The sequence below is a fragment of the Streptomyces sp. NPDC030809 genome, assembly GCF_055572195.1.
Genome location: NZ_JBVIDV010000005.1, coordinates 1 through 57,671, shown reverse-complemented (window position 1 = coordinate 57,671; position 57,671 = coordinate 1). Strand labels below are relative to the sequence as shown.

Here is a 57,671-nt window from a genome sequence, read left to right as displayed (position 1 = left end):
TGACGGCCGTTCGGGGTGCTCATGCCGGTCAGGGGCGGCAGTCCGTGCAGTAGACCATCCGTCGCCCCGCACCCCGGCGCGACCGATGCACGGGGGCTGCAGAGCGGGTGCTGCCCAGGGCCGGAGGTCCTGGTACTTCAGCCGCGCCGGTATCTGGCTGCCATCGTGTGGAATACCCTTTTCGGTTCCCAGCGCCTCTCGTCGAGCATCCTGACGACGCCGTAGGAGCCGAGGTCCTGCTCCCCGGGCCTGCTGTAACCGGCGAAGGTGAACCAGAGCGCGGTGTCCACGCCTTCGTCCTCGAAGATGTCCAGCAATTCGGTGAGGTAGCGCACCTGCTCGTCCTCGTCCGGGACCGCGCCGTGCGGCACCTGCCAGGCCATGCCACCGCGTTCTCCCGCGCCCTGGTACGCACAGGTGCCGTACTCGGTCACCGCGACGGGCTTGCCGTGGGCGAGGTGCCTGCGCAGCTCGTCACGGAAGCCGTCGGCGTTGTAGGCGGCCCGGTAGGCATCGATGCCGACGAGGTCGAACGCACCCCAGTCGACGAACTCCCAGGGAGCCGAGGCGTAGGTGACCCGCCCGCGGAAGCGCGTACGGACGGTTGCGGCGATCTGGGAGAGGAAGTCGTTGAGGCGTTCTTGCACCGGTCCGAGGGAGGACCACCACTCCATGTCGGCGGCAGCCATGGCCCGCATACGGTCGCCGTAGGTGTCGCCCGGGAGGAAACCGCCGCAGAACGCACTGATCTCGCAGCCGGCGACGAACACCACATCGGCGCCGGCCTCCCGTACGGTTTCGGCCCGAGCGGCGCAGTCGGCGAAGAACGGGAGCAACTGGTCGCGGGGAAGGTCCACGGGAAAGGGGGCGAACCAGACCTCGAGGCCGGCGTCTGCAGCATGCCTTGCAGCGATGCTCAACCGTTCAGGCTCTCGTCCCGAGATGCGAACGGCGTCGCAGTGGAGATCTCCGGCGATCACCGCCATGTCGTGCCGGACCGTCTCAGGGGTGAAGTTCTTGCGGGAGAGTTCTTCCCCCGGGAGGAATCCCGTGTCGTAGTTGATGCCCCGTGCGCGCATGCCCGTGTCCCTCCACTGCCGTTGCCGTGTACGAGCAAGTCAAAGCCGCGCTCGGGGTTCTTGGCCAGAGGGGCTCGACCGGTGCACGCCCGACGGCGAGGACGCGGTCGGCTTCCTTCTGGCCCGGGGTGAGCTTGTGCGTGCGGCTGGCGCCGGAGCCGGAGACGATCACGGCGTCGCGAATGCCGTCGTCCAGGCCGCGGAAGCCGAGGTCGGCCAACGCGCCCCGAGCCCGGCGGCGCGCAGGTGGGCCGGGATGTGGTCGTGGCGGGCGGCTGCGTGCCCGTGGGTGGGGCCGGGGCCGGGCGGCGGATGTCCGACCAGCGCCGTCACCAGGCCCGCCCCGAGCAGCACGAGCGGCCAGGCCGTCCACGGCGTCCCGTCCGCCCGGTTCCGCAACAGCACGCCCGCGCACTCAAGGACCGGTGCAACGGCGATCGGCAGGTGCCGTGCAGGGCATACGAGATCATGGGCGCGGACCGATCGGGGAGGACAGAGGGGGGAGAGGAATCATGGTGGCGTTCCACGCATCCGCGCTGGACGGAGTGGCCCGAAATCCGGCGCTGCCCACGCCGCTGCTGCTGCGCCTGCTCGCCTTCGGGGCGGACGGTGACCGTCCGCCGCGTGACGTTCTTCACCGGGCCGGACTCCCCGAGCCGGCCGTCGCGCTGATCCTGGCCCACCCCAACCCGGGGGCCCGGATCGATTTCGCCATGAGTGCCAGGGCGGAGCCTGCACAGCGGGCTCGGCTCGCGGACGATCCTTCTCCCAAGGTGCGGGCAGCTCTCGCATATGGACCCGAGGTGCACGATCCGCGCGCAGAGGTCGCGCCGCTCCCGGATGCCGTGTGCGCCCGCCTGCTCGACGACCCCGATCATTCCGTACGCGCGGCCCTGCTGGAGTCGCCCCGTCTGGCGCCATCGTTCGTGGCATCGATGGCCACCCACCACCGTGCGGCAGCGCGCCGGGAAGCGGTGCGTGCATGGGAGGCCCTGTCGGCGGGCGAGCGGTCGGCCCTGCTGGCCGACCCCGACCCCGAGGTGCGGCGGGCCGCCCAGCTCCAGGAGTGCCGGCGGGACGCCCGCGTGACCGCCGAACTCCTCCGCGACCCGAAGTCCGCCGCCGAGGCGCTGCGCCGCGGACTCCTTGACCGTGCCGACGCCGAGCGGTGCGTCGCCGAGCGGACGCACCTGACCTGCCTCGCCGAGAACCCGTCGCTGCCCGCCGACCTCGTAGAGCGGCTCGCCGTGGACCCCGACGAGGCCGTACGGCTCGCTGTCTCCCTTCGGCCCGAGCTGGACGAGGCGCGGCGCATGGCCATCGACTTCACGGCCGGGGACCTCGACAGGGGCGACGGCGTGCGGTGGGTACGGGACGGGCTCGCCGACCCCGAGGTCATGCGCCGGGCCGCGGCCTCGGCTCACCCGCTGCTCCAGCGCGCCGCCGCCCGAAGCCCCCACCTGCCGCCTGACCTGCTGCGCCTGCTCGCACGCGTCGAGGACCCGGTGGTGGAGAACCTCCTGGGCATGCACCACCCCGACACTCCGGAGGAGGTCCTGATGCGGGTGTTTGCGCGGCTGGGTGGGACGTTCTCCGCCTGGATGGCGGAGACGCACCCTCGGTTCCCCCGCGAGGGCCTGGCCACCCGCTACGCGAACCACCCCGACGGGAACCACCGCCGGCTGGCCGTACGGGATCCGGCCGCCACGCCGGAGCTGATCGAACGGCTCAGCCACGACCCCGTCGTCTGGACCCGTCAGGCGGCGGTCCGCGACCCGCGCCTCCCGTTCCACCGGCTCCGCGAGGCCCTGCTCGTCCCCGAACTGGCATCCAGCGCAGGCGCCAACCCGGCGCTTCCCGAGGAGGAGATGGCCGCCGTCCTGGACCGGGCCGGCGTTCCCGCCTGACCGCCGGACGGAACCGACTTGCTCGCACCCCAGGGTAAAGGCTGCGCTCCCTCGACCAGCGGTGGGTATCCGGGTCCGCAGGTGTCGGGTGGCACGGCGCGGGACCGGCGCAGGGCCGGGGTGCCCTGACGGATCTCCTCCCGTTCTTCGTCGGTGAGGGCGTCGAGGTTGCTCTCGACCCTGCGGATCGAGCTCGGTGACCGCGGCCGGCCGTTCCCGGTCTCGAAGCAGGGTGTCCAGGTAGGCCCGCAGGTCCGGAAGGTGGCAGGGGTCGCTGCGGAAGTGATCACAGCCCAGGCATCGGAACCGGAACGGGCAGGCGTGTCCGCCGGCTTCGACGTTGTGCTGGGCTCGGCGCAGATCCCGAACGGTACGGCGACCTGCCCGATCCGCATCGGGTTGTGCTCGTTGGCCCACCCGGAACGCCGGTGGAAGCCCGAGGTCTGCAACTGACCCAGACCGCGCTGTCCGGCGTGCAGACCACACCGCGATGGGCACGACGGTATGAGTGGCCGCGTCACGGGGTACCCGTGGGAGGTGGGACGGGAACGGCTGACGTTCGACGGCTGGATCGCGGCCGTCGGGACGGGCTCGGGCACGCGCGTGGTCGTGGGCCACTGGCCCCGCTCGCCCTTCGGGCCGTTCAGCGACGTGATGCTGGAAGGCGCCGACGGCCGGCGTCTGCTGCTGGCGCCCACCGCCCGCACCACGCAGTACATCGCCGGCGTCTACCACTTCGACGAGGTCCGGACGACTCCCGTGCAGGTGCAGCACCGACGCGACAGCGTGTGGGACATCGCGGCAGGACCCCTGGAGCTCCGCTTTCGCCTCGGCCGCCCGGGCCCCCTCGGCCTGCTGCTGAGCGCCGTGCCCCGCCCCCTCGCCCGGCGACCGCTGTGGGCGGCCCTGACCGACGTGCCCGCGCGCGTGATGACCGGTGCACGGACCCGGGGCAGCTCGCGCCCTGGATACCGTCAGTGGTACGCGGCTGGCGGCCTGTGCCCGATCATCGCCGCCGACGCGTCCTTCGACGGCGCCGACCTCGGTCCCCTCGCACCCGTTTCTCCACCCGTCTGTTTCGGCTTCGGATCGGCCCCCAGGACGCCTGCACTGGTGCGGGTGGTCTCCACGGTCGAACACGCTGGTCCTGATGCGGACTGACCCAGAGCACGCCACGCTCGCCCACTGAGCGCGTGTACCTTCCAGACACCTCGGCGAGAACCAGCCACCAGCCTCCCGACACGGCACCCGGCCGCCACCATGAGCCCCCCACCGGACCGACCACTTGCCGCACGGCACACCGAAAGGAGCCGTGCACCGGATGAGCGACCCGTACGAGAGCCACAGCCGCAGCCTTCAAGGACGCGGAGGCGGCGGAGTGCGCGGAGGCGGAGGCGGAGCGGGCCGAGCCCGCGGCCCGGTACAAGGCCTCGATGATCGAGGCCCGGCCCCAGCAGGCCGAGGCACCGGCTACCGGCCGACGAGCTGGAGACTGCGCTCGACGTGGCGTGGGACGCCCAGTCCTGACCCCCCCGTATGACAGTGCGCGCCACCCCTACCTGACGGTGCGCCCACTGTCATATTGGGGTGGCTTGCCGGTTGGCGTCCTGCCTGAACTCGCTCAGTACGAGTTGTCGAGTTGGTCTACGAGGAATCGAAGCTCGCGAGCTCTGCGCCGGGACATGCTGTGTATCACGGCCTCCAGGAACTCCCGTGCTTCGAAGGGGCTGCCGCAGCATTCCCACACGCCGCAGCCGCCGTTCTCGTACTCACAACAGAGGTTGCGGTACGGGTCCCGTACGAACGCTCGCCACATCCCCACGGACTCAGCCGTGACGCCAGGCCACAGGTAGTTCCGGCTCCTCTCGACCCTGGCAACTTCGGCAAGAGCGGGCGGGGACAGCCCAGCGATAGGGGGTTGATGGGCAAGCCGGTGCTGCGGCCACTGCTCGGCGCGGACACGCCCGGGCCGTCTACGCGGCATGGGCCTTTCTGTAGGACGTCATGGGGTGATCCTGCCAGAGACGGTTGCGCCGTGGCACCTGACTTGCAGCTCAGTCCGTCCGTCGTGGCGGTTGACGGTCCGCCGGTGCTTCGATCCGCGTGGCCTGCCGGGGCATGGCCGCCTTGTTTCGGTGCACGGGCTGGCGCGCCTGTCTTCGCCCGCAGGTTCCTGAACCCGCGACGGACTCGGGCAGGGTGAGCCTGCTCGGTTCAGCCGGCCGCTCCCAGGGCCGGAGGAGATTGCGCGAGAGCGGGCGGCCCAGGCGGAGCTGAGCGCGTGCGGCAAGGACGAGCCATGTCCAGCGGTCGGCGGCCTGCGAGTCCCGCAGATGAGGCCGGGTCCAGCCGAGCGTCTGCTTGAGGGGTACCGCACCGGCTCGCTCCGGTCGGGTGGGGAGCAGTGCGCGGCGGCTCGCCTGCCGGCGCCGCCTACGGCCGCAGCTGGGCCGCGAGTGCCTCGGCGACCTTCCTGAGCGACTCACCGGCCAGGGCCGGGTCCGCCTTGGTGACGGTCGAGCCCTGGGAGACCACGAGCGCCAAGTCGCCCTTGCCCGCCACCGCCACCCGTGCGACGGCGGCCGTGCCCCGGCCCGGGGTGACCCTGGTCTGGCCGATCGCGGGCTCGTCCTTGGAGAACGCCATGACCTCGTCAGCGCTGAGGTTGCCGAGGGCGGCGATCTGCGGCAGCGCCAGGTTCACCGCCACCTCGCCCTCGGACACGGCCACGAGGTCGATCTCCATCGGGGCTTGCGAGGCCGTGAAGTTGCAGACGACGGACGCGTTCGGCGGGACGGCGGGGATGGAGGGGAGCCCGGACGGCGTGGGCTGCCCGCTGGGCCAGGCCTGGGCCGGGCGGCCCGGGTCGACGGTCCCCTCAACCGCGGGGTCGCCACCGGACGCCGCCGGGGTGACGGTCCGTTCGGCACCGGCCGCCTTCAGCGCCGCCGCCGGGTCGAGGCCGAACGGGCAGGCCGACGTACTCGTCAGCTGCTTCGCCGTCGAGGCGACCCGGTCGTAGGACAGCTTCCCACCGCCCGACGCAGCCCCGCCGGAACTCCCGGACGAGGAACAGGCACTCCCGGCAAGGGCGATCCCGACCGCACCGGCCAAGGCGAGGATGCGGCGGAACGTGGCTGCTGTGCGCTCAGCTGTCATCCGGTCAGCCTAGTCCGGCAACCGCGTCCGCGTGATGGATGTGGTGTGGGGGCTCGTTGGTGCGTCCGTGTGCCGATGAGCTGACGGTTGAGCAGGTCGAGTCGAGGTCCGAGGGGATAGCCGGGTTCCATGCCCGCATCCGTACCCTATTGGCAGGTAAGCTGCCGATCATCCGTGAAGACGTGCTCGACATCCACATCGATGTACACCACCACGACTTCGGCCTGACCGGCGACTTCTCCTCGCGCGAGCGATTCAACGACCGCCTGACCGCGTACTCCTTTCGCCCGGGATGGTCCGCCGTGATCGGGTACGACGAGGACCATCAGCCCGTAGGATTCTGCTCCGGCGTTGCACTCGCCGCAGACACCGGCTGGTGGTCATCGATGAAGAACCCCCTGCCCCATGCGTCCACCGCTGAGGACGGCCGACGGACGGTAGCGCTGAGCGAGATCGTGATGCGCAAGCCTGGCGCGGCACCAGCGTCGCCTGGCAACTCCACGAAGCATGGCTGCCGCAGCACCAGGAGGAGCGAGCAACCCGCCTGGTCAGCCCAGCGGTTGGCGACGGCTCTGTTCGGGCCGTCTACGAACCATGGGGCTACACGAAAGCCGGCGACCAACAGCCGTTCCCGGACTCCCCGGTCTACGCCACCATGCTGCGGGCCGTTCACCAGTAGAGTCGATCGGGGGGCACACGGACGTGGCCCGCCAACTGAGACGGAACACCCGCGCGTAGGCGTGGAGAACCGCACGCGTACCGGACGTTGACATCGTCGCGGATTTTGGACGAGCCGGAGATGGACCTCGATGAGGTCGGCGACATCGTCCCCAGGTTGGCCTCCCTGATCTCGGCGGGAGTGGGCACCGTGCCGCCCGGCCATGTCGTTGCACACGGCAGGTAGCCGAAGAACCACGTCCACCCGGTAGGCCGTGCATGTGAGCCCTCCAGCGCCCCTGTGGCTTTGAGTCGCTCGCTCTGCACCAGTTCCTCGTGCTCTTTGCCTCGCCTGCCGGCCGGGCCCTCGCCGCCCGTGGAACGCGGGCGCGACTGGGCTGTACCGTGTTGAGGAAGCGGCTCCTGCCGGCTCGCCGAAACGCGATTCTGCAAGTGAACTCAAATCAACTGAACGAAACCGGCCACGTCCGCTGACATACCACCAGCTCAGCAAGCGTCGACCCCGCGCCCGCGGGGATGCTCCGAGGAGTGGGACGCGGCCCAACGGTTCGCGGACGTCGACCCCGCGCCCGCGGGGATGCTCCTGCTGCGGGCATTCCGCCACAGCGCCCCGCCGCGTCGACCCCGCGCCCGCGGGGATGCTCCTTCCTACCCGCCGCCAGGTGTCCGGCATGAACTGTCGCCCCCGCGCCCGCGGGGATGCTCCGGGCGGCGCGAGCCTGATTGGCCCTCAGAGAGGGTCGCCCCCGCGCCCGCGGGGATGCTCCGGACGGGTGGATCTGGAGGCCCTGCGGGCGGAGGTCGCCCCCGCGCCCGCGGGGATGCTCCCCCGGGGGCTTGGGCCGACGGGCCCGGTAGGCCGTCGCCCCCGCGCCCGCGGGGATGCTCCCGGTCCTAAAGACGTACAACCCCCTGTCGCTCCGTCGCCCCGCGCCCGCGGGGATGCTCCGGACGAGGCCGAGACCGCGATCGTCGGTCTCGGGTCGCCCCCGCGCCCGCGGGGATGCTCCGCCGGATCCGGACATCTCCATGGCCGACTTCCGGTCGCCCCCGCGCCCGCGGGGATGCTCCGCCGGATCCGGACATCTCCATGGCCGACTTCCGGTCGCCCCCGCGCCCGCGGGGATGCTCCGAGGTGCTCGGGCTCGCGCGCGGTGTCGCGCATGTCGCCCCCGCGCCCGCGGGGATGCTCCGCGGACATCACCGCGATCCACGAGAACTTCTGCGTCGACCCCGCGCCCGCGGGGATGCTCCGGCCATCAGGGCCGCCGTCGCGGATGCTGAACGGTCGACCCCGCGCCCGCGGGGATGCTCCGATCGAGATGCGGGACGCCGGGGACAACATCCTGTCGACCCCGCGCCCGCGGGGATGCTCCCCGAGGCGATGCGGTCACGACCAGGGTCACGATGTCGACCCCGCGCCCGCGGGGATGCTCCGGTCAGTACGTGGCGACGATCGCGGAGTTCACGGTCGACCCCGCGCCCGCGGGGATGCTCCGGCCACGTTGTTGTCGGTGTTGGGCGTGGCGTTGTCGACCCCGCGCCCGCGGGATGCTCCCGCGTCGTAGACGATGCGGCGGGCCTGGTCCTCGTCGACCCCGCGCCCGCGGGGATGCTCCCTTCAGCAGACCCTTGCGCACGGTGAAGTCACCGTCGACCCCGCGCCCGCGGGGATGCTCCGCCCAAATCAGAGGACGACACCTCTAATTCGTTAGTAATTAGAGGTCCTGGATCTCTGATGGGCCCGGGGCGGCGTTGTCCAGCCCGGGGCAGGACGTGTGTGGTCCGGTCGGTGCCGTGGTGACCCCTACGACACCTCCGACCGTCGAGGTCTGTTGAAAGACTGGTGGCGCTGGGCGCCGGCCGGTCCTCGCACGTTCTGCCCCCACGGGCCCGTCGGGTTCGGGATCCTCGATGGATGAGCTGCCGCACGGTGACGCGTTTCTCCTCACGAGCTTCGAGCTCTGGACACGGCGTGCGCCCGTGCGGTCTGGCGGTGCCGCGCACGGCTGATGAGGTGGCGGACCTTGGAGCCCTGGAATTAGTGCGCCGTGCGGCCCCGCGTGTTCGCCTTCGAGAACGGCACCGGAGAAGGGGCGGGATCCATGGACGTGTTCTGCGGGATCGACTGGGCGGAGGGACACCACGACGTCGCGCTCGTCGACGGCACCGGCAAGCTGCTGGCCAAGTGCCGCATCGGCGATGACCTGGACGGCTACCGTCTGCTGCTGGACCTCCTGGCCGAGCACGGCGACACCGCCGAGGCGCCGATCCCGGTGGCGATCGAGACCAGCCGCGGCTTGCTGGTCGCCACGCTGAGGCAGGGTCCCCGGAAGATCTACGCGGTCAACCCGATGGCGGCCTCCCGCTACCGCGACCGGCACGGAGTCAGCCGCAAGAAATCCGATCCCGGCGACGCGCTCGTGCTCGCCAACATCATCCGCACCGACGCGCCGGTGCACCGCCCACTGCCCGCCGACACCGACCTGGCCCAGGCCGTCGCAGTCCTGGCCCGAGCCCAGCAGGACGCGGTCTGGAACCGGCAGCAGGTCGCCAACCAGCTGCGGTCCCTGCTCAGGGAGTACTTCCCGGCGATGATCGAGGCGTTCAGGGACAAGCCAGGAACCCTGACCCGCCCCGATGCCCGCCGCATCCTGGCCGTCGCACCCACACCTGCTCTGGCCGCCAAGCTGCAGATGTGGAAGCTGACCGCCATGCTCCGGCGAGCCGGCCGTCGCCGGGGCATTGAGGCGGACGCCGAGCGGATCCAGCAGCTCTTCCGTGAGGAAGCCCCTCGGCAGCTGCCTCTCGTCGAGGACGCCATGGGCAGGCAGGCACGGGCCCTGCTGCTGCAGCTGGACGCGGCCTGCGAGGCGGTCGATGACCTGGCGCGGGCCACCGAGGAGGCCTTTCGCGCGCATCCGGACGCGGCGATCATGCTGAGCTTTCCCGGGGTTGGCCCCCAAGTTGGTGCCCGCATCTTGGGTGAGATCGGTGACGACCGGACCCGGTTCGCCACGGCTGGAGGGCTGAAGGCGTACGCCGGCTCAGCTCCGATCACGCGAGGCTTCCGGCAAGCGCCGCTATGTCGGCCGCCGGTTCGTGAAGAACAACCGGCTCAACCATGTCAGTCACCTGTGGGCCTTCGCCTCCCTGAGTGGTTCAACCGGCGCGGACGCCCAGTACCGGCGTCGCCGGGCAGGAGGGGACTGACATATGCAGGCGCTGCGGCACCTGTTCAACCGGATGCTCGGCCAGCTCCACCACTGCCTTCTGACACGGACCCCGTTCGATGAAGCGATCGCGTTCCCCTCAGAGCCCCAGGCAGCGGCGACGGCTACGGCGTGAACCTGACGGCCCTGTCTCTCCACTGCCGCCCGGCGGGCGGCAGGATGTGCGAATGGCGAAGAGCGAGATAGAACTGCTGACCCTCCTGCGCGAGCTTGACGACCCGGAGCGGCTGGAACAGCCGCTGCACTATGACCGCACGGCCACCGGCCTCAAGTTCGGCGGGCTGGTGCGCCGGCTCGAAGCAGACTTTGGGGTCCTGTGCGAGTCGGAGCGGGACACCCAGGACTCAAGTGAGTACGGGCGGGTCCGCGTGCCCGCGGATGCGACGGTCTGCGGGACGCGGATCGTGGTCTGCGTGAGTAAGTTCGGATCTCTTGCCGAGGTCTGCGCGGACAATCCGGGGGCTTTCCTCAGCACGGACGAAGCCCACGAGGAGGGGGCGCTGGACCTCGCCGACCTCGCCACCGTGGAGCGGGCGCTGGCTGATCTCGGCTACGTGAGCATCCCCGAAGAACTGCTGGAGAGCGACTACGACGGCCCGAGCGCGCTGGAGCACTTCGCAGCACGACCCACCTGGTGGACACGGTTCTTCGGCCTCTGGTGATCCACCTGCCCGGCGGCCACCGTCAGCCGCCTCCCGCGTGCTGGCGGGGCCCAGGGACGGACCCTCGGAGAGATCCGAAGTGGGGCCCAACACCCCACGGCTTGACGGTTTAGCTGCATGAGGTGTCTTTCTGCGGGTCGACCCCGCGCCCGCGGGGATGCTCCCCTCTACGACTCCCGGCCGGACGCGGTCCGGCAGTCGACCCCGCGCCCGCGGGGATGCTCCTCGGGTTGTCCCCGGGCAACGTCTGAGCCTGGCGTCGACCCCGCGCCCGCGGGGATGCTCCGTCCAGCGGCCCGTACTGGCCGGGGTAGGCGTGTCGACCCCGCGCCTGCGGGGATGCTGCGGTGCGGGCCAGCAGGCGAAGGTCGGCCGGCTGGTCGACCCCGCGCCCGCGGGGATGCTCCGCGGGGTGCGGCCACCTCGCCGGCCGAGGACGCGTCGTCCCCGCGCCCGCGGGGATGCTCCGGACATCGCGCGCGGCGCCAACGTCGTGCTCGGGTCGACCTGGCGCCCGCGGGGATGCTCCGCCGCCGGCGGACTCGGTGGCGGCCGACCTGGAGTCGACCCCGCGCCCGCGGGGATGCTCGGCACGGTCGGGCCTACTCCGCCGTGGCTGTGTTGGTGAGTTACGGGTTCTGGCACAAGATCTTGGGGTGCCGGCGCGGAGAGTCATCGTGGTGTTCGAGGACGCGGGAGGGGTCTGAGCCTCGGATCCGTACCTGCTGATCTGCCTCACGAACTCTGGCAGTGATCAGGTGATGGCGATGTCTCGGGCATGGACCCGTGCTGGGTCAAGGTGGAGTTCGTACGCGGTGTAGCACTCGCTGGTCTCTGTCCCCACCGCAGCGCCGCAAGGGCACAGTCGATTCAGCCCACCCTGGCCATGCAGCCCGCAGCAGCCTCCGTGGTCCCCTTCGAGGTCGGGCAGCAGGTCCGGCGCGTCGTTGGGGTGGAGAACGATCGTGTTTCGGGGGCCTGCGGACGTGAGAAACCCGTCTCCGTCGGGATCCGCAACAGCCGGACCTCCGGGAAATACTGCGACGCATTCGTCCGTGCGAAGAAACGGGGCGCCCCATGGCTCGGGCTCCACAGCATAGAACCCCTGGTCCATGGTGGCCGGGGTCCGGTGATACCCGTCGGGTCCCGTCCGTCCGTCGAACTCGGGCCTGACCAGCGTCCCGGAGATCTGCACGCCCCTGGTCAGAGGCTGGGCGCAGGCGGCACACACGAAAATGATCACAGCACGTTCTAGCCCGCCGAACCTGCATCAGCAAGAGTACTGCGGGGCTGCTGGAGTAGGATCATCGTCCGGAGCAGGTGGCATCCAGCGCGACCGTGGAGCTGCCTCTTGATCTTCTTGATGTGGTTCAAGGCGTCTTCGATGCTGCCGGAGCTCCAGTCAGGGTGAGTCCGGCTGTCGCGGCGTCGCGGTCCCGGAGCCGGTGAAGTGCAAAGCCGGTGAGCCCGGGCAGCTGGCTGGTATCTACCGCGTCAATCCAGGCAGGGAGCCCCGGCCCCGAGCGGCCCGTGAGTATCTCCCCCGAAGGTGCGGACATGCCCGGCCGCCGTGTCCAGTTCAGGCCAGCGGGTCAGGACGTCTTTGAAAGACGGCATGCTTCTCTTCTGTGAGGGCCGTGGGGGTGCCGGGTGACCCAGCCGGTCGCCTGCCGCACCGACGGCGGCCGGGGGGGGCGTGCTGGCCGGAGCCCGGCGCAGGGTAGCGATGTGGGCGCGAACCATCTGGTAGGTGTCGGGCCGCGTTGGCCGGCAATCAGTTCGCCGTGGAGTCGGGTGGCGCTGGTGCATCCCTTGGTGAATCGGCGTTCGAGGTAGGGCTTGTAGGGGTCCGGTCTGGTGGGCCGGGGGCGGTTCTCGCCGAAGGTGTTCTGCCAGCGGGCGGCGTTCGCGCATCAGAGGACGGTGTTGAGGCTCCAGCCCAGGTGCCGTGCGATCGCCCAGCGCGAATGGCCTTGGGCGAGCAGCTCGTGGTCCAAGGCATGTGCTGCCTTCTTCCGTTGGGCCCGTCGGCCGCGGGGTGTCGAGTCGGTCTGCGTCCGACCAGGGTTGGGATGGCTCGCGCCTGGCAGCGTGCCGGTGGGCGACGGGTTGCGTTCGCAGGCACTCGCGGTGGGCGGCCACACAGGTCACCATCTGGGCCCGCCGCCAGGCCAGAACCGAGCCGGCGCCTCTGCGGATGACCTGCAGCAGCCGTCTGCCCTCGTCGTCGATCTGGCGGGCCGGCACGCGTTCAGCCCCGCGGTCATTCTGACCACCCGGTGCTGCCCAGCGCAGCAACCGGGGGACACCTCAAGACGGGGCAAACGTTGCCTGATGCGGCACTGGGATCCTGGGCACGATCTCATCGAAGCCGGACGGGTGGAGGTTGCTGAAGGCTCCCGGCATTGAGCCGGATGGCGGGGCTTCGTCGTTCCCCGGATCAGCCGAGGTGTTCCGCCACTCCAGCGGCGACATGGTCAGCGCGGCCTCGGCCAGTTCCCGGGCGGACGCTGTCTTGAGGCTGTTCAAGGAAGTGTCGATCCAGTCCTGCACCAGCGTGTTGCCCTGTGCCCGGTACTCCACCGCCTGTACCAGGCACTCCAGCTTGTCCGCGTCCTTGGCCACGATCGCTTCGGGGCTGTCGCCCGCTTCGTAGGCCTCGACCACCCGCTGTACGCCGGCCTTCACTGCCGGGTGCGCACGCGTCACCTGATCCGCCGTGACGGTCTCGTTCGCCGCGGCTTGGATGTAGCCCGGCGGCCGATGTGCGGGATGCCTCCGATCCGCGTCTCTTGCGTGTCGTGGAAGAGGCACATCAAGGCGACCTTGGCGGGATCCACGCCCTCCATCAGGGCCAGCACGGCGCCGATGATGCCGACGCGGAAGCTGTGATCAGCGATCGACTCGGGGTTGGTGTTCCCGGTGAACCACCAGCCCGTCCGCTTCGCCTGCTTCATCACGCCCATCTCGAAGAGGAACGCAGCCGTGCCCTTCGCCGTGTCGTCCGCCATGGGATGCTTTTCCGGTTTTAGGTCTGATCACGAAGAACGTAATGCACGCTGGTGAGTTCTCGCCAGGATCTTTCGGAGATACCGCCCCCGTCCAGCAGCCGCTCGGTACGCTCGCCCAGGTCCCGCACCAGCGGGCCGGACACCTGGGGCAGCGACAGATGAGCGGCCAGCAGGGCCCACAACGTGTGGGCGTACAGGTGGACGTACCCGGGGGCGTGATGCAGGCAGTACGTCAGCCCCCGCAGCAGGGTGACGGGATCCCAGCCGTGAGCGCTCCCCTCCGCTGCGACTGGCGGCTGGGTATCCCAAGGCCGGTCCAACTGCCCCCACCGATTATCTACCCCAGGCGAGCCTGGGCTGTATCTTGCCGTGGAAGGTGTTCCCGTCGGCTACTCGCGCAACGCGGTCCTGGAAGTGCACTCGAATGCAACTGAATGAAAACGGCACCGTCCGCTGACATACCACCAGCTCAGCAAGTGTCGACCCCGCGCCCGCGGGGATGTTCCGCCGGAGACGTCCGCGTTGACCTGCACCGTCACGTCGACCCCGCGCCCGCGGGGATGTTCCGGACTTCCCGGTGGGTGTGCCCGGCCAGTCCGAGTCGACCCCGCGCCCGCGGGGATGTTCCGTCGACCGGTCCGTTCACGCCCCCGGCCGCGGTGTCGACCCCGCGCCCGCGGGGATGTTCCGATCGACGAGATCGACGAGCTGGACGCCGAGGGGTCGACCCCGCGCCCGCGGGGATGTTCCGCGCGGGTCGTCGTCGGGGATGGTCTCGCCGCGGTCGACCCCGCGCCCGCGGGGATGTTCCGGCGCGCAGCCAGTCCTCCCACGCCTCCAGGTCGTCGACCCCGCGCCCGCGGGGATGTTCCCCCGACCAGCCGGTCGTCCTGGTCGTGGGCGAGGTCGACCCCGCGCCCGCGGGGATGTTCCGCCCGCCAGCTGGTCGAGCGCGCCTGCCCGGACGTCGACCCCGCGCCCGCGGGGATGTTCCCGTTGAGCCCCGGAGCCTTCCCGCCCACAGGCAGTCGACCCCGCGCCCGCGGGGATGTTCCGACGACGTCGACACCGCCCTCGGCACCGAGCACGTCGACCCCGCGCCCGCGGGGATGTTCCCTGCTCGCCCGCATCCGGCCGCAGGGCCGGCTCGTCGACCCCGCGCCCGCGGGGATGTTCCGCCGGGTGAGTGCGCGGAACCCGTGGATGAGGAGTCGACCCCGCGCCCGCGGGGATGTTCCTTCTGTTTCGGGTCGATGACGGTTACCAGCCACGTCGACCCCGCGCCCGCGGGGATGTTCCGCGGGGGCCTGCGCCGGGAGGGTTCCCGGCTCGGTCGACCCCGCGCCCGCGGGGATGTTCCGTGGGAGAGGCTGTCCACGAACACGGTCGGGTAGTCGACCCCGCGCCCGCGGGGATGTTCCGGCGACCGTGACGTCTCCGGGGTGGCCGCCCCGGGTCGACCCCGCGCCCGCGGGGATGTTCCGTCCTCCGAGTGGGACTGCCAGTCCCCGTCGTCGTCGACCCCGCGCCCGCGGGGATGTTCCGTCGAGGGCCCGGTTCGTCCAGAGCATCGCGGAGTCGACCCCGCGCCCGCGGGGATGTTCCGACGGGGCTCCCTACGACACAGATCGTCGTCACGTCGACCCCGCGCCCGCGGGGATGTTCCCGTGTCTTCTGCCGCCCGTATCAGCGATACCTGGTCGACCCCGCGCCCGCGGGGATGTTCCGGGCCATGGCCCGCAGGATCCTGACTGACGACCGTCGACCCCGCGGCCGCGGGGATGTTCCGCGACGAGGACGCGGCGGATGTTCCAGGACAGGGTCGACCCCGCGCCCGCGGGGATGTTCCGCCGATCTCCTCGGGGTCGGTGATCAGGCTGGTGTCGACCCCGCGCCCGCGGGCCCGCGGGGATGTTCCGGCCACGGGATCAGCGCTTGCGGGCGCGGGAAGGCCGACCCTGCACTCGCGGGGATGCTCCTTCACGGAACGAGGGCAGTTCGTCATTGACGAGGTCGACCCCGCATTCCTGGGGATGCTCTGGCGTATGCCGCCGCCATCGTTCCACCGATCAGTCGACCCCGCGCCCGCGGGGATGCCCCGTCGGCGACGAGGCGGTGCGTGCCGAAGGGCTGGTGGACCCCGCACCCATGGGGATGCTCCGCAACGAGCCGCAGCCCAGGAGGCGCGGCAGCCGTCGACCCCGCGCCTGCGGGGATGCTCAGCCGTTCAAGACCGAAGACCGCGTCTTTGTCCTATCGACCCTGCGCCCGCGGCTCCGGCGTCCGCCGCCTTGCCGCGTACACCTTGCTCGTCGCCCCCAGCGACGCTCCGTTTTGGGTGGGGGCAGGCTGTGGATGGCCACCGTCGGTGGCCGCGTCGAGAGCCCACGGAAGGGCCGGGACCGGGACGTTCCGTGAGCCCGTGGGTGTGTTTCAGCTGGTGGGAGGCGTTGTCAGTGGGGCCTTCTACCGTGGTGGGTCTTCGGGCGTGCGGTGGTGGGAGGTCTGGTGGATTTACGACAGTTGTCTGCGCGGTATGAGCCTGCTGTGGTGGGGGCGTTGACGGTGTTGTGGGGGAAGTCGCGCGAGCGGGCAGGGGGTTCCACGAGCCTGCTGATGGCGCATCTGCTGGACACGGCTGCGGTTGCCGAGTTGCTGTGGGACGAGCTTCTGGCTGCTTCGACGCGGTCGGCTTTGGATGAGGTTGCCGGGGGGCCGGGGCGCGGCCGGCGGTTGTTCGCGTGGCTGTGCGGGGTGCATGACTGTGGGAAGGCGACGCCGGTGCACCAGCGGCTGTGGCCCGAGGGTGCCGAGGCGGTACGCGGGTCAGGGCTGAGCTGGGTGGAGTCGGCGGCGGTGGCGGGGGCGAAGAGCAAGCGGCGGTGGCGTCATGACTGGGCCGGCGGGCTGGTGGTGCGTGAGCTGCTGAGCGCGGCGGGCTGGGGCCCGGGGCACGTGGACTGGGTGTGGCCGTTGGTGGCGGGGCATCACGGGGCGTTCCCGTCGTTGCGGGATGTGCAGGAGCCCACGCCGGCCAAGGGGCAGCTGCGGGGGCGGGGGGTTTGGCGGCGGGTTCAGGAAGCGGTGGTGGACGCGTTCACGCGGGAGCTCGGGTTCGGGGACCTGGGTGAGGTGGCGCCGGCGGTGGTTCCGTCGCGGGCGCTGCAACTGCAGCTGAGTGGTCTCGTGGTGATGGCTGACTGGATTGCCAGTGACGAGCGCTTCTTCGTGGGCGTGGACGATCTGGAGAAGGTGAGTCTGGGCGCGTCGCGCGGTCGGGCGGTCAACGCGTGGGCGGCGCTGGGGCTGCAGCGCGGGTGGGGGTCTTTGGCGTTGCCGGGGCCGGAGGCGTTCTTGGACCGGTTCGGCTGTGCGCCGCGGCCGTCGCAGGCGATGGTGGTGGACGCGGCGCGCCGTATGGGCGGTCCGGGGCTGATGGTGATCGAGGCGCCGATGGGGGAGGGGAAGACGGAGGCCGCTCTCGCGGTGGCGGAGGTTCTGGCCGCGCGGTTCGGGGCGGATGGTGTCTTCGTGGGGATGCCGACCCAGGCGACCAGCGATCCGATGTTCACGCGCACACGGCGGTGGCTGGAGGCTCTTGATCCGGAACTCGCCTCCCGCGTGGTGCTGTTGCACGGCAAACGGGCGTTCAACAGCGAGTGGAGGGATCTCCTGGAGAACGCGGGCGCGTCCGCGGATGACGCGTTCCGGGGGGTCGACGAGTACGGGATGGACGACGACCCGTACGGCGTCGGGCCCGAGGGGTGTGGTGAGGCGGAGCGCCATGCGCCCGCGGAGTGGTTCCTGGGACCGAAACGCGGGCTGCTGGCGCCGTTCGTCGTGGGCACGGTGGATCAACTGCTGTATGCGGCGACGCGTACGCGGCACGTGATGCTGCGGATGGCCGGGCTGGCGGGAAAGGTCGTCGTGCTGGACGAGATCCATGCGTGCGACGTGTACATGAGCCAGTTCCTGCGGGAGGCGCTGTGGTGGCTGGGGCAGGCCGGGGTGCCGGTGGTGGCTCTCTCGGCGACGCTGGCGCCGGCCCAGCGGCAGGCCCTGTTCGAGGCGTACCTGGCAGGTGCTGCGTCGCGGGCGGAGCTCACGGTGTGCGTGCCGGCACCTGAGGGCTATCCGAGTGTGACGGCCGCGTGGCTGTCCGATGCGGGGGAGCCGCAGTTCCATGCCGATGCGACGGACAGCTGGCGCCAGGACCTCCCGGTGGTGGTCGGCGTACTGCCGGAGCCGCTGCCCGGCCCGCGTTCCTCACGCGAGGAACGGCTGCGGCTGCAGGCGGAGGCGGACACGGCCGTGGGCGATCTGCTGGCGGCAGAGCTCGCCGACGCAGGGACTGCGCTGGTCATCCGGAACTCGGTGGCGCGGGCACAGAGTCTCTACGAGGAGTTACGCGGGCGCTTCGGTGATGCCGAGGTGCGGCTGCTGCATGCACGCTTCACGGTGGCGCGGCGCGCGGACCTGACGCAGGAGTGCCTGCAACTGCTGGGGCCGCGGACGCCGCGGGTGCGGGACGCCCGGCTAATCCTGGTGGCGACCCAGCTGGCCGAGCAGTCCTTCGACGTCGATGCGGATCTGCTGGTCACGGATCTGGCCCCCGTCGACCTCCTGCTGCAGCGCATGGGGCGCCTGCACCGGCATGAGGGCACCTGGCGGCCGGAACGGCTGCGCGCGCCGAAGGCGTTCGTCACCGGCTTCGAGCCGCGCCAGGGCCGCGAGCCGGCGTTCGGCTACGCCGGCGAGCAGATCTACGGACGCCACCTGCTGCTGCGCACCGCTGCCGTGCTGCCCGCGGCCGGCGGATCCTGGTCGGTCCCCGGCGATGTTCCCCGGCTGGTGGAGAGCGTGTACGGGTCGGATGCCGGGCTCCTTCCCGAGGCGTGGCGGGAGGCGGGTGAGGCTGCCCGCCGGGAGCAGGAGGAAGGGGACCGTGCCCGCTCCGCAGTGGCCCGGAACTTCTTGCTCACGGGGCCTGGTGATCACGAGCGCCGGAGTCTGGCGGGTCTGCACTATGCGGGATCTGCGGGTGGTGACGAGGATGCGCTGCGGGCGGCGGTGCGTGACGGCGACGAGTCCGTGGAGGTCGTACTCGTGGTGCGTGCCGAGGGCGACGAAGTGTTCCGGACTCTGGCGGGACGGGCCTTGAGCGTCAACGGGGACGTGGCGCCGGAGGTCTTGGACGAGGTGGTGGGCTCGACGGTCCGGATGCCTCCCCGGCTAGCGCAGTCGGCACTGGAACTGAGGCCCTTGCCGGGTTGGCACGGGCACCCCTGGCTGCGGCGCAGCCGCGCCCTGGTCCTGGACGGCACCGGCAGAGCGCGCGTTGGGGACTTCGCCGTGTCCTACGACGCCGAGTTCGGCCTCCGGCAGCTGTAAGGCCGCGCAGCCGGCCCCGGCCCCGGCCCCGGCCCCGGCGGGCGGGGGTGGGCCGCCGGGCTGTGCCCGGCGGCCCGATACCCCGCGTGGCGCGGGGACGACGCGAGTCCCGGGCTGTGACGCAAACAAAAGAGGGGACCATCCCCGTCGGCGCGTACCGCATGGTGCGCACCGTCGGGGTCAACTCCCGGATTGTTGCACCTGGTTGTGGAGAACGCACGTGAGCGCCTCAACCCCGCTGCTAGCGTTAAACACAAGAGATTTCCCTCAAGGGGTACCGATGACTCATGGCTTCTCCCTGACCGATGATCCCTGGCTGCTCTTACCCTCGGCCACGGGCGGTCCGGCACACGAACACCCCCTGCGAACGGCGCTTCTTGAGGCGCACATGTTCGGCGATCTGGTGGTGGAGATCCCCACCCAGAAGGCGGCCGTCTTACGACAGGTCATGCTCCCGGTGATCGTCGCCGCGCTCGGCCGCCCGGCCGACGAGCGGGAGTGGACGGCCTGGCACGCCGCAGGCCGGTGGTCGCCGCAGCAGCGCCGGGAGCTGGACGAGTACCTCGACGCGTACCGGGACTTGTTCGACCTGTTCGATCCGGTGCAGCCCTTCGGTCAGATCGCCGGGCTGTCCACCGCGAAGGGCGAGACGAAGAACGCCGCCCTGATCGTTGCCACCTCGGCAACCGGCAACAACGTACCGTTGTTCGATTCGCGCACGGAGGGCGATGTCTTCTCGCTGACACCGGCGCAGGCCGTGCACTGGCTGCTGCACACCCACTGCTGGGACACCGCAGCCATCAAGACCGGAGCTGTGGGCGACCCGCAGGTGAAGGCGGGAAAAACCACCGGCAACCCCACGGGTCCGCTGGGTCAGATGGGCGTGACCCTGCTCGTCGGCCGGACCCTGTTCGAGACCCTGCTGCTGAACATCCCCGTCGGCGCGCCGCCGGCATCCACCGACCTGCCGCAGTGGAACAGGCGGGATCCCGCCCACCCCTTGTCGGCCGGCAGCCCCCGGTGGCAGACCCGCGCCCCCGAAGGGCTCCTGGACCTGTGGACCTGGCAGTCCCGCAGGATCCGGCTCTTCCCCGAAGCGACCGACGACGGCCCGCGCGTGACTCGGGTCCTGGTCGCGGCCGGGGACCGGATGCCCCACACCCCCGAAACCGAGCCGCACACCATGTGGCGCCTCGAGCCCACCGGTACCCGCACCTCGGCCAAAGCCAATGCCAAAGCCAATGCCAAAGCCGGCACCACGCTGCCGCGCCGTCCGCTGCGCCTCCAGCCCGGGAAGGCTGCCTGGCGGGGCCTCGACGCACTCCTGGCGCCCGAACGGCAGTCCCGGGAAGCCGGAGAGAAGACCAGCGGATTCGCCACGAGCAAGATCCTCGACCAGGCCGGCGGCCTCGTCGTCGAACTCGGCGAGACGTACCCGCTGCGGGTGGAACTCTCCGGCATCGCCTACGGCAACCAGTCGGCCGTCATCGAAGACGTCATGTTCGACACCCTGCCCCTGCCGCTGGCCGCACTCGACGCCGACAACAGCGATGTCCGCGCCGCGCTCCTCGAAGTCGCCGCACAGGCCGAGCAACTGGCCACGGCCGTCAACCACCTCTCCGCCGACCTGCGGCGCGCCCTGGGCACCGACCCGATCCCCTGGGACAAGGGCCAGCGCCCCGGCGAATGCGTCCTCCACGCCCTGGACCCGCTCGTACGGCGGCTCCTCGCCGGGATGAGGGGCGTGGACGACTTCGAACGCATCGAGGCCGGCCAGCTCGCCTGGGAACAACTGGCCTGGGCCCGCACCGAGGACATCGCCGACCGCCTACTGCAGGCCGTGCCCGTCGGCGCCTTCACCGGAAGAACCACCTCCCAAGGTGAAGGGAAACCGGAGCACACCCATCGCGCCTCGTCCGCCGAGGCGTCCTTCCGCAGACGCCGGGCGGAGATCCTCCACCGCGCCGACGCCCACCGGCGCGACAACACCGCCTCCGGCAACGGGTAGACGGCCGCGCCGCCTTGCCCTCCCCGGCCGCACGCCCTGCGGCGGAGGGGACCATGAGCGCCGCCTCCTCACCCTCCTCCCACCGGAGAGTCGCACGGCATCCCCTGCGCCACCCTCCGCATGCCCTCTTTCCCGTCGCACAGCAGCCCCCTCACGTCTGGATACGGTCATGACCGAAGAAGACCACCCGAAGCAGAGAATCTGGCACCGCTACATCGGCGCCGACGGCACCTGGAAGCGCAAGGACGGCACCGCGGCGCAGCGGCGCCCGCCCGGCGAGGACCTCGCCGTCCTGCGCAAGGGCCTGAGCCGCCCAGCCGGCACCGTGCTGGAGATGTTCCCCTTCTACACCTGCGAAGTCGACGACTTCGCCGCACGCCGCGGCGAGGTCTCGGCCGCCCAGGAGGCCGAGCACATCGCGCTCGCCCTCTACGGGCTGCACCAGCAGAGCCAGGACCAGCCGATGCACCGCGACGGCATCGGCCTCGGCCGCGCCATGCGCGCGCTGCGCCTGCACGACCGCACCAGCGAGGCCGCAGTCGACGCACGCTTCCAGCAGACCTTCTCCGCCACCTCGACCGCTGCACTCCAGCTCCGCCTGCGCGGCCTGGTGACCCAGCTCAGGGACATCAAACAGCCCCTCGACTACAACCGCCTGGCCGCCGACATCCTGCGCTGGAACCGGCCCGACTCCCGCAACCGCGTACGCCGCCGCTGGGGCCTGGACTACCACGCCTGGACCCACAAGACACCGACGTCACCGCCGGCCGGCACCTGATCCACCCCAGCCGCCGGGAGGCCACCCCGCGCGCCCCGCCGGGAGACTCACGCACGCACGTACTCGCTCGCACGGGTGCCGGCCGCCCGCCGTCCGCGCCCAGCCCTATCACACGACCTGGAGCCACCCGATGAACCCGCGCCTCTACATCGACGTACACGTCATCCAGACCGTCCCGCCCGCCAACCTCAACCGCGACGACCAGGGCAACCCCAAGGAAGCCGTCTACGGCGGAGTCCGCCGCTCCCGCGTCTCCTCCCAGGCCTGGAAGCGGGCCACCCGCCGCCACTTCGACGAGCAGACCCCCGAGCCCGACCGCGCCACCCGCACCAAGCGCATCACCGGCGAACTCACCACCCGCATCACCGCCAACACCGGCCTCGACCGCGACGCCGCGGCACGGATCGCCGCCGCCCTCCTCGACCAGCTTGGCCTCAGCCAGGGCAAGAAGGCCGGAGACACCGCCTACCTCCTCTTCTACGGCAACTCCCAGCTCGACGCCGTCGCCGCCCTGGTCACCGACAACGCCGCCGACCTCGCCGCCCTCGACGACAAGCCGCTGGCCGAAGCCCTCAAGGAACTCCCCGTCGCCGACACCTTCACCACCGGCCACCCGGTGGGCGTGGCCCTCTTCGGCCGCATGGTCGCCGACATCCCCAAGCTCAACGTCGACGCCGCCGTCCAGGTCGCCCACGCCCTGTCCACCCACGAAACACAGCTCGAATTCGACTACTTCACCGCCGTCGACGACCAGAACGAACAGGATGAAACCGGCGCCGGAATGATCGGCACCATCGGCTTCAACTCCGCCACCCTCTACCGCTACGCCACCGTCGGCTTCCCCCAGCTCACCGCCAACCTCGGCGGCGACACCGAAGCCGCCCTCGACGCCCTCGACCGGTTCGTCGACAGCTTCGCCCGCTCCGCACCCACCGGTTACCAGAACTCCTTCGCCCACCGCACCCGCCCCAGCCTCGTCGCGGTCGTCGTACGCACCGACCAGCCCGTCAACCTCGTCTCCGCCTTCGAAGAACCCGTCGCCGCCGAAGCCGGCATTCAGGCCACCTCCGCCCGCCGCCTGGCCAAGGAACACCTCCAGGCCACCCGGATCTGGGGCGACACCCCCCTCTTCAACGCCGCCAGCCACACCTTCCCCGCCGACGAACCCCGCACCAAGGACACCGCCGAAGCCCTCACCCAGGCCTTCGGCGACCCCCTCACCTTCACCGACCTGCGCACCACCCTGCGCGCCCGCCTCAGCAGCGCCCTGGGGGCCCAGGCGTGAGCACCCCCGACCCCCGCTCCGTCCTCCTGCTCCGCCTCGCCGGCCCGCTGCAGTCCTGGGGCGACCGCAGCGCCTTCAACCGGCGCGAAACACGGCCCGAACCCACCAAGTCCGGCATCGTCGGCCTCCTCGCCGCAGCCGCCGGCCGCCCCCGCCACGCACCCCTGGACGACCTCGCCGGACTCGCCCTGGGCATCCGCATCGACCAGCCCGGCACCATCCTGCGCGACTACCACACCGTCAGCGACTACCGCGGCCAGCCCCTGCTGTCCGCCGCCGTCACCGCCAAAGGCCGGCAGAAACCCACCTCACCCGCCAAACACACCCACATCACCCAGCGCTTCTACCTCCAGGACGCGATCTTCCTCGCCGCCGTGGAAGGCCCCGAAGGCCTCATCGACACCCTCGACCACGCCCTCCGCCAGCCCGCCTTCCCCCTGGCCCTGGGCCGCCGCTCCTGCCCGCCCGCCCAACCCCTCCTCCTCGGCCGGCGCACCGGCCCCCTCGAGGACGCACTGCGCGAAGAGCCCTGGCAGGCCGCCCCCGCCGTACGCAACCGCTGGGGCCGCACCCACGGCAACGCAGCCCGCATCGACCTGCCCGCCACCCTCGACGACCCCACCGGAGACGAGGTCCGCGACGACGTCCCCCTCTCCTTCGCACCCCAAGCCCGCACCTACACCACCCGCCGCACCCGCCACACCTACCTGTCGGCCCCCACCGGCCTCACACCCGACCCCGCACACGCCGGCCCCACCGGCGGCCACGACCCCTTCGCCCTCCTGGGCTGGTGACCCTCATGCCCTACCTCTCCCGCATCCGCATCAACCCTCTGCGCGCCGAAAGCCGACGCCTCCTCGCGAGCCCGCGCGCCATGCACGCCGCCGTCCAAGGAGGCCTCCCCGGCCTGCCCGACCAGGCACGCACCCTCTGGCGCCTCGACCCCGACAACCCCCACCGACCCCACCTGTTCGTCCTCACCACCGACAAACCCGACTGGACCCACCTCGTCGAACAGGCCGGATGGCCCGGCGCCGAAGGCGAGCACTACGCCGTACGCGACTACGCCCCCCTCCTCCAGCAACTCGCCACCGGCCGCAGCTTCGCCTTCCGCCTCACCGCCAACCCCGTCCAGAACACCACCCGCCCCACCAAACCCACCGAACGCCAGCAGCAGCGCATCGACGCCGGCGGACGACGGCGCGGATTCCGCCTCGGCCACCGCACCGCCACCGCCCAACTCGACTGGTTCCTCACCCGCACCACCCGCTGGGGCTTCGAAGTCCCCACCGCACCCCACCTCGAGGACACCCGCACCGCCGACGGCAACCCCCCGCGCGACGTCCGCATCACCACCCGCCTGCGCCACACCTTCGGCAAAGAACCCGCCGCCTCCAAAGAAGCCCGGGTCGTCATGAGCGCCGTCACCTTCGAAGGACGCCTGCGCATCACCGACCCGGCCCTGCTCACCCACCACCTCCTGTCCGGCATCGGTCCCTCCAAGGCCTACGGATGCGGACTCCTCACCCTCGCCCCGCTCCCCGAAAGGCAGTAACCGCCCGTGCCCGACATCTGGTGGAAGGCCGACCCCCAGGACCTCCACCGCCTCGTCGACCGCGTCTCCAGCGTCTACGTCGAACGAAGCCACCTCGACCGCGACGAAAACGCCGTCGTCATCATCAACAAACGCCAAACCGTCCGCGTCCCCGCCGCCATGGTCGCCGTCATGCTCCTGGGCCCCGGCACCCGCGTCACCCACGGCGCGATCCGGCTGCTCGCAGACTCCGGCACCACCGTGTGCTGGGTCGGCGAGCAGGGCGTCCGCATGTACGCAGCCGGCCTCGGCCCCAGCCGCGGCGCCGGACTCCTCCACCGCCAAGCCTGGCTCGTCACCCGCCCCAAAGAACGCCTCGCCGTCGCCCGCGCCATGTATTCCATGCGCTTCCCCGGCGAAGACGTCACCGGCCTCACCATGCAGCAGCTCCGCGGCCGCGAAGGCACCCGAATTCGCAAGATCTACCGCGCCCACGCTGCCCGCACCGGAGTCACCTGGAACGGCCGCGACTACAAGCCCGGAGACCCCTTCGCAGCCGGCGACGATCTCAATCGCCTCCTGTCCGCGGCCAACGCCGCCCTCTACGGCATCTGCCACGCCGTCATCGTCGGCCTCGGCGCCAGCCCCGGCCTCGGCTTCGTCCACACCGGCAAAGCCACCTCCTTCGTGATGGACATCGCCGACCTCTACAAGGCCGAATACACCATCCCCCTCGCCTTCGACCTCGCAGCCCAGGGCCTCACCGAAGAACGCGACGCCCGCCTCGGCCTGCGCGACCTCATCGCCCGCCACAAACTCCTCGGCCGCATCGTCACCGACGTCAAAAACCTCCTCACCCCCGAAGGAACCGACTCCGAGGACCACGAGGCGAACCTCCTGTGGGACGAACACCTCGGCACCGTCCCCGGCGGCACCAACTACGCCGACCACGCCGACCTCTCGGCACACGGGATGACCGACAACCACATCGCGGTCATCGGACCCGACCCCGACGAGACCGAACCCACCCCATGACCGTCATCATCCTCATCGCCGCCCCCGAAGGCCTCCGAGGACACCTCACACGCTGGATGGTCGAAGCCAGCGTCGGCGTCTTCGTCGGCAACCCCAGCCGCCGCATCCGCGACCGCCTCTGGGAACTCCTCGCCACCAGAATCGGCGACGGCCAAGCCATCCTCATCGAGCCCGCCGCCAACGAACAAGGCTGGGCCGTCCGCACCGCAGGCCGCGACCGCTGGCAACCCGTCGACTTCGACGGCCTGATCCTCTCCGCCCGCCCCAAAACCCAACCAAACGAAAACAGCCACCCACCCCGCTAAAACCCCAGCTCAACAAGCGTCGCCCTCGCGCCCGCGGGGATCCTGCGCCCTTCATCGGCTGGTTGATGACGATGATCTTGTCGCCCTCGCGCCCGCGGGGATCCTGCAGCATCTCGTCGGCCTTCGCGAGCTTCCGCCAGGTCGCCCTCGCGCCCGCGGGGATCCTGCCGTCACAGTGACGGCATTGTTCGGGGGGTGCGTCGCCCTCGCGCCCGCGGGGATCCTCCGGTCAAGGGCCCCTGCCGCCGCTGCCGCGGCCAGTCGCCCTCGCGCCCGCGGGGATCCTCCTCCGGCTTCCGGTGAACTGGATGCCGGGTTCCCGTCGCCCCCGCGCCCGCGGGGATCCTCCCGTGCCGAGGTGGGCGTCCGCCGACGGGCCCGCGTCGCCCCCGCGCCCGCGGGGATCCTCCTGGTGGCACGCGGACGCCACGGTGGGCACACAGGTCGCCCCCGCGCCCGCGGGGATCCTCCGGCGCCCCCTCCCACCCCCGGCGGCCCCAGGGGGTCGTCCCCGCGCCCGCGGGGATCCTCCGACGTACGAGAAGTCCCCGAAACCGCGCCGCAGGTCGCCCCCGCGCCCGCGGGGATCCTCCGGGATCTGCGGTTGATATCGTTCAGGCTATTGGGTCGCCCCCGCGCCCGCGGGGATCCTCCGGTGGTACCCGGGCTTGCTGCACCCCGCCTCATGTCGCCCCCGCGCCCGCGGGGATCCTCCGCGCTCCCGTACGCGGGGCAGGGACACGTCGTAGTCGCCCCCGCGCCCGCGGGGATCCTCCGGTCACCTTCTCCACGGCGGCGACGCACTCCGGGTCGCCCCCGCGCCCGCGGGGATCCTCCGGGTTGTGATCCACTCCAGCGTGGTCCCCTTTAGTCGACCCCGCGCCCGCGGGGGTCCTCCGGGGAAGCAAGAGCTGTTGGCGGTCGAGCCCGGGTCGACCCCGCCCCCCCCGCGGGGATGCTCCGCAAATCGGCTGGGCGGCACCCCAGCAGGTGGTGTCGACCCCGTGCCTGCGGGGATGCTCCGTCCGCAACGTTCAGGATGTCGAAGGACAGGTTGTCGGCCCCCGCTCGCGGGGATGCTCCGGGCGGCACACCCTGGGCACACGGGAGGGAGGGTTCGACCCCGCCCCCGCGGGGATCTTCCGATCAGCTACCTCCTGCAGCACGGCTACGCCGGGTCGACCCCGCGCCCGCGAGGATGCTCCCCTGTTCCCGGATAAACAGCGGTGTAGATCCCGTGGACCCAGCGCCGGCGGGGATCGTCCGGCGGTACGCTCCCGATGTTGCGACGCACACAGCTGACCTTGTGCCCGCGGGGATCCTCTGGACGACACAGCTCGACGTTGTGGCCGCGGAACGTGTCGACCGCGCGTCCGCGGGATTCTCCGGTGAAGGAGCTGGGCTCGAACGGTGATTCGTGGGGTTGTAGCCGCACGGCGGGATGCTCCGCTTCCAGCCTGCGGTGCTGCTGGCTTTCGGTGTCGGCTGCAGAATCTCGGAGGGAGTGTGGGGCCGGCAGCGATGGCCGCGGCGACCGCCAGGACGGCCAGCCAGTAGGGCACCTGCTGAGTCGCGGGTGTCACAGCGTCGGGACGCGGCCGAATGACGGCGGCGGGATGAGCAGGCCCCGTGCGGGGGCGGTCTGGAGCGCATCGCCGTCGAGTGCCCGCAGCAGCGCTTGCAACACGCGGGCGAGGCCTCGCGCGTAGTCCCAGTTCCCCAGTGGCATGTCCGCCGGACCGGCCTGGACGAGCTGCTCCCAGTCGCGGAACGCGCCGTCCACACGCGGGTCCGGCCGAAGGCGTTCGGTATCCGCAAGGATCCCTTTGCCGTGGGTGAGGAGGTCGTCCGTGATCCGGGCGAGGTCCACCGGATCGGGAGTGTGCTCGTATCGGGCAAGCACTCTGGAAATGAGCGCGTGCGCGGGGTGGTCTCCTGTCGCCTGCATGAAGCGGCTCCCTACCGTCGTCAGCGGGTGTGGAGAACAGCATGACGCTGAAGGAAGACCAGAACACTCACAGTTTTGTGAGTGCTACATGCCGATCCAGCGGGCCATGCTCCCCAGCCCGTCGGGCGCTCGACGGGACATGTGCACCAACCCGCGGATCGTGGCCCGCGTTCCGGGCAGATGCCGTGTCTGCTCCGGCGCTACCTGCCGGGCCTGGGCGAGGAACCGCAGCGAGGTCCGGGGTGAGCCGGCCTCCATCTCGACCAGTGCACGGTCCACCAGGTAGCGCGCCCGCCGGGACGTCAGCGTCGACGGCGGAAGCCGCAGCGTCCGGGCCCGGTCGAGCGCCTGGTCGAAGTCGCGCATGAGGGCCGCCGTGCCCAGCTCGTGCAGGTGCACGTTCGTCCGGCCGAAGGACAACCAGTGCACCTCACCGGCCTCGCCACCGACGCGGTCGGCGAACTCCCTGGCCGCGACCAGGTGCGCCTCGACGGCAACCGGGTCCTCGTGCGTGGCGGCGACCGTCGCCAGGCCGAGGTGCAGCTGACCCGTCACGGCCAGCGCTTCGCGACTCGACTGCCCCGCGAGAAGACTCTGCCCCGACGCGATCAACTGCGCGCTGGTGGCGCCGCGCCAGAGGGTCGCCCGCTTGTACCGCTGCACAGCCTCCATGCACGGATCCGACGCCCGGCCGGCCGCCCAGCCCATCCGGTCCAGCGCCACGCGCGCGAGATCCGGGTGATCCAGTTTCAGCGCCACATCGTGCGCCGTCCGGTAGGCGGACGCGAGGGCCTGCCACCCCGGGGTGGCAGGCGCTGTCCAGACGGTGTGCGTCAGCTCCAGCACGAGCGCAGGCAGGGCTTTCGCCGCTGTACGCAGGTGGGTGGCCCGTACCTGCCGACAGAGCACGTCTGCCTGTTCGACCAGGGTCGGCAGCGGACGAACCTCGGGGAGGTCGAGATGGGGGCCGAGGTCGTAGCGGTCGAGGGCCTCCCGGATCGGCGCAAGGAGCGCCAGGAGCCGGTCGGTGGGAAGCATGGTCACCGCGGGCGGCCCTGTCAGCTTGGACGTGTCCACTCCCAGCGCATGGGCCACGGTCGCCACGAACCCGGCAGTTGCGGGGCGCGCTCCGCACTCGACCTGGTTCAACAGGCTGAGGCTGTACGGGATACGGCCGGCCAGCTCGCGCTGTGTCAGACGGGCCAGGCGGCGCTGCTCCCGGATCCGAGAACCGGTGTGGTCGTCAGAAGTCGGCATGGGGCCTCCGTCCAGAACTCGTCATCACGGACCGTACCCGCCCCCAGCCCTGCGGGTGCGCGATCTCTCCCGACTCGGGCCCGGGCCGGGGAGGTTGCATAGTCTCACCGCATGACGACGAGGACGCTGTACCTGTTCTGCTCCGCCGCCCCGCCCGTGTTCGACGTGGCCCGGGTGATCGAGGACGCGCAACAGCGCGGCTGGGACGTATGCCTCGGGCTGACCCCCACGGCTGCCGAGTGGCTGGAGGACAGCCTCCACGGGCTCGCCGCCCTGACCGGGCACCCGGTTCGCTCCCGGTACAGGAAGCCGGGTCGCCCGGACGTGTGGCCGCCGGCGGACGCGGTGCTTGTGGCCCCGGCAACGATGAACACACTCAACTCGTGGGCGCAGGGGATCACCGGCACCTGGCTGGTCGGGTTCGTGGCCGAGGCCATCGGCAAGGGCATCCCGCTGACCACCGTGCCGTGCGTCAACAGCGCCTACGCACAGCACCCGCAGTTCCCGCGGTCGTTGCAGACGCTGCGCGAGGCCGGCGTCCAGGTGCTGTTCGGGCCGGGCGGCTTCGAGCCCAATGCCCCTGGCGAGAAGCGGCCCTACCCCTGGGACGCCGCCCTCGACGCCGTCGAACAGCACTGACCGTTTCTGCCTCGGCATTTTTGCATCTGCTCGTTTCGACGGCTCGTGGTGGCCGGGGATGGGCCGAGTCAGATGGACCTACCTCAGCATCTCCGTGGCGCACTCTCGGCCCAGCCATCTCCAGCGTCGGCGTTCCCTGCCGTCTGGGGGCAGGACACATGTAGCCGACACCAGGTAGGCCATGCTGCCGCCTTCCAGCGCCCCTGGGGTGGTCGTAGCCAGAATTTCCTTGCGTTCTCCTTGCGGTGCCGGATGGCCGGGGCATAGCAACGCCCGTCGACCGCCCGTCCTGGCCACACATCTGCTACGGGCGGGCCCGAGCTGTACCGTGTTGTGAAAGCTGGCCCCATCGGCCGGCACGCCGGAACTCGGTTGTGCAAGTGAACTCGTATGCAACTAAATGAAAATGGCCCTCTGTGCTGACATACCACCAGCTCAGCAAGTATCGACCCCGCGCCCGCGGGGATGCTCCGCCAGCCTGACAGGAGGGCAACCCATGGCGTCGATCGACCCCGCGCCCGCGGGGATGCTCCGGATCAGTCAGCCCCGGCGGTCACCGGGGAACCATCGACCCCGCGCCCGCGGGGATGCTCCGCCGGAGAAGGCGAAGCGGCCGAAGCGGCCGGCATCGACCCCGCGCCCGCGGGGATGCTCCCCGAAGACCACCCTTGTGGTGGTCCCCGGTCGTATCGACCCCGCGCCCGCGGGGATGCTCCGATGGCCGCGGCCGCGAACCCGACCCCGCCACCATCGACCCCGCGCCCGCGGGGATGCTCCGCACGCGGCGGCCGTTCGGGACGCGCTGATCGGATCGACCCCGCGCCCGCGGGGATGCTCCGTTGTGCGCGTGGTGCGGCGGTGCGATCCGGCAATCGACCCCGCGCCCGCGGGGATGCTCCGACCCCGGAGCGACGGCCTGTACCGACCATGCCATCGACCCCGCGCCCGCGGGGATGCTCCGCCGAGCCACGCGCCCCCGAGTGCCCAGAGAATATCGACCCCGCGCCCGCGGGGATGCTCCGACGTACGTCTTCCACGGGCAGGGGCTATCCCGATCGACCCCGCGCCCGCGGGGATGCTCCGGCCGCCGGGCCTGACTACGCCCGGCGCTGGGAATCGACCCCGCGCCCGCGGGGATGCTCCGTCTCTCGACCACGGCACCGAGCGCGCTCGTGAATCGACCCCGCGCCCGCGGGGATGCTCCGCCGGGGGTGCTGATCTCGGAGAGGAGGAGTCCATCGATACCGCGCCCGCGGGGATGCTCCGAACACGGGCCTCGTCCTCGCTGTCCTCCCGGAATCGACCCCGCGCCCGCGGGGATGCTCCGGCGGCGGCGGTCATCGACGCTGAGTCGAAGCGATCGACCCCGCGCCCGCGGGGATGCTCCGCTCACGCCCGAGGCGCGTAACGCGGCAATGGCGTCGACCCCGCGCCCGCGGGGATGCTCCCCGAGCTGGGCCACGGGGAGCGGACGCTGGTCGGTCGACCCCGCGCCCGCGGGGATGCTCCCCAGGTACGCACTGCCGTTCACCGTGCCGACCAGTCGCCCCCGCGCCCGCGGGGATGCTCCGAGGTGTGACCGTGTTGATCTTTCTGAGAGGGGGTCGGGACGCTCTCGGGCCGTGTCTGCGCAGCTCCGTGGCCGGCGTACCGGCGTACCGGCGTGCCGGCGGGCTGTCGGGCCGCGGTGCGGCGACGGTTCTAGCCAGCGCACGGTCAGGGTGGCGCGGACAACGGTGGCGCTCTTCGGCAGAGCCGTGTCCGGCAGGCCTGGCGTCGCCGCTTCCGGCGCTTCGGGGCCGGCAGGTCGTCCGGGTTCTACGATGAGCCGGTGCCCAAGACACTGCCTGGCCGGGCTGAACTGTTCGACGTGGAGCGGCTTGTGCTCACCGAGGTGGAGGAGCCGCGGCTGTCGCCTTCGCATCGGGCGGCCAGGGATCGGGTGTGGGAGCAGGCGGTCGAAGCAAACCCGGCTCTCTTCGACGGGCCGGTGGTGGCCTGCGCCGCACTGCAGCCCGCCGGCCCGGGCGCGTTTCGGCTGGAGTGGGTGCGGGTCACCTACCGGCACTACGCCCTGCGCCGTGTTCCCGGCGCCACAGCCCTGCCCTCGCTGTTCGTGAACGTGCTCCAGCCCACCGACGACCACCGCGTGCTGGCCGCCAGGATGGCGTCCTGGACGGCCGCGCCGGGCCGTTGGCAGCTGCCCGGCGGGTCGGTGGAACCGCCGCCGCCCGGCGAGGAGTTGGAAGAACCGAATCTGGCGGGCCAGGCGGCGCGGGAGCTGGCCGAGGAGCTGGGCCTCGCCACACCAGTGGGGTCATTGAGGCTGTGGGCTGCCACCCGCGGGGCGAACGGCAGCGTGGGCCTGACCTACCTCGCCCCGGCGCTCCCCGAGCCCGCGCTACGCGCCGTATTCGTAACTGCTGCGGCTGCCGAGCGGGCGCAGGGCCGAGAGCCCGAGCTGGACGAGATCGCCTTCCTGCGCTCGGTGCGCGACCTGTCCGCTCTCGCCGGTCCGCACGCGGACTACGTGGAGCCGGTCATCCGCCGCTTCTCCGAAGGCCGCTGAAAGCCGGCATCGCGGCCCACGTGCCGGCGAGGAACTCGAGGCCGCGTGCGCCGGGCTCGGCCACGCACCGCACCCACGTGGTCGGCAGTCGCCGCACGTCCATGGCGCGCTGCCGGAGCTGCTCCGCGGAGGACGGCTCGGTCGTCGGTGCGCTGCCTCAGGCGTGCGGTACGACCGCGACCGGAGCGGCGGAGTGGTGGAGCACGGCGTGGGCGACGGCCCCGAGGTGCGTTCCGATCGCCGAGCGGCGGACCCGCCGGCCGACGACCATCAGCGAGGCGTTCGCCGAGGCCGCGACGAGGTGGCTGGCCGCCCGGCCCACCGCGCACTGCTCCTCCACCCGGACCTCGGGGTACTTGCCCTGCCAGGGTCGTAGCGCGTCCCCGAGCGCGGTGGCCGCACCTGCCGCGATGCCGTCCCGTACCTCGGGGGCGATCAGCACGGGGTCGAAGCCGTAGGCGGGCGGCATGCTCCATCCGTGGACCACGTGCAGTGGGGCCCGGCGTGCGGCCGCCGCGCCGAAGGCGTACTCCAGGAGCTCGTCGCACGGGCGCGAGAGGTCCAGCCCGAGCACGACCGGCCGGTAGGCGCCTTCCTGCGGCCCGCTGCCGTCGGGCGCCGGCAGGTAGGCGCTGTCCGCCCAGGAGCCGGTCCGTACGATGACCACCGGGCGTTCGGCGTGGGCGAGTACGGCCTGGGAGACCGATCCGACGAGGAATCCCGTCATCGCGCCCAGCCCGCGGGAGCCGAGGACCAGTACTTCGGCTTCCTGCGCGGCGCCGGTCAGGACTGTCAGAGGCTGCCCGTCCACCTGCTCCGTGGTGATCTCCAGGCCGGGGTGGCGTTCTGTCAGCTGCTGGAAGACCTCCTGCGGGATGCGCTCGCCCCAGTACTCGGTCGAGGCCGGGACCGGGGCTGAGGTCCCGGCGAGCGACGCGTAGCCGTAGGGCGGGGCCCAGTGCTCCACCGCGTGCAGCAGCGTGAGCGGGAGCCGGCGGAGCCGGGCCTCGTGGGCGGCCCACTCGGCGGCGGCCAGTGATGCGGGGGATCCGTCCAGGCCCACGACGACCGTACGTGACATGGTGTTCCTCCAGGAACGTGTGAGAGAGAGCGGCCGCTGTCGGCGGCGCGTGTCCTACCCTCCCGCTCCGGGCGGTGGAGGGAGGATGGTCCGGGCGGCCCTGGGCGCGGGGCCGAACGTCCTTCCGATACGGGGCCGGATGCAGGCCGTACCGTGACACCCCGAGACCGAGACCGAGCCCGAGTCGGCTACCGGCGCCCGCCGAAGACCGCCGAAGACCGCCGAAGAACCTCCGGACCCACGTCCCCGACCACGCCTCGGTGCCCACTTGAACCGCAGGCCGGCCGGGCACCAGGCGGGCCGGGCGCCAGACGCGCCGGGCACCAGGCCGGCCGGGCTCAGCCGAGGGTCGCGCCCAGGAGCATGAATCCGCCGATCGCCAGCAGCAGGGTGCCCATCAAGGGCGCGATGAAGCGGAGGTACTGGTCGTAGCGGATCTTTGCCAGGGCCAGGCCGCCCATGACCACGGCCGAGGTCGGGGTGATCAGGTTCACCCAGCCCGATGCCGACTGGTACGCCGTGACCACCAGGGACCGCCTGACGCCGGCGAAATCGGCGAGCGGGGCCAGGATCGGCATGGCAAGGGCGGCGTGACCGGACGAGGACGGCACGAGGAACGCCAGCGGGACGTTGACCAGGAACGTCAGCACGGCGAAGGCCCCGTGCGAAGTGCCCGAGACAGCGCTGTGCAGGCCGTTCAGGATGGTGTCGGTGACGGCGGCGTTGTTCATGATCACGGTGACCCCGCGGGCCAGTATGACGATCATGGCTGCGCTGACGAAGTCCCCGGCTCCACGGGTGATCGCCTCGGCCGTGCCGTGCTCGCCCAGGCCGCCGATCAGGCCCACCGCTACGGCAGCGACGATGAACAGGGCGGCCAGTTCCGGGAAGTACCAGCCGAGCGTCGGCAGGAAGGCGACACCCAGGTCCGCCCACGGGACGACCGCGAAGATCATGAAGAGAAAGGTCGCGGCGAAGACGCCGAGGACGGCGCGATGCCGGCCCGTGAGGGCGGCCGCCTCCTCATCCTGTGCTGCGAGGACACGGTCCTCGTCGGTGGACGGGGTCAGCGAGCGCGCCGGGTCGGCCAGTACGCGCTCGGCGTACCGGAGCACGTACCAGGCCGCGATGGCCGTCAGGGACACCCACATGGCCAGCCGGAGCAGAATGCCGTCACCCGTGCCGATGCCCGCGCTGTCGGAGGCGACAGCGGTGGCGAAGGGGTTGACGGTGGAGGCCAGCGTCCCCACCCCGGCACCCACCATGATCACGGCGGCCGCCACCATCCGGTCGTAGCCGAGGGCGAGCATCAGCGGGATCATCAGCCCGTAGAAGCCGAGCGTCTCCTCCGCCATTCCGTACGTGGTCCCGCCCAGGGAGAACACCGCCACGAGGGCCACGAGCAGGAGGGTCCGGTGTCCGTGCAGGCGGTGTGCGAGGCGCGCCACGCCGAGGTCGAGCGCACCCGTGCGCAGCGTCACGGTGATGAACGCGCCCACCGCCAGGATGAACAGGAAGACTCCGGCGGCGCCCGCGAACGACCCGGCCGCGCCCGGCGTGGTGAGCCCGGTCCCGGTATCAGTGACCCCGTACAGACCGTTGACGGGTGACAGGAACAGGTCCTTGAGCCGGTCGAGGAAGTCCGTGGTCCGCTCCACCGCGTGGTAGGTGCCGGGGATCGGAGCGCCGTCCGGCGCGGTGTCGTAGCGGCCCGCCGGTATGACGAAGGTCAGGGCCCACACGGCGACGGTCACGGCCACCAGCACCGTGAAGGCGGAGGGGAAGGGCAGGCGCCGTCTGCCGCCCCCCGTGTCCGCGGGAGCCGAGTGGCGGCCCGGGCCGGGGGCGTCGGGGCCGCCGGCGCCACGGCCATGGACGTCGCGGTCGGCCGGGGGAGTGGTGCTGGTGGTCATCTCTGTTCCTGGTGTGTGAGGGCGCCGTCCTGCAGGGCACGGCCATGGGGGCTGACGACGGTGCCGGCGGCGCCGTCGAGGATGGCCCGGGCGTCTTCGAGGGCGCCGATCGCGGCTGTGCCGCCGGTCAGCTCCACGAAACGGCACACCGCTTCGACCTTCGGGCCCATCGATCCGGCCGGGAACCGGTGCGCGCGCAGCCGGGCGGGGGTGGTGTGTCGGACGGGCTCGGCCTTCGGGGTGCCGTGGCCGAGTTCGACGTACGGGACATCGGTCAGCAGCAGCAGGAAGTCGGCGTCCAGGGCTTCGGCCAGCAGGGCGGCGGTGAGGTCCTTGTCCACCACGGCCTCGACGCCGGCCAGCCGGCCCTGCTCGTCGCGGACCACCGGGACCCCGCCGCCGCCCGCGCAGACGGCCACCGCGCCGGAGTCGAGCAGCAGGCGGATCAGGCGGGTCTCGACGACGCGCTGGGGGCGGGGCGAGGGGACGACCCGACGCCAGTGTCCGCCGTCCGGCTTGACCGTCCAGCCGCGTGCGGCGGCGAGGCGTTCGGCTTCGGCCCGCTCGTATACGGGGCCGACGAACTTCTCGGGGTCGGCGAAGGCAGGATCGGCGGCGGAGACGAGGGTCTGGTTGAGCAGGGCGCAGACCTGCCGGGCGGGCAGGGCGTTCTGCAGGCTCTGCAGCAGCCAGTAGCCGATCATGCCCTGGGTCTCGGCGCCCAGGACGTCGAAGGGGTACGGGCTGCTCAGCGAGCGGTCCGCAGCGCTCTGGAGGGCGAGCACGCCGACCTGGGGGCCGTTGCCGTGGGTGATGACCAGCTCGTGCTGGTCCGCCAACGGGGCAAGGGCGTCAACGGCCCTTTGTACGTTGGCCAGTTGGATGGCGGCGTCCGGCCGCTCGGTGCGGTGCAGGAGGGCGTTTCCGCCCAGGGCTATGACGACACGCATGGGGGAGTTCTCCGTCGATCGGGTCGCGGGGTTCAGTCGGTGAGGGTGGCGACGAGGACGGCCTTGATCGTGTGCAGCCGGTTCTCCGCCTGGTCGAACACGATCGAGTGGACCGACTCGAAGACCTCGTCCGTGACCTCCATGGCCGTCATGCCGGTGCGTGCCGCGATCTTGGCCCCGACCGTGGTGTCGCTGTCGTGGAACGCCGGCAGGCAGTGCATGAACTTCACCCGCGGATTGCCGGTCGCCTTCAGCACGTCCATCGTCACCTGGTACGGCCGCAGCATGGCGATCCGCTCGTCCCACATCTCCGCAGGCTCCCCCATGGACAGCCATACGTCGGTGTAGACGAAGTCGACACCGGAGACCCCCTCGGCCACGTCCTCGGTGAGGGTGATGCGTGCTCCGGTGGAGGCCGCCGCCGCGCGCGCCGCGGCCACCACCTCGGGGGCGTTGGCCAGCGCGGCGGGAGCGACCATGCGGACGTCCATGCCGAGCATCGCGGCCGTGATCAGCAGGGAGTTGCCGACGTTGTTGCGGGCGTCGCCGAGGTAGGCGAACGACACCTGTTCCAGCGGCTTGTCGGTGTGCTCCCACATGGTGAGCACGTCGGCGAGGGACTGGGTGGGGTGCCACTGGTCGGTCAGCCCGTTCCACACCGGAACCCCGGCGTACCGGGCCAGCTCCTCCACCATCCGCTGGTCGCTGCCCCGGTACTCGATGCCGTCGTAGTAGCGGCCCAGCACCCGGGCGGTGTCCTTGATGGACTCCTTGTGGCCGAGCTGGGAACTCGCGGGTTCGAGGTAGGTGACGTGGGCGCCCTCCTGGTGCGCGGCCACTTCGAAGGCGCACCGGGTGCGGGTGGAGGTCTTCTCGAAGATGACGGCGATGTTCTTGCCGTGCAGCCGCCGGCTCCCGGTGCCGGCAGAGCGGGCGGCCTTCAGCTGTTCGGACAGTTCCAGGAGGTGGCGGAACTCGGCGGGGGTGAGGTCGAGTTCCTTGAGGAAGGGGCGGTGGCGCAGGTCGACGGGCATGGTGGCTCCTTCGGGCGTACGGGAAGGACGGTGGTCTGAGGGTGGGTGCGGTCAGACCGCTTCGCGTTCGACGGGACAGGTCATGCAGCGCGGACCGCCGCGGCCCCGGCCGAGTTCGCTGCCGCGGATGGTGATGACCTCGATGCCGTTCCTGCGCAGATGCGTGTTGGTGGTGACGTTGCGCTCGTACGCGACGACCACGCCGGGTTCCACGGCCAGCACGTTGCAGCCGTCGTCCCACTGCTCGCGTTCGGCGGAGCGGATGTCCTGGCTGGGGGTGAGGACGTTGATCTTCTCCAGGCCCAGCGCGTCGGCTATCGCCCCGTCGAGTTCCTCGGGGAGGTGAGCGGTGATTTTCAGCCCCTGGCCGTCGTGGCCGGGCTCGATGGTGCAGGACCGCAGCGGCCCGAGGCCCGCGTACCGGGTGAAGGTGTCGTCGCTGACCATGGTCATGACCGTGTCCAGGTGCATGAAGCTGCGGGACTTGGGCAGTTCGAGGGCGACCACGCGGCGTGCGGACCCCGCGGCGAACATCCGCAGCGCGAGCTGCTCGACGGCCTGGGGCGTGGTGCGCTCGCTCATACCGATCAGTACGGCGCCGTTGCCGATGACCAGCACGTCGCCGCCCTCGATGGTGGCGGGGAAGCCGGCCTGTCCGTCCGACCACCGCTGGTGGTCGCCCTTTTCGAACAGCGGGTGGTGGCCGTAGATCGCCTCGAAGTGGACGGTCTCGCGGCGACGCGCCCGCTTGCGCATCGGGTTGACGCTCACGCCGTCGTACACCCAGCACGAAGTGTCGCGGGTGAACAGGTGGTTGGGCAGCGGAGCCAGCACGAAGTCGTCCGGTGCCATGGCGTGCAGCCGTACGCTCGCCACCGCACCGGTACGGGCCAGCAGTTCGCGCTTGGTGATACCGCCGACCAGACAGGCCGCCAGCTCGCCCGGGTCCATGACGTCCAAGGCGGCGTGCACCCGGTCGCCGGCCAGCGGCCCGAACTCGCGCTCGTCGACGACCCGGTCCAGGACCAGGGTGCGTGCCGCGGGCAGGGCCAGCGTCTCGGTCAGCAAGTCCGCGAAGAGGTGCACCTGAACGCCTCGGTCGCGCAGGGTGTCCGCGAACGCGTCGTGTTCCTCCCTGGCCCGCTTGACCCACAGCACGTCGTCGAAGAGCAGTGCGTCCTTGTTCGTCGGGGTGAGTCGTTTGAGCTCCAGATCGGGCCGGTGCAGGATGACCTGCTTCAGCCAGCCGGTCTCGGAGTCCACGTGGAAGGGCATGGCTCATCACCTCGGGATGCGGGGGACAGGTGCAGTCGCCCGCCTCCTGACGCAGTGGTGCACGGCTTCGCTTCACGCACCGTCAGTTCGGTTGCGCTGGCGTCGACCTTTCCGGCAGGACCGGGGCGATGTCTGAACCCTGTCACCGCATCCCCGCCACGGCCGGGCGGCGACAGTCCCTGCCATGGGACCCAGTGGCCCCCTTCCCCGGGCCACTCGGCCCGGCCGTGTGAGGGCCGGTCGGCCCCTGCCCGCGGGCGGTTGAGGGAATCGGAACCCGAAGCAGAGGACCGCCGGAACACGGGCGAGGCCGGTCGCCCCATGGATCGGGGCTTCCGCCGGGCGCACGCTGGGGCCACCGAGGACTACAGCGCCGCTGGAGACGAGGCACATGGTGAAAACACCCCCCGTGGGGCAGGTGATGACCGGCGACGTCGTCAAGGCGCACCCGGATACGTCCACGACGGAGCTGGTACGGCTCCTGACCCGCCACCGAATCAGCGGCCTGCCGGTGGTGGACGATGACGAAAAGGTGGTGGGCGTGGTCTCCCGTACCGACCTCACCCGGCTGCTGGGCGACGGAGCGGACGGACTCGCGGGCCGGCTGACGGCCGGCGCGCTGATGACGACGCCGGAGGTGACCATGCATCCCGAACAGTACGTGGCCGAGGCTGCCCGCTTCATGGAGCGCCGGCACGTCGACCGGCTGCCGGTGGTGGACGAGGAGGACCGCCTCATCGGCATCGCCACCCGCCGGGACCTGCTGCGGGTCTTCCGGCGAACCGACGACGAGATCCGCTCCGACGTCGCGGCCGAGGTCTCGGCCCACCTCCCGGCATCCGGCGGCCCCGCCGTCCGGGTGCACCTGAAGGACGGCGTCGTCACCCTCCAAGGGCCCGCGTCCCCCTCCGTCGACCCGTCCGCCCTGCTGCGCGCGGCCTGGCGGGTGGAGGGAGTCGTGGGCGTGATGCACAGCCGCCGCCCGGACGACACGGCCTGAGAGCACGCGGGCGGGCACCACTGCGGGACCGTCCTCCTCGACGGCGAGTCCGGCCAGCCTCTCGGCCTGCCGGACGGCCGGGACGCCGCCACCCTGGCGGGCTGGCTGCGCGAGCATCCCGGCGCGGAGATCATCTGCCGTGACCGGGCCGGCTCCTCCTCCGATGACGCCCGCGCCGTGGCTGATGGGTGATCACTTGCCGGTCACCGGGTGGGTGCCGCGCGGTCGGAGTCCGCGGCCTGAACGACTTCGCGAAGGAGCAGGTCGAGGTCACTCTCGCGGGTGCGGTAGTTGCACAGGCAGGCGCGCAGGACCGTGCGGTCGTCAACGGTGACGGTGGCGAGGTAGGCGCGTCCGGCGGTCTGGACGCGGTGGGCGATGCGGGTGTGGAGGGCGTCGGCTTCGGGCCGGGTTGCGGCGGTGTCGGTGAGGCGGAAGCAGGCGACCGGCCAGGGGCCGCCTGCCACGGCTTGCAGGCGGGGACTGGCCGAGATCTTCTCGCGCAGGCGGTCGGCGAGGTCCAGGTAGTGCTGGAGCAGGGCGGTGACGCCGTCGCGTCCGAGGTGGTGCAGGGTCGCCCACAGGGCAAGGGCGCGGGTGCCGGGGCGGGTGAGTTCGATGGTGGAGTGCGAAAGCCAGGGGAGGGTGTCGGGCTCGCCCGGGGTGAGGTACGAGGCGCGGTGGGCGAAGGCAGTGTGGAGGTGCTCGGGGTCGGTGACCAGGAGTGCTCCGCAGCCGACGGGCACGCTGAGGGTCTTGTGCGGGTCCACGGTCATGGAGTCGACCTCGGCGACGCCCTGGTAGAGGTGGGCCAGGGCGGGCACCATGGCGCCCAGTCCGCCCCAGGCTCCGTCGGCGTGGTGCCACATCCCGGTGCTCCGGCACAGGGCTGTGACGGGTTCGAGGGGGTCGACGGCGCCGGTGGCGGTGGTGCCCAGTGTGGTGACGGTGCAGAACGGCAGGAGCCCGGCGGCCTGGTCCGCGGTCACGGCTGCGCGCAGTGCGGCGGGGTCCAGGCGGTGCTGTGCGTCGCTGGGGACGGGGCGCAGGCGGTGGGCGGGGATGCCGATGCAGGCTGCGGCCTTCGCCACGGACATGTGGGCTTGGGCGTTGTAGTAGAGGGTCAGGCGGGCGTGGTCGCGGTCGTAGGCGGGGCCGTCATCGGAGCCGCGGCGGGTGAGGAACCAGGTGCGGGCGGTGGCCAGGGCGAGCAGGTTGGCCATGGAGCCGCCGCTGGTCAGGACCCCTCCGGCGGTGGCGGGCAGGCCGGCCAGGTCGGCGAGGATGCGCACGGTGCCGCGTTCGAGGTCCATCAGGGAGTTCTCGCCCATGCCGCAGGTCGCGTTGACGGCCGAGGCGAGGAGTTCGGCGATCAGGCCGGCGGGGGCGGGCGGGGAGTTGATCCAGGCGAAGAAGGCCGGGTGCCCGTTGCCGGTGGGGAACGGCGCGATCTCCTCGCGCACGAAGTCCAGGATCTGCCGCAGCTCACCGCCGGTACGGGCGAGCGGGGCATCCCGCAGGCCGGCGCGCCGGCGCGCGGGCATCGGACGGCTCACCGGGGCGTCCGGCAGCTGGCCCAGGTACTGGCAGACCCACTCCGCAGCCGCGACGAGCTCGTCCCGCAGCACCTTCGGATGCACTGCCGGAGGCCCCTCACCCCACGACGGCGGATACTCACCGAAACGGGCCGGGGCATAGTGGTGCGGAGAGCGGTTCATGACAGCGCGTGGGGCCTTTCATCGGCATGGGACCCAGGTCAGCGCACTGGGCCATGCTCCTAACGAGGGCCACGGCCCTCAGTCACGTGCAGGCGCGAAGACTCCGTCCCATGCGTCAATCACCCAGCAGTTCCCCCTGGCCGGACGCCCTCCGAAATCGGACAGTCCGGCCCGGCGGTGCTGTCGGGATTGGGGCTCTGGTCCAACTTCTGGGCAACGGTGACGCTCCGTACCGACGGGAGTGTGGGTAGGGCGGTCGATGATCCCTGGCACGGCAGATCGCAGTCCGGTGCTCCGGATCATCGACTCGGCGCGCGGGAGTCCCTGAAGCCGCTCGGCCTGGCCCAGCCTGGGCGGTCGCGGCTGTGGACTGATCAGGCCGTAGGCCGCGTCCGCGGCCGCCCACCCGCACGGGATGAGCCCGGGCTGCCGGTCTTCGCCGCGGTTGAGGACGCGGTCGCCGCGGTGGGGATCCTGCAACGCCGCTGACCCCGTGCACGCCAGCTGCGCTACTGCTCCCGGAGGGGCCGCTGTGAAAGGGCGGCGGTTTTCTGCGAGGGTGGGTCGGACCTGAAGTCGGGGCCACAACCAAATACTGGCGCTGGCCGTGGACCAAGCCGAACGGAAGGCGCTTGTACGGCACCCGGCCGACTGCCCGAACGCGGCGTTGGCATACGTCCCTGGGCTGGTGCCTTTGCCGAGCACGAGGACCATCCGGACGGTAACCAGACCGATCATCCGGTCTGACCTGGGCGGCCCCGAAGGGCCCGGACTGGGCCGGTGACGTGGACACCTGCTGCTCGCAGCACCCTTGCTGAGGCGGATGCGGCCGTGAGCAGGGTGGCACCGCCTTGGTCGTACCCGGCGGCGTGATTCTTGTGGATCTTCTATGGTGGGCGAGACATCGCCACAGGGGGGACCGAGAAGCATGGTCGATCATGCGGCATTCGCCGCCCTACAGCCCAACGACCCGGCGCAGCTGGGCCCGTACCGGCTGCTCGGCCGCATCGGCCACGGCGGCATGGGCACCGTTTTCGCGGGTCAGAGCGACGCCTCGCAGCTCGTAGCGGTCAAGGTCATCAACGCCCACCTCGCCGCCGACGAGCGCTTCACCCGCCACTTCCGGCGCGAGGTCACCGCGGCGCGACGTGTCCGGCCGTTCTGCACCGCACCGGTCCTCGACGCCCAGCTCGACGAGCACCCCCTTTTCGTCGTCACCGAGTACATCGACGGACCCACCCTGCATGAGTTGGTGTCAGGGGCGGGCCCGCTGCGCGGCGGTGCCCTGGAGCAGTTGGGGGTCGGCATGGCGGCGGCCCTGACCGCCATTCACGCGGCTCAGGTCGTCCACCGGGACCTCAAACCGTCCAACGTTCTGCTGTCGGAGGTGGGCCCACGGGTGATCGACTTCGGCATCGCCCGTGCGCTGGACGGGAGGAGCGCTTCTGTGCAGCCCACGCAGATCGCCGGCACCCCCGGCTACATGGCACCGGAAGTGTTGCGGGGCGAGGCAGTCACGCCTGCCGCGGACGTGTTCGCCTGGGGCTGTGTCATGGCCTACGCCGCTTCCGGGACCCCGCCGTTTCCGGGCGAGGAGGTCTTCGCCATCCACCACCGGGTGCTGACCGAGCCCCCACGGCTCGAAGGGTTGGACGGGATGCTCGGGCAGCTCGTCGAGCGGGCGCTGGACAAGGACCCCGGCCGTCGCGGCTCTGCGGCCGAGTTGCTGGCGCAGCTGGTGGGTGAGGAGGCGGCGGATGCCGGGCGGGCCACCGAGGTGCTGCAGCGGGTGTGGGAGGCCCCGACCTTGGTGACGGCCGGCCCCGAGCAGCCCGCCGCCCCGCCCCGCCGCAGTCGGCGCCGGAGCGCGCTGGCGGTGGCGGCCGGCGCAGCCGCGGTGTGCGCCGCGCTCGCCGGAGTCCTGCTGTGGCCCGAAGGCGACGACCAGGGGCCGAGAAAGGATGGGGCCACGATACGCAGCGGACCGGTGACCCTCCACAGCGCCCACAGCTTCGAGCTCGACACGGCCCCGCCCGCAGGAGCCGCACGCTGGATCGACACCCGCGACGCCACCGACGACCTGCGCCTGCAAAACCGGGACGGCGGCGCCCCCGACCTCGTGCCGGGCAAACCCAAAGCCCTGGCCCGCTGGACCTCCGACAAGGAGCCCACCGAGCAGCAGTGCCTGGACGCCCTCACCCGTCAACCGCTCGGGCGCGCCGAGAAGATCGCCCGCGGCGACCGGTTCTGCCTGCAGACCAGCGACGGCCGCACCGCACGCGTCCGCGTCGTCAGCGTCCCGGTGGGCGACGGAGGAACCCGGCTGGAGGCCACCGTATGGGAGCTGCCCACGTGAGCGGCCGCCCTGCATGTCCCGAGAATGGGTTTGCTTCCCTTTGACGGACATCGGAGATCAGGGGCTTGGTCCCCGGAAGGATGATGTTCACCCCGGTGCCGCACAGTCGGCCCGATCGGGGTGACCGTGGAGGCAGGGGGATCGGGAGAGGGGCTGCGCGATGTTGCCCCGGCCGCCGTTGGAGCCGATGCTCGCGCAGGCTGCCGGGTCGGTGCCGGGCTCGGCTGCGGTCCGGGCCGGGCTGGGCTGGCGTACGAGCGGAAGTACGACGGCCACCGGGCGATCGTGTTCACCCCGGCCGGGCCCGGTGACCGCGTGCTGGTGCAGACGCGGCGCGGGTCGCTGGTTCAGGACCGGTGGCCGGACCTGGTGGCCGCGGCCGAGCAGCTGCCGGGCGGCGGGCTTCTCGAGTTGGGGTGCTGGTCCGGGGTCACGGGTAGCCCGTGCCGAAAGGGCGTGCACGCGTGAGGCCCGGCCCAACGGTGCTGGCGGCAGCATCACCGGGCCGCTGCCGGGCACGGCGGCTGAGGTTCGTGGTTGCGGGCGCTGGTGAGCTGGTAGGACGCGCCGATCATGACCTTGCGGATGTCCTTGACCAGCGCAAGGTGGTGGTCGCCGATCACGAGCAGGACCCCGGCCACAGCTCTCGCGCAGGGAGTGCGGGAACTGGGTCCAGACCCCCCGGTCTCGCTCTCCCCGATCCTCACTCCCGGCGCCTCGCGGCCGCCGTCTTCGGTGATCCGGGTGGCGTTCACTACTGCTACTGCTACTGCTACTGCCACTGCCACTGCACGATCTGGCGCTCGACACGGGCTGTGCAGTAGGTCGCGTCCAGTACGGCGGATCGAAGGGGGCACCGCCACTCGGTGTCCGACCGACGGTCTCCATAGTGGATACGGTGTTGCTGTTATGGTGCTGGCCGAGGAGGTGGACGTTTCCGTGGCAGCAGCTGGTCCTACGCGAGCGACCCAGGTATCGGCTCGGCGCCCGGGGCGTCCGCCCGTGCCGTTGGAGCGCATCGTCTCCACCGCCCTGCAGATCGTGGACGACGAAGGGGCCGACGCTCTCTCGATGCGGACGCTGGCCCAGCGCCTGGGTTCGGGCACCGCGACGCTGTACCGGCACTTCGACAACCGGACGGCACTGGTCGCCCATGTTGTGGACCGCATGTTCGGCGCCGTGGACCTGAGCGGCGAGGAACTCCGTGCGATGGGCTGGCAGCAAGCGCTGCGGACGGTCGCGCACACCATGTTCGAGGCTCTGGCCCGGCACCGGAACGCGGCGCCCCTGATGGCCGAAGAGATACCGCTGGGGCCGAACGCCATGGCGCTGCGGGAACACTGTCTCGCGGCGCTGCTCGACAGCGGCTTCCCGCCGCGACTGGCCGCGCACACCTTCGCCACCCTCGCCCGCTACGTCCTCGGATTCGCCATACAGGTCAACGGTCATGGCGGCGGCGGGCAACGCGACGACGCGCTCCTGTCCGCCGTCTTTCAGAGCGCCGATCCGGCCTTGTTCCCGGCAACGGTCACCGTCGCCGGTTCGATGCCCGTTCCGATCGAGGACGAGTTCTCCTTCGGCCTCGAACTCCTTCTCAGGGGGCTTGCCCACCTGCGCGACGACGCCTGACCAGCCAGGACGATGCGAATCTGAGGCCGTCGGCCTGTGAAATCACAGCTCGGGGCAGTATTGCTTTCAGGGCGAAACTGCCGGAGCTGCCCATCGGCGGAGGCGTGGACCGGATCCGCGGCGCCTCAGGCGAACAAGCCCCAGAGGTATGAGGCGACAAGCACTGCGCACAGGGCGGCGGGCACGAATTTGGCAACCGGGTCGCCCTTGCGCAGGTGTACGGCCACAGCTCCGGCGAGCAGCAGGAGAAGGCCGACCCCCGCGAGGCCGCCGAGCGCAGGCACGGCGGGGCCGAGTGCCACGCCCGCGACTCCTGCCAGTTGCAGCACGCCGATGCGGCGGTAGGCGGCGACGGAGAAGCCGGTCTCGGCGGCCAGCTCGCGTGCCTTCGGCAACGCGAGTGTGTTGAGCACTCCGCTTGCCCCGAAGATCAGGACGATGGCGCAGGCGAGGGTGATGGTGAGGATCATGAGGTCTTTCCCGGGTGTCGGCGTCATGGCGGCTTGGGCGTCAAGGGTGACGACCCGATGGCGCGCAGGTCGTCACGAGAGCGTTATTGCATGTGTCGAGCTGGGTCGGGGTTCCCGGCCGGGCGCAGCACTCGGCGACCAGACGGGCGATTGAGTCGATCAGGCCGGGGCTTGTCGACGACCGCCTACTCCTGGGTATTCGTCGCGCAGCGTGCCCAGCCACCCGCCCGGAGTCTGGGAGTCCTCCTCGGGATGGTGCCCCAGGGTGTCGCGACAGCCGTTCCAACGCGGGCTGGCCGATGACGACGCGGCCGGAGAAGTCGACGACCCCGGCGTCGGGCGCCTCGACGAGGTCGCCGACGGCTGCGATGGTCTCGCCGTCGGCGAGGATGTCGACATGCTCGGCGTCCGGCCGGTGGGGCGTCATCGTGATGACCTGCGCCCCGGGCAGCAGCATGCGGCCTATTCAGTGGCCCCGGGACCGGGGTGGGTGTGGCTCGGCTGGGACATGGTGCGGCTCGTTGTACGCGGCGTCATTGCCCGCACGGCGGCCTGTGTGGTGGTGAGGAGGTCCCGGGTGGCGATGTGCCCGATGTAGCCGTCGGGTCGGATCAGCAGCAGCGTGTCACCGGTCAGGCCGTAGGCACTGCGCAGCGTGTTCTTCGGGTCGGAGAAGGTGCGGCCGTCGCCTGCGGCCGGTCCGACGGTGATCCGCTTCAGCGGGGCGCCTGTCGTCGGCCAGTGGAGGAGTTCGAGGTCACGGGCGGCGCCGGGGCCGTAGGCGATGGCGGTGAAGTGCGGTCCCCGGAAGAGGTCGAACAGGCGGGTCTCGGCGCCGTCGGCGCTGAGCAGTCGGGCGTCCGGGGCGCGGTCACCCACGCGCAGCGTGCTGGTGTCGCCGCCGTCGGCGGGGGCGAGCGGGCCGCCGTAGTAGGTCAGGGAGAGCTGCTGCTCGTCCTTGCCGCGCTTCATGCTGGAGGGGTCGAGCTTGGCGATGCCGCCCCATTTCTCGGTGGACAGGCCCAGGACGCCGGCGGCGATCGGCTGCCGCTCGGCCTCGTAGGTGGCAAGGAGGGCGGGGTCGGCTCCGGCGAGGACCTGGCCGAGTTTCCAGCCGAGGTTGTAGCCGTCCTGCATGCCGGTGTTCAGGCCTTGGGCGCCGGCCGGGGTGTGGACGTGCGCGGCGTCGCCGGCGAGGAAGACCCGTCCGCGGCCGTAGTGCTTCGCGAGGCGGATGTTGGGCCGGAAGACGGACTTCCAGTGGATCTCGTGCAGCTGGATGTGCCGGTTGCGGGTGTGGGAGTGGATCCGGTCGACGATGGCGCCGAGCTCCTGGGGCGGCTCCTCGTCGGGCGTGAGCCGGATCATCCACTGGAACGTGTCGCTGCCGGGGAGCGGGCAGGCGGCGATGAGCTTGCTGCCGAGGCCGGGCCACATGTGCCACCGGTTGCGGGCCAGGCCGCTGACGGAGGCGTCCACGATCAGCACGCGGTCGGACTCGTCCGTCGTCCCGACGAAACCGATGCCGAGCTGCTTGCGCACCGCGCTGGAGCCGCCGTCGGCCCCCACGGCATAGCGGGCGACGATCTCCTCGGCCCCGTCCGCGCCCACGACCGTGGCGAGCACCGTGTCCTCGTTCTGCGTCAGCTCGGTCAGTTCCTTGCCGAACTCGACCTCGCGGCCGAGCTCACCGAGCCGGGCGTGCAGGGCGCGGTCCGTGCGGAACTGCGGGATCAGCCAGGTGTTCGGGTACGGGACGTCCGGGGTCGGATCCGTGCGGGGGAACATCTTCCACGGCACGCTGAGGGGTCCGGCATGGAGCCCGAGCTTGGGGTAGAGGTCGCCGCCGGCCAGCACGTCGTCGAGAGCGCCGAGGTCTTCGAGGACTTCGAGGCTGCGGGGCTGGATGCCCTTGGCGCGCGAGCCGTCGAAAGCGTGGGGGGACTTGTCGACGATCCGGACGTCGAGTCCGCGGCGTACGAGGTCGATGGCCAGGGCGGAGCCCGAGGGGCCGGCGCCGATGATCAGTACGTCGATGGTCTGCGGGTTGTTGTTCATGGGTCGAGCCTTTCGGTGGGTGCGGACACGAACGGGACGAGCTGCTCGGCGACGTCGTGGGGCCGTTCGAAGGGGGCCATGTGCCCGCATTTGGTGATGATGTGATGACGGTGGGGCTTCAGCAGGGCGCGCGCCGTGTCGAAGTGGACCGGCGGCGTGACGGTGTCCTCGTCGCCCCACAGCAGCAGCGTCGGAATGCCCAGCGCCCCCGTCCGCCGGAAGAGGCCGTCACGACCGCTGAGGGGCAGGTGCTGGAGGGTGTCGAAGACCGCGTACAGCGAGCCCTCGAAGCGCAGGCAGTCGAGGACCATCTCGGTCAGTTCCGCGCCGAGCTCGGGGTCGCGGACGTTGTGCCCCAGGTGCCCCTGGAGCAGCCGGAGGCCGTGACGGCGGGCGACCACTCCGGCCAGCAGGTCGCTGCGCAGCAGCCGGTCGGGGGAAGCCGGCCGCGATTTCGCGAGACCGGCGGGGCCGACGATGGTGAGCGTGGACACCGACAACCGGTACTGGGTCGCGTACGTCATGCTGACCAGCGCGCCCATGGAGGTGCCGACCAGGTGGAGGGGCCGCGCCGTCAGGCCGAGCCGGTCCGTCAGCTCGGCCAGCTGCCGCGTGAACAGCGTCTCGTCGTATCGCGCCCGCACCCGGTCGGAGTAGCCGCGGCCGTAGGCGCTGCAGGTCAGAGTGCGCAGTCCGCGGGCGTGCAGCTCGCTGGCCAGGCCGTCCCAGTAGAAGAGCGGGATGGTCAGGCCGCCTGCCATCAGGACCACGTCCCCGTCCTCGGGCCCCGTCAGCTCGTAGTGGGTGACGCCGTCGGACAGCTCGATGAAACTGCCGCGGAGCGCCTTGCGCGAGTCGGCGGTGAGTTCGCGGTCCTCGCCCGGGGCGACGAAGTACTTCATGGAACGCGCCTCCTTGCCTTCAGTTCGCGGGGGTGTCGGCGCAGGAGCCGAGGAACGTTGCGATCGCGTCCGCGACCCACTGCGGTTCCTCCTCCGGCAGCAGATGTCCGCCGTGGGGGTGGACGAGCTCCTGGGCGCCGGGGATGTCGCGGGCGAAGTGCTGGCCGTCGATGCCCGCGCTGCGCAGCACCAGCGTGGGCACCGTGATGCGGGGGATCTGCGCGCTGCGGTCGGGCTGGTCGGTGTTGCAGAAGTCGACGAAGGCCGAGCGGTTACCGGGGCGGCTCATGAGCTGATGGGCGCGGTCCACCATGGCGTCGTCCACGATCCGCGCATGCGACCCGACGGCCTCGCGCAGGCTGCGCTCGATCGCCCCGCGCGGCATCACCCGCCTCAGCAGGGGCCGCACCAGCGGGTTGCGCGCCAGGCGCATCCCCGCGGGCACGGTCTTCCCCGGGTAGCCGGTGGCGTTGACCAGCACCAGGCCGGTCAGCCGCTCCGGATGCTCCAGCGCGACGTTCCAGGCGATGTCGCCGCCCAGGGAATTCCCGGCCACCGCGTAGCGCGGCACGCTCAGCGCCTCCACGAAGCCCGCCACCGCCGCGGCGTACGCCGGGACGCGGTAGTCGCGATCCTTGCGCGGTCCGGTCAGCCCGAACGCCGGCAGGTCGGGACGGATGACGTCGAACGAATCCGACAGCAGATCCGTCACGCGGTCGAAGTGCTGCAGGGACGAGGCACTGCCGTGCAGCAGCACGAGCGCCGGGCCGTGCCCACCGCGCTTGTAGTGGATCCGCAGGCCGTCCACCTCGACGAACCGGGAATCGGGCTGGGGCTCGGACCAGATATCCATAATGGATACACTGTTGCCGATAAGGTGGTCGTGTCAAGTGGAAGCCCTTGTCGCGGGCGCGGCATGGCGCTTCGCCTCGGCCGACTCCCGCCCGAACGGAAGGTGCGCTGTACATGACACTCCGACGCGTTCTCGGTGGACTGGGCGCCGCGGCGGCCCTCGGTGCTGCTGCGGCGGTCAGCACGCGTCGCCGCGCTCTGGCGGCAGTCCCCCGCGAGCTGTGGCACCCCGTGCTCTGCCTCCCGCTGAACTTCGGCAACCCGGTCACTCTGGCCATCGCCCGCCGCCTCGTACCCTTGGCGGGAGCCGCCGTGAGGCCCGGCGTCCGCGTCGAGCGGCGCACGCTGCCGGCCACGGCCGACGACCTCCCCGTAGAGGTGCTCACCTACCAGGCATCAGGCCGAACGCCGCGCGCGGCGCTGCTCTGGATCCACGGCGGAGGAACCGTCATGGGTGCCGCTCGGCAGGAGAACACCTGGTGCAGCCGCGTCGCCGACGAACTCGGCGCTCTGGTCGTCAGCGTCGACTACCGCCTCGCACCCGAAAATCCGTACCCAGCAGCCCTGGACGACTGCTTCGGTGCGCTCCGCTGGCTTCACGCCAGTGCCGCCGCCCTCGGCATCGACCCCTCCCGCATCGCCGTCGGCGGCGAAAGCGCTGGAGGCGGACTCGCCGCCGCCGTAGTCCAGCGCGCCCACGATTCAGGACTGCCGGTCCGGTTCCAACTCCTCGTCTACCCCATGCTCGACCACCGCACGGCTCTACGTGTGGACCCTCCCAACAGCGCCATCTATACGTGGGCCCCGGACTCCAACCGCTTCGCCTGGACCTCCTACCTCGGCCGCCCGCCACAGGACCTCGACGATCGCCCCTACATCGCGGCGGCAAGGCGCAGGGACCTCGACGGGCTGCCGCCCGCGTGGATCGGCGTGGGGGACCTCGACCTGTTCCACGACGAAGACGTCGACTACGCCCGACGCCTGAACGAGGCCGGCGTCGCCTGCGCGCTGCGTCTCGAACCAGGCATGTACCACGGTGCAGATGCCCTGCTCGACGGCAAAGCACCTTCAATGTCCGCTTTCCGCACCGCCGCCCTCGACGCTCTGCGAACTGCCCTGGCACAGCCCTGACCGCCCCTCGTGCCGAGCCGGCCTCGGCGACCAGGCCGACTCGGTCAGTCGAGAGCAGGAAGCCCACGGCCAACGCCTTCTCGGCACCCAGGCACTCGAACGCGCGCGCCATCGAACCAGCCATGGCATGCCGCTGGAAGCTGATCTCCAACCACCAGCAGGTGACAGGCTGAGCACTGGCCACGGGTGAACAAGTAGCGTGCCCAGATGGTGACAACCATCGCGCTTCAGGTCTGAGCGCTGTTTCCCGGAGCGGCTGCTCACCCGGTTGCAGGCGGAGGAGGACGCCGCCGGCACGGTCGACTGGAACGTGGCCATCGACTCGACGTCCGTGCGTGTCCACCAGCACGCGGCGGGCGCGAGGCAGGCCCCGCCGCCTCCCGCCTTCGAAAAGGGGGAGGTGAAGGGGGCGGTTCGTCGGGATCCGGCCGTGCGGTCGTTGATCGTCCGCCTGGTGGAGGTGGTCGAGGCGGCCGTCCGACAGGCTTCGACGCCGAGCACCACAAGACCCGCAACACCGTCGAACGAGCAGTGAACAGGCTCAAGCAGTTCCGCGCCGTCGCCACCAGATACGACAAGAGGGCATACGTCTACCCCGGAACCGTCACCCTCGCAGCCATCCTCATCCGGCCGGGCGGTGGCCTGCGCGGTGGTGCCGTGCACGGCGAACGCGTCGGCTGCCCCCGTCACCTCCAGCACCTGCCGGAGCGCCGCGCTCGGGGAGACGGGGGCCAGGCCGATCCCCTGGGCGCGCGCGGCGTCGCGTAGGGCGAGGAGGAGGCCAGGCCCTCGGCGGTGAACAGCTCCACCGCATTGACACCGCATTGAGGTCGATCGCGAGCAGGCGGGGCCGGGTCCCGAGGGCCTCGCGCAGGGCTTGCTCTCCGGTGGTCCTGGTGCCGGTGTGCAAGTCGCCGGACAGGACGCAGGCGACGGCGTCCCCGACCCGGACCGTGTCCGTCTTCAGTCCGGGCGCCGGCATCGGCAGGCCTGCAGCGCCAGTGCTCATGGCGGCCTCCTTGCGGTCCCGGGCGGAGGTCGCCGTTCCGCGGACACGCCCGGTCAGGGGCCCCGGCCGGGGGGGCTACCACCGTACGCCTCCGGCTCCCGCGGCGAGTCCGAAGACCGCGCGGGCGGGCCGGGTGGCCGGCTGCGGCCCTGCGCCGGCGCGGGTTGAAAGTCCGCGGGCCGGAGAGAAGCGAGGAGGGGGTGACGGGCCGGGCCGGGCAGCGCCACCGGGAGCAGGCGCCGGGGCGCCGCGCCGGGCCGCACCCGTGCTGTTCCCGACGCAGGGCGACGACCGAGGACGGAAGGCAGGTGAGCAGTTCCGTGATCCGCCCGCCCGACTGCCGCGGTGCCACCGGGCCGCCGCCCGTCCGGGTGCCGCTGCTGACCATGCACTGGCGGCAGCAGGCGTTCGTGCACGGGCCCTACCCTCCCGGCGACGTGCAGGCACTGCTCCCACCGGGGCTGGAGGCCGACCTCTTCGACGGGCGGGCGTGGGTGAGCCTGACGCCTTTCGTGATGCGCAGGGTGCGCCTGCTCGGGGACCCGCTCGTCCCGGACACGTACCCGGAGACGAATCTGCGCACGTACGTGCGGCACCGCGGCGGGCCGCCGGGCCTGTGGTTCTTCTCGCTCGACGTCACCCAGCCGCTGCTCCTGGCGGCCCGCGCCCTCGCGGTGCCGTACCACCTCGCCCGGCTCACCGTTGCCGACGGCGGCCCCGGCTGCCGCTACACCGGCCGCCGCGGGCCCGGCGACACCCGTTACGACATCGTGGTGCGCACCCGAGGCCCGGAAGCCGCCGGGGCCTTCGACGTATGGCTCACCCACCGCTTCCACGCCTACTCGGCACGCGCCGGACGCCTCTGGCGCACCCCGGTCCGGCACGGGCCCCGGCCCCTGCTCCGGGCGACGGCGGCCTCGGCCGGGCAGACGCTGACCCGCGCCGCGGGCCTTCCCGATCCCCCCGGCGCGTCCCTGGTGCACACCTCCCCCCGCGTCGGGCCCGTCGCCCTCGGCCCTGCCAGGCCGGCGTGAACGCCCCGGAGGCGCCGTACGGCCGGATCCGCGAGCAGGTCGCGGCCCGCGCCGGACGCCTGTGGGACACCGCCCTGACCCTCCACCGCGACCCCGAGCCCGCCTACGAGGAGCACCGGGCGGCCGCGCTGCTCGGGTCCGAGCTGGAACGGGAGGGTTTCCGGGTGGAGCGCGGGACGGGCGGACTGCCCACCGCGTTCACCGCGTCCGCCGGCAGCGGCCGGGGACCCGTGGTGGCCCTGCTGATGGAGTACGACGCGCTGCCGGGACTCGGTCACGCCTGCGGGCACAACCTGATCGCCGCGGCCGGTCTGGGGGCGGCGACCGCCCTGCGGGCCGCCCTGGGCGAGGACGGCCTCCGAGGCACGCTCCTGGCCGTCGGCACGCCCGCCGAAGAGCGGGGCGGCGGAAAGGTCGCGCTGGTGGAAGCCGGGGTGTTCGACGGCGTGGACGCGGCCTTGATGGTGCATCCCGGCGTCCACGACTGGTCGTGGGCGCCGCTGACGGCCAGTGCCCAGGTCCGGGTCGGGTTCCACGGCCGTGCCGCCCACCCGACCGGCAACCCCACCGAGGGCATCGACGCCCTGGGCGCCCTGGTCCAGCTGTTCAACACGCTGGGCGTGCTGCAGCGCCGGCTCCCGGCCGGCTCCCACGTCCAGGGCATCGTCACCGACGGCGGACGGGCCACCAACATCGTGCCCGCATACGCCGAATGGCTGTTCGGGCTGCGCGGCGCGACCACGGCCGCACTGGAGGATCTGGCGGGCGAGCTGCAGCGGTGCGCAGAGGGAACCGCCGCGGCCACCGGGACGGCCGCCGTCGTGGAGCGGGTGGGCGGGCGCTACGAGCACTTCCGCGACAACCCCGTCCTCTCCGGCCGGTTCGGCGCGCACCTCGCGCGGGCCGGGATCCGGCTCACGGACCCGGAGCCCGGCGTGTACCTGGGCTCGTCCGACATCGGCAACGTCAGTACGCGGGTACCTGCCATCCACCCCTTCATCGCCCTCGTGGACGCGGCCGACGGCTCCGACCACACTCCGGCGTTCGCCGCCGCGGCCGCATCACCCCGCGGGCGCCGCGTGCTGCTCGCCGCAGCCGCCGCACTCGCCTGCACGGCATCGGACGTATTGCTGCGTCCGGAAGTCGGCGCGCGGGCCTGGGCGGCACTGCAGGAGAAGGCAGGGGGCTGATCCCGCTCGGCCCCGGCTCCGCGCGGACCGGGCAGCACCGCGCGGACCGGGCAGCCGAAACGGCCCGCCGGACGCGCCGGCGGGCCGTCGGGCCCTCGGGAAGGACCGGGGTCAGCCCTTGAGCCGGGCGAGGGCGAAGTCGAGCCCGGTGCCGAGCAGTGCGGAGTCCGTCGCCCCGCCGGCCAGGACGATGTCGTTGCCGGCAAGGGCGATACCGCGGGCTGCGTCCGCGAGGCCCTCGAAGTCGACGACGGCGATGCCGTCCCCGCCGCCGAAGGTGGTGTCGAGGTCTCCGTCGGGTTCGATGCGCAGGACGCAGGCGTCACCCGCGGTCGGGTCGAGCGGGAAGGGGGAAACCTCGCCGGTCAGGCCGACCGTCACGATGTTGCCGCTGCCGTCCACGGCGACGTCGCGGGCCTCGTCGGCCAGCAGGGTGTTCACGTTGACGGTCAGCTTGCCGTCGCCGCTGAAGCCGGTGTCCAGGCTGCCGTCGGAGTTGTAGCGGGCCACCGCGTGCTTGAGGGGGCCGCCGAGGCCGAACGGTTCGGGCGCGCCCGCGGCGCCCACGACCACGTAGTCGCCACCCGGGGCGCGGGTGAAGCCGAATCCGATGTCGAAGAGCCCGCCGCTCATGTCGGTGGTCACGATGCCGTCACCGCCGCCGAAGCCGGTGTCCAGGGTGCCGTCGGAGTTGAACCGGGCCAGCAGGAAGTCGCCGTCGACGCTGAGGTCCTGGGTGTCGGCGGTGGTGCCGGCGGCGATGAACTTTCCGCCCGGGAGCTCCTCGGCGGCGAAGAAGTGGTCGCCTGCGCCGAAGTCCCGCAGGACGGCACCGTCGACGCCGTCACCGTCGCCGGTGCCGAAGCCGGTGTCCAGGGTGCCGTCGGAGTTGAACCGGGCGACGAACGAGTCCGCGCCGGCCGCGCCGGCCACCAGGATGTCGCCGCCGCTCGTTTCGCTCATGCCCCGGATCCCGGTGCCGAGCAGCCCCCCGAGCGTCGGGTTGAAGGTGACCTTGCCGTCACCGCCGCCGAAGCTGGTGTCCAACTGCCCGGTGCTGCGGTCGAGTTTGGCGATCGCGGCGTCGGCGATCTGCTCCTGGCGGGTGAGACCGCCCACCAGGATCCCGCCGCCGGAGGTGGCGATGACGGAGCGGGCGATCGCCACGGTGTCGCCGAACTCGATGGTGACCTTGCCGTTGCCGGTGCCGTTGTCCCCGTCGAAGGCGGTGTCCAGGGAGCCGTTGGAGTGGTGCTTGGTCACGCCGAACGCGTTGCCGCCGCCGGCTCCGGGCAGGTTGAGGCCGCTGCGTCCGACGGTGAACAGATCACCGTTGGAGGTGCGGAGGAGGTCGTTGCCGATCTCCGGCTCCGCGGGCGTCATGCCGAAGTCGACGGTGGTCTTCCCGTCGCCGCTGAACGTGGTGTCCAGGTCACCGGGCGCTGCCGCCGCACCCGGCGCGAAGGCCATCACCATGCCGAACGCGAGCGCGCCGACGAACGCCGCGCGCGGCCGCACAGCCGTCCGACGCCTGCCGAACCGGAACGTCCTGCTCATGAGCCGTCCTCCTCGATCTTCGTGCTCACCCATGAGGTACGTTCCTGCCCGCCCCGTGCGGAGCCGGCAGGAACGGGGAACGCCGCACCCCGCACCGAAGCCTGCGAGAAGTCCCGGCCCGGGGGTTCGTCCTGTTCCTGGACCGTCCCACCCGCCTCGTGCCGCGGCCCAGTCGCACCCCGAGGGCGCACGGAATCGCGCCACCCGGGCGCCATGCGCATGCATCGGCGCACGCGGCCGTCCGGTGTACGGCCGGTTGACGTGCTCGGTTCCCGGGCCGGTGCGGTGGAGCGTCGGCGGCAGAGGTGCTGGTCGTCCGGCGGGCGGGTGGTGGGTGATCCTTGAGGGATGCGTGCCGCCCGCCTGATCCGCATGGCCCTCCTGATCCAGTCGAACGCCGGCCTGACCACGGCCGCTCTCGCCCCGACTCCGCGGCGCCCGCGAGTTCCTGAGCGGGAACGGGCCCCGCGTGCGCGGGGATCGGATGCAGGAGACAGCGCGCGCTTTCGAGGTGCAGGGAACACCGGCTCACTGAATTTGTGCAGTTTCCTGATGGGCCAGTTGTCTGACCTGGAGTGTGGTGCTTGATTGTGCAGGTTGGTTGGACGTTGCGCAGTTTCATTGGTCTGCGGCAGGTGTGCTGTGGGTTTGAAGGGGAGAGGTACTGCGGTTCCATATTTAATCTGGGGTTGTGATTGAAGTAGGCTCTCATTTTGGTGGGGTTGGATTCCGTTGAGCGTGGTGTGCGGGGTAGGAGGTATGGCTGCCTTATGAAGGTATGTTGGTGTTTGTGATCTGGTGTGGTGGCTCTTGAGGGCTGGGTGGTTGTGGGTAGATGGGGTCGGTGGTCGGTGTTGGTTGCCCCAGGGTGCCCACAGCAGACGGCGGTCTCTGCCCGCCTAAGCAGGGACAGAGACCGCGTGGGGTGTTTTTCTCCGCACCGTGCGCCTCCTGGTTGCAGGCCAGGAGGCGCGACGCGTTTAGAGGTGGCTGAGCAGCCACTCCGCGCCCTGGACGAGCCAGTGCGCGGTCTCGCCGGCCAGCTGGGTGAGGAAGGCCTGGCCCGTGGCTGCGAGCAGACTCACGCGTGTGGTGCTGTGGTTCTCACCCCGGTCGAGCGGCGCCCCACTGTCCTCCGGATCATCGGACTCCGGAACGTTGCTGTTCCCGGGCATTGAAACCCCCCCCATCGGACCGCCGTGCGCATCAGCGGGAGAGCCGGGACCGACGGTCCGTCAAACCGCGGCCCTCCAGGAGCTGCGCACAAGAGGGGGGTACCGGCGGTTACTTAGTGGCAACGTCCGGTCCCGAGACCAACCGCTATCAGGGCTTGGTGGGTCCCTTCAAGAAACACGGTTTCCGCCACAGTCGCGGTATGCCTGCCTGAATCGGGCGTGGTGGAACTTTTATTGACGCCATAACGGGTGAATCAGACAGCCTTTCACGATGCCCTGATCACAGGTTTTCGATTGTATGTGCGTTTTGCCGCTGACCTACCATCCGTTGCGATGGTTGGCCAAGGCCCCTTTCCTCAGCGCAGCTGAAACTGTTGCGAAATGGCTTGCGAGCTGCACCGGGACCAGTGCCACAGCCCATCGATACGAAGAGGGGGAGCGGAGCGAATCCGCCCAACGGGCCCTAGGGCCATACTCCATGAAACGGGGTCTACTCCTGCGGAGCAGGCCGCTTTCGGGGTGGAGCGAAGCGGAACCCCGAGCCGTCCGGAGCGAAGCGCAGGACACCGGCCCCGAAGGCCGGCCTAGAGGAGGCGAAGCGCCCTCCCGCTGAACGAAGCGAAGCGCTTCACTGCTTCGGAGCGAAGCGGAGGAGCAGGCGCCGAAGGCGCCTCGGCTGAGCGCAGCGAAGCCGGTTCTCTCCTGAGCGGGCAACGCTCAGGGACTCGCTGGGTTCGGCTTTGCCGAACCCAGCCGAGCGCAGCGAGGCGGTCTCCGTGTTCTGGAGCGCAGCGGAGGCGGTCCCCCTGCCAAGCGCGCAGCGCTTGGCGGTTCTGCTAGGGCCGCGAAGCGGCCCTAG

At 71.4% G+C, this 57,671-nt stretch carries 38 protein-coding genes, 4 pseudogenes and 4 CRISPR repeat arrays; of the genes and pseudogenes, 22 read left to right on the top strand and 20 right to left on the bottom strand.

Annotated elements, in window-relative coordinates; translation table 11 throughout:
• Positions 1-137: 137 nt before the first annotated feature.
• Complete coding sequence (locus ACZ407_RS08705) at positions 138-1,079, bottom strand: hypothetical protein (RefSeq protein WP_468126656.1); 942 nt, start codon at positions 1,077-1,079, stop codon at positions 138-140.
• A gap of 168 nt (positions 1,080-1,247) precedes the next feature.
• The gene (locus tag ACZ407_RS08700) at positions 1,248-1,484 is read right to left on the bottom strand and encodes a hypothetical protein (protein ID WP_468126654.1); all 237 of its coding nucleotides are present in this window, start codon (positions 1,482-1,484) and stop codon (positions 1,248-1,250) included.
• Between the two features lie 107 nt (positions 1,485-1,591).
• Here ACZ407_RS08700 and ACZ407_RS08695 point away from each other — a divergent pair, with 107 nt between their 5' ends.
• From ACZ407_RS08695 to ACZ407_RS08685, 3 genes are all read left to right on the top strand, one after another.
• Positions 1,592-2,986, top strand: a complete 1,395-nt coding sequence (locus tag ACZ407_RS08695; protein WP_468126652.1) for a Mucin-2 — start codon at positions 1,592-1,594, stop codon at positions 2,984-2,986.
• 168 nt (positions 2,987-3,154) lie between these two features.
• Complete coding sequence (locus ACZ407_RS08690; protein ID WP_468126650.1) at positions 3,155-3,439, top strand: hypothetical protein; 285 nt, start codon at positions 3,155-3,157, stop codon at positions 3,437-3,439.
• 84 nt (positions 3,440-3,523) lie between these two features.
• A complete protein-coding gene (locus ACZ407_RS08685) occupies positions 3,524-4,147 on the top strand; it encodes a hypothetical protein (protein WP_468126649.1) in 624 nt (207 codons plus the stop codon).
• A gap of 841 nt (positions 4,148-4,988) precedes the next feature.
• On the opposite strand, the pseudogene ACZ407_RS08680 reads toward ACZ407_RS08685, so the two are convergent.
• The 3 genes and pseudogenes from ACZ407_RS08680 to ACZ407_RS08670 all read right to left on the bottom strand — a co-directional run.
• Positions 4,989-5,349, bottom strand: a pseudogene (locus tag ACZ407_RS08680) (hypothetical protein); the annotation flags it as partial.
• A gap of 70 nt (positions 5,350-5,419) precedes the next feature.
• Positions 5,420-6,145, bottom strand: a complete 726-nt coding sequence (locus ACZ407_RS08675; RefSeq protein ID WP_468126647.1) for a hypothetical protein — start codon at positions 6,143-6,145, stop codon at positions 5,420-5,422.
• 146 nt (positions 6,146-6,291) lie between these two features.
• Positions 6,292-6,471, bottom strand: coding sequence for a hypothetical protein (locus tag ACZ407_RS08670; RefSeq protein WP_468126645.1), 180 nt, complete (start codon positions 6,469-6,471; stop codon positions 6,292-6,294).
• 2,457 nt (positions 6,472-8,928) lie between these two features.
• Between ACZ407_RS08670 and ACZ407_RS08665 the strand changes: the two are divergent.
• Both ACZ407_RS08665 and ACZ407_RS08660 read left to right on the top strand, forming a co-directional pair.
• Positions 8,929-10,171: pseudogene (locus ACZ407_RS08665) on the top strand (IS110 family RNA-guided transposase).
• A gap of 52 nt (positions 10,172-10,223) precedes the next feature.
• Complete coding sequence (locus ACZ407_RS08660; protein ID WP_468127106.1) at positions 10,224-10,718, top strand: hypothetical protein; 495 nt, start codon at positions 10,224-10,226, stop codon at positions 10,716-10,718.
• 136 nt (positions 10,719-10,854) lie between these two features.
• A CRISPR array of direct repeats spans positions 10,855-11,308; the repeat unit is 28 nt; unit sequence GTCGACCCCGCGCCCGCGGGGATGCTCC.
• 1,864 nt (positions 11,309-13,172) lie between these two features.
• Here the strand turns inward: ACZ407_RS08660 and ACZ407_RS08655 are convergent.
• Positions 13,173-13,729 (bottom strand): annotated as a pseudogene (locus ACZ407_RS08655) (HD domain-containing protein); the annotation flags it as partial.
• 478 nt (positions 13,730-14,207) lie between these two features.
• Positions 14,208-15,708: a CRISPR direct-repeat array (repeat unit 28 nt; unit sequence GTCGACCCCGCGCCCGCGGGGATGTTCC).
• Positions 15,709-16,222: 514 nt separating this feature from the next.
• On the opposite strand from ACZ407_RS08655, the gene cas3 reads away from it, so the two are divergent.
• The 8 genes from cas3 to cas2e all read left to right on the top strand — a co-directional run bounded on the left by cas3 (position 16,223) and on the right by cas2e (position 26,065).
• The gene (gene cas3, locus ACZ407_RS08650) at positions 16,223-19,120 is read left to right on the top strand and encodes a CRISPR-associated helicase Cas3' (protein WP_468126643.1); all 2,898 of its coding nucleotides are present in this window, start codon (positions 16,223-16,225) and stop codon (positions 19,118-19,120) included.
• Between the two features lie 280 nt (positions 19,121-19,400).
• Positions 19,401-21,128 (top strand): type I-E CRISPR-associated protein Cse1/CasA, encoded by a 1,728-nt coding sequence (gene casA, locus ACZ407_RS08645; RefSeq protein ID WP_468126641.1) that lies wholly within the window; start codon positions 19,401-19,403, stop codon positions 21,126-21,128.
• Between the two features lie 169 nt (positions 21,129-21,297).
• A complete protein-coding gene (gene casB / locus ACZ407_RS08640; protein ID WP_468126639.1) occupies positions 21,298-21,906 on the top strand; it encodes a type I-E CRISPR-associated protein Cse2/CasB in 609 nt (202 codons plus the stop codon).
• Positions 21,907-22,036: 130 nt separating this feature from the next.
• Complete coding sequence (cas7e, locus tag ACZ407_RS08635; RefSeq protein WP_468126637.1) at positions 22,037-23,191, top strand: type I-E CRISPR-associated protein Cas7/Cse4/CasC; 1,155 nt, start codon at positions 22,037-22,039, stop codon at positions 23,189-23,191.
• Positions 23,188-23,985 carry a type I-E CRISPR-associated protein Cas5/CasD gene (cas5e, locus tag ACZ407_RS08630; RefSeq protein WP_468126636.1) on the top strand — a complete coding sequence of 266 codons (798 nt, stop codon included), beginning with the start codon at positions 23,188-23,190 and terminating at the stop codon, positions 23,983-23,985. The genes cas7e and cas5e overlap by 4 nt, the downstream gene beginning before the upstream one ends.
• A 5-nt stretch (positions 23,986-23,990) precedes the next feature.
• Positions 23,991-24,746, top strand: coding sequence for a type I-E CRISPR-associated protein Cas6/Cse3/CasE (cas6e, locus tag ACZ407_RS08625; protein ID WP_468126634.1), 756 nt, complete (start codon positions 23,991-23,993; stop codon positions 24,744-24,746).
• Positions 24,747-24,752: 6 nt separating this feature from the next.
• Positions 24,753-25,760, top strand: a complete 1,008-nt coding sequence (cas1e, locus tag ACZ407_RS08620) for a type I-E CRISPR-associated endonuclease Cas1e (RefSeq protein WP_468126632.1) — start codon at positions 24,753-24,755, stop codon at positions 25,758-25,760.
• The gene (gene cas2e / locus ACZ407_RS08615) at positions 25,757-26,065 is read left to right on the top strand and encodes a type I-E CRISPR-associated endoribonuclease Cas2e (RefSeq protein WP_468126630.1); all 309 of its coding nucleotides are present in this window, start codon (positions 25,757-25,759) and stop codon (positions 26,063-26,065) included. The genes cas1e and cas2e overlap by 4 nt, the downstream gene beginning before the upstream one ends.
• Before the next feature lie 18 nt (positions 26,066-26,083).
• A CRISPR array of direct repeats spans positions 26,084-26,963; the repeat unit is 28 nt; unit sequence GTCGCCCTCGCGCCCGCGGGGATCCTGC.
• Between the two features lie 681 nt (positions 26,964-27,644).
• Here cas2e and ACZ407_RS08610 read toward each other — a convergent pair.
• Both ACZ407_RS08610 and ACZ407_RS08605 read right to left on the bottom strand, forming a co-directional pair.
• Positions 27,645-28,013 carry a DUF6415 family natural product biosynthesis protein gene (locus ACZ407_RS08610; protein WP_468126628.1) on the bottom strand — a complete coding sequence of 123 codons (369 nt, stop codon included), beginning with the start codon at positions 28,011-28,013 and terminating at the stop codon, positions 27,645-27,647.
• Between the two features lie 84 nt (positions 28,014-28,097).
• Positions 28,098-29,270, bottom strand: coding sequence for a helix-turn-helix domain-containing protein (locus ACZ407_RS08605; protein ID WP_468126627.1), 1,173 nt, complete (start codon positions 29,268-29,270; stop codon positions 28,098-28,100).
• A gap of 111 nt (positions 29,271-29,381) precedes the next feature.
• Here ACZ407_RS08605 and ACZ407_RS08600 point away from each other — a divergent pair, with 111 nt between their 5' ends.
• Both ACZ407_RS08600 and ACZ407_RS08595 read left to right on the top strand, forming a co-directional pair.
• The gene (locus tag ACZ407_RS08600) at positions 29,382-29,909 is read left to right on the top strand and encodes a flavoprotein (protein ID WP_468126625.1); all 528 of its coding nucleotides are present in this window, start codon (positions 29,382-29,384) and stop codon (positions 29,907-29,909) included.
• A 444-nt stretch (positions 29,910-30,353) separates the two neighbouring features.
• Positions 30,354-31,480: a CRISPR direct-repeat array (repeat unit 29 nt; unit sequence ATCGACCCCGCGCCCGCGGGGATGCTCCG).
• Positions 31,481-31,740: 260 nt separating this feature from the next.
• Positions 31,741-32,478 (top strand): NUDIX domain-containing protein, encoded by a 738-nt coding sequence (locus ACZ407_RS08595; RefSeq protein ID WP_468126624.1) that lies wholly within the window; start codon positions 31,741-31,743, stop codon positions 32,476-32,478.
• A gap of 157 nt (positions 32,479-32,635) precedes the next feature.
• Here ACZ407_RS08595 and ACZ407_RS08590 read toward each other — a convergent pair whose 3' ends face one another.
• The 5 genes from ACZ407_RS08590 to ACZ407_RS08570 all read right to left on the bottom strand — a co-directional run bounded on the left by ACZ407_RS08590 (position 32,636) and on the right by ACZ407_RS08570 (position 38,731).
• Positions 32,636-33,559: a universal stress protein gene (locus ACZ407_RS08590; protein WP_468126622.1), complete on the bottom strand. Its 924-nt coding sequence runs from the start codon at positions 33,557-33,559 to the stop codon at positions 32,636-32,638.
• A gap of 338 nt (positions 33,560-33,897) precedes the next feature.
• Positions 33,898-35,472, bottom strand: coding sequence for a YfcC family protein (locus tag ACZ407_RS08585; protein ID WP_468126621.1), 1,575 nt, complete (start codon positions 35,470-35,472; stop codon positions 33,898-33,900).
• Complete coding sequence (locus tag ACZ407_RS08580) at positions 35,469-36,422, bottom strand: carbamate kinase (RefSeq protein WP_468126619.1); 954 nt, start codon at positions 36,420-36,422, stop codon at positions 35,469-35,471. The genes ACZ407_RS08585 and ACZ407_RS08580 overlap by 4 nt, the downstream gene beginning before the upstream one ends.
• Positions 36,423-36,454: 32 nt before the next feature.
• Complete coding sequence (gene argF, locus ACZ407_RS08575; RefSeq protein ID WP_468126617.1) at positions 36,455-37,456, bottom strand: ornithine carbamoyltransferase; 1,002 nt, start codon at positions 37,454-37,456, stop codon at positions 36,455-36,457.
• A gap of 51 nt (positions 37,457-37,507) precedes the next feature.
• Complete coding sequence (locus ACZ407_RS08570; protein WP_468126615.1) at positions 37,508-38,731, bottom strand: arginine deiminase; 1,224 nt, start codon at positions 38,729-38,731, stop codon at positions 37,508-37,510.
• A gap of 391 nt (positions 38,732-39,122) precedes the next feature.
• On the opposite strand from ACZ407_RS08570, the gene ACZ407_RS08565 reads away from it, so the two are divergent.
• Positions 39,123-39,731 carry a CBS domain-containing protein gene (locus ACZ407_RS08565; protein WP_468126613.1) on the top strand — a complete coding sequence of 203 codons (609 nt, stop codon included), beginning with the start codon at positions 39,123-39,125 and terminating at the stop codon, positions 39,729-39,731.
• Between the two features lie 203 nt (positions 39,732-39,934).
• On the opposite strand, the gene ACZ407_RS08560 is transcribed toward ACZ407_RS08565, so the two are convergent.
• Complete coding sequence (locus tag ACZ407_RS08560) at positions 39,935-41,371, bottom strand: pyridoxal phosphate-dependent decarboxylase family protein (RefSeq protein WP_468126612.1); 1,437 nt, start codon at positions 41,369-41,371, stop codon at positions 39,935-39,937.
• A gap of 1,006 nt (positions 41,372-42,377) precedes the next feature.
• Between ACZ407_RS08560 and ACZ407_RS08555 the strand changes: the two genes are divergently transcribed.
• Complete coding sequence (locus tag ACZ407_RS08555) at positions 42,378-43,805, top strand: serine/threonine-protein kinase (RefSeq protein WP_468126611.1); 1,428 nt, start codon at positions 42,378-42,380, stop codon at positions 43,803-43,805.
• 497 nt (positions 43,806-44,302) lie between these two features.
• Here the strand turns inward: ACZ407_RS08555 and ACZ407_RS08550 are convergent, their stop codons facing one another.
• Positions 44,303-44,446: a hypothetical protein gene (locus tag ACZ407_RS08550; RefSeq protein WP_468126610.1), complete on the bottom strand. Its 144-nt coding sequence runs from the start codon at positions 44,444-44,446 to the stop codon at positions 44,303-44,305.
• A 361-nt stretch (positions 44,447-44,807) separates the two neighbouring features.
• On the opposite strand from ACZ407_RS08550, the gene ACZ407_RS08545 reads away from it, so the two are divergent.
• Positions 44,808-45,434, top strand: a complete 627-nt coding sequence (locus tag ACZ407_RS08545) for a TetR/AcrR family transcriptional regulator (RefSeq protein WP_468126608.1) — start codon at positions 44,808-44,810, stop codon at positions 45,432-45,434.
• Between the two features lie 125 nt (positions 45,435-45,559).
• On the opposite strand, the gene ACZ407_RS08540 is transcribed toward ACZ407_RS08545, so the two are convergent.
• The 4 genes from ACZ407_RS08540 to ACZ407_RS08525 form a co-directional block, all read right to left on the bottom strand.
• A complete protein-coding gene (locus ACZ407_RS08540; RefSeq protein WP_468126607.1) occupies positions 45,560-45,904 on the bottom strand; it encodes a DoxX family protein in 345 nt (114 codons plus the stop codon).
• A gap of 462 nt (positions 45,905-46,366) precedes the next feature.
• Complete coding sequence (locus ACZ407_RS08535; RefSeq protein ID WP_468126605.1) at positions 46,367-47,962, bottom strand: FAD-dependent oxidoreductase; 1,596 nt, start codon at positions 47,960-47,962, stop codon at positions 46,367-46,369.
• Positions 47,959-48,864: an alpha/beta fold hydrolase gene (locus ACZ407_RS08530; RefSeq protein ID WP_468126603.1), complete on the bottom strand. Its 906-nt coding sequence runs from the start codon at positions 48,862-48,864 to the stop codon at positions 47,959-47,961. The genes ACZ407_RS08535 and ACZ407_RS08530 overlap by 4 nt, the downstream gene beginning before the upstream one ends.
• 19 nt (positions 48,865-48,883) lie before the next feature.
• The gene (locus ACZ407_RS08525; protein ID WP_468126602.1) at positions 48,884-49,717 is read right to left on the bottom strand and encodes an alpha/beta fold hydrolase; all 834 of its coding nucleotides are present in this window, start codon (positions 49,715-49,717) and stop codon (positions 48,884-48,886) included.
• 113 nt (positions 49,718-49,830) lie between these two features.
• Between ACZ407_RS08525 and ACZ407_RS08520 the strand changes: the two genes are divergently transcribed.
• From ACZ407_RS08520 to ACZ407_RS08505, 4 genes and pseudogenes are all read left to right on the top strand, one after another.
• Positions 49,831-50,847: an alpha/beta hydrolase gene (locus ACZ407_RS08520; RefSeq protein WP_468126601.1), complete on the top strand. Its 1,017-nt coding sequence runs from the start codon at positions 49,831-49,833 to the stop codon at positions 50,845-50,847.
• 250 nt (positions 50,848-51,097) lie between these two features.
• Positions 51,098-51,468 (top strand): annotated as a pseudogene (locus tag ACZ407_RS08515) (transposase family protein); the annotation flags it as partial.
• A gap of 696 nt (positions 51,469-52,164) precedes the next feature.
• Complete coding sequence (locus ACZ407_RS08510) at positions 52,165-52,890, top strand: YqjF family protein (protein WP_468126599.1); 726 nt, start codon at positions 52,165-52,167, stop codon at positions 52,888-52,890.
• A complete protein-coding gene (locus ACZ407_RS08505; protein ID WP_468126598.1) occupies positions 52,887-54,080 on the top strand; it encodes an amidohydrolase in 1,194 nt (397 codons plus the stop codon). Before ACZ407_RS08510 ends, ACZ407_RS08505 begins: the two co-directional genes overlap by 4 nt.
• Positions 54,081-54,191: 111 nt before the next feature.
• On the opposite strand, the gene ACZ407_RS08500 is transcribed toward ACZ407_RS08505, so the two are convergent.
• The gene (locus tag ACZ407_RS08500) at positions 54,192-55,637 is read right to left on the bottom strand and encodes an NHL repeat-containing protein (RefSeq protein ID WP_468126596.1); all 1,446 of its coding nucleotides are present in this window, start codon (positions 55,635-55,637) and stop codon (positions 54,192-54,194) included.
• Positions 55,638-57,671: the final 2,034 nt, after the last annotated feature.

What these genes read in the sequence shown, in the direction of transcription:
- ACZ407_RS08590 (WP_468126622.1), bottom strand. Translation starts at nt 33,559, where the DNA reads ATGTCACGTACGGTCGTCGTGGGCCTGGACGGATCCCCCGCATCACTG.
- casB (WP_468126639.1), top strand. Translation starts at nt 21,298, where the DNA reads ATGACCGAAGAAGACCACCCGAAGCAGAGAATCTGGCACCGCTACATC.
- argF (WP_468126617.1), bottom strand. Translation starts at nt 37,456, where the DNA reads ATGCCCGTCGACCTGCGCCACCGCCCCTTCCTCAAGGAACTCGACCTC.
- ACZ407_RS08705 (WP_468126656.1), bottom strand. Translation starts at nt 1,079, where the DNA reads ATGCGCGCACGGGGCATCAACTACGACACGGGATTCCTCCCGGGGGAA.
- ACZ407_RS08525 (WP_468126602.1), bottom strand. Translation starts at nt 49,717, where the DNA reads ATGGATATCTGGTCCGAGCCCCAGCCCGATTCCCGGTTCGTCGAGGTG.
- ACZ407_RS08585 (WP_468126621.1), bottom strand. Translation starts at nt 35,472, where the DNA reads ATGACCACCAGCACCACTCCCCCGGCCGACCGCGACGTCCATGGCCGT.
- ACZ407_RS08610 (WP_468126628.1), bottom strand. Translation starts at nt 28,013, where the DNA reads ATGCAGGCGACAGGAGACCACCCCGCGCACGCGCTCATTTCCAGAGTG.
- ACZ407_RS08565 (WP_468126613.1), top strand. Translation starts at nt 39,123, where the DNA reads ATGGTGAAAACACCCCCCGTGGGGCAGGTGATGACCGGCGACGTCGTC.
- cas2e (WP_468126630.1), top strand. Translation starts at nt 25,757, where the DNA reads ATGACCGTCATCATCCTCATCGCCGCCCCCGAAGGCCTCCGAGGACAC.
- cas6e (WP_468126634.1), top strand. Translation starts at nt 23,991, where the DNA reads ATGCCCTACCTCTCCCGCATCCGCATCAACCCTCTGCGCGCCGAAAGC.
- ACZ407_RS08695 (WP_468126652.1), top strand. Translation starts at nt 1,592, where the DNA reads ATGGTGGCGTTCCACGCATCCGCGCTGGACGGAGTGGCCCGAAATCCG.
- ACZ407_RS08540 (WP_468126607.1), bottom strand. Translation starts at nt 45,904, where the DNA reads ATGATCCTCACCATCACCCTCGCCTGCGCCATCGTCCTGATCTTCGGG.
- cas7e (WP_468126637.1), top strand. Translation starts at nt 22,037, where the DNA reads ATGAACCCGCGCCTCTACATCGACGTACACGTCATCCAGACCGTCCCG.
- ACZ407_RS08535 (WP_468126605.1), bottom strand. Translation starts at nt 47,962, where the DNA reads ATGAACAACAACCCGCAGACCATCGACGTACTGATCATCGGCGCCGGC.
- ACZ407_RS08520 (WP_468126601.1), top strand. Translation starts at nt 49,831, where the DNA reads ATGACACTCCGACGCGTTCTCGGTGGACTGGGCGCCGCGGCGGCCCTC.
- ACZ407_RS08600 (WP_468126625.1), top strand. Translation starts at nt 29,382, where the DNA reads ATGACGACGAGGACGCTGTACCTGTTCTGCTCCGCCGCCCCGCCCGTG.
- ACZ407_RS08555 (WP_468126611.1), top strand. Translation starts at nt 42,378, where the DNA reads ATGGTCGATCATGCGGCATTCGCCGCCCTACAGCCCAACGACCCGGCG.
- casA (WP_468126641.1), top strand. Translation starts at nt 19,401, where the DNA reads ATGACTCATGGCTTCTCCCTGACCGATGATCCCTGGCTGCTCTTACCC.
- ACZ407_RS08675 (WP_468126647.1), bottom strand. Translation starts at nt 6,145, where the DNA reads ATGACAGCTGAGCGCACAGCAGCCACGTTCCGCCGCATCCTCGCCTTG.
- ACZ407_RS08500 (WP_468126596.1), bottom strand. Translation starts at nt 55,637, where the DNA reads ATGAGCAGGACGTTCCGGTTCGGCAGGCGTCGGACGGCTGTGCGGCCG.
- ACZ407_RS08580 (WP_468126619.1), bottom strand. Translation starts at nt 36,422, where the DNA reads ATGCGTGTCGTCATAGCCCTGGGCGGAAACGCCCTCCTGCACCGCACC.
- ACZ407_RS08570 (WP_468126615.1), bottom strand. Translation starts at nt 38,731, where the DNA reads ATGCCCTTCCACGTGGACTCCGAGACCGGCTGGCTGAAGCAGGTCATC.
- ACZ407_RS08530 (WP_468126603.1), bottom strand. Translation starts at nt 48,864, where the DNA reads ATGAAGTACTTCGTCGCCCCGGGCGAGGACCGCGAACTCACCGCCGAC.
- ACZ407_RS08670 (WP_468126645.1), bottom strand. Translation starts at nt 6,471, where the DNA reads ATGGTCCTCGTCGTACCCGATCACGGCGGACCATCCCGGGCGAAAGGA.
- ACZ407_RS08660 (WP_468127106.1), top strand. Translation starts at nt 10,224, where the DNA reads ATGGCGAAGAGCGAGATAGAACTGCTGACCCTCCTGCGCGAGCTTGAC.
- ACZ407_RS08605 (WP_468126627.1), bottom strand. Translation starts at nt 29,270, where the DNA reads ATGCCGACTTCTGACGACCACACCGGTTCTCGGATCCGGGAGCAGCGC.